This is a genomic window from Gordonia sp. SGD-V-85 (assembly GCF_001456905.1).
GTDB classification, from domain to species: Bacteria; Actinomycetota; Actinomycetes; order Mycobacteriales; family Mycobacteriaceae; genus Gordonia; species Gordonia hongkongensis.
This window is the reverse complement of sequence record NZ_LNQO01000003.1, coordinates 1-57,671: the sequence shown is the minus strand read 5'-3', so window position 1 is coordinate 57,671 and position 57,671 is coordinate 1. Positions and strand designations below refer to the sequence as shown.

Here is a 57,671-nt window from a genome sequence, read left to right as displayed (position 1 = left end):
GGACGTCCTCCCCGAGTCGGGTCACCGATCTCGTGCTGAACCGCTCGCCGTCGTCGAGGGTGGTCACGCCCGGGATCTCGACCGAACTGCGACCGGCACCCAGCACCAGCGGGGCGACGTAGGCGTGCACCTCGTCGACGAGGCCCGCCGCGAAGAACGCCCCCAGGATGTGTGGCCCGCCTTCGACCAGCACCCACAGCGCGTCGGGCAGCGCGGCGAGGACGTCGGCGGGGTCGTGGGACTCGACGCGGAACAGCGGTCCGCCGGCCGGATCCCGGAGCCGGGCGTCGGCCGGGAGGTCGCGGTGGCCGAGGACCACGCGCGCGGGCTGGTGCGGGTGGAGTGCGCCGTCGGCGGTGCGCGCGGTGAGAGTGGGGTTGTCGGCCAGCGCGGTGCCGGTGCCGATCACGATGGCGTCGATCCGGGCGCGCTGTGTGTGCGCGTGGTCGCGGGCCTGCGGGCCGGTGATCCACTGGCTGGTGCCGTCGGGCGCTGCGATCCGGCCGTCAATGCCAGACGCGATCTTCGCGGTGACGTGCGGACGACCGAGACGCTGACGGGTCAGCCATGGCCGTAGCGGCCCGTCCTCGACGGCGCCGGCGGATACTCCCCCGGTCACCCGGACCCCCGCAGCTCGCAGCGTCTCGGCACCACCGGCGGCGAGCGGGTTCGGGTCACTCACCGCGAACTGGACTTCGGCGATCCCGGCCTCGATGAGTGCCTGCGCGCACGGGCCGGTGCGGCCGGTGTGGTTGCACGGTTCGAGGGTGACGATCGCGGTGCCGCCTCGCGCGGCCTCGCCCGCGGCTCGGAGCGCCATGACCTCGGCGTGCGGCCCGCCGGGGGGTTGGGTCGCGCCGATGCCGGCGACGGTGCCGTCGGCGGCGAGGATGACCGCGCCGACGGGCGGGTTCGGTGAGCTGATCCCCATCGCCTCCCGGGACGCGCTGATGGCGCGTTCCATGGCGGCGGCGATGTCCATCGGGTCAGGCCTGGGTCTGTGCCCGTGCGGCGGCGGCCGACTCGCGGAGTGCGGCGACGGCCTGTCCGGGATCGTCCGCGCCGTAGACGGCCGAACCGGCGACGAAGCAGTCGATGCCGGCCTCGGCGGCCTCCTCGATCGTGTCGGCGTTGATGCCGCCGTCGATCTCGACGAGGAGCCGCAGGTCTTCGGCGTCGATGAACTTCCGGATGGCGCGGGCCTTGTCGAGGACCTCGGGGATGAACTTCTGACCGCCGAACCCCGGTTCGACGCTCATGATCAGCAAGGTGTCGAAGTCGCGCAGGATCTCCAGGTACGGCTCGAGCGCCGTACCTGGTTTGATCGACAGCCCGGCCTTGGCCCCGGCGGCGCGGATGTCGCGGGCGACGCCGATCGGGTTCTCGGTGGCCTCGGCATGGAAGGTGACGTTGTGTGCTCCGGCCTCGGCGTACGGCGGCGCCCACCGCTCCGGGTTCTCGATCATCAGATGGCAGTCGAGCGGGATGTCGGTCGCCTTCAACAGGCTCTCGACGATCGGCAGCCCCAGGGTCAGGTTCGGGACGAAGTGCGCGTCCATCACGTCGACGTGCAACCAGTCGGCGCGAGTCTCCCCCGGCTGCGCCACCGCAGCGGCCTCGGCTGCGAGATTCGCGAAGTCCGCGGACAGGATGGACGGGGCGATCATGGGCGCGGTACCGGCGGTGCACATGGTCGACAAGTGTAGGGCGCGGGTTCCACTACGGACGAAAGCGTGCCGGCGTCTCAGACGCCGCTCGCCGGCCAGCCGGGGGACGGGGGCAATACCGGCCACGGCTCGGGTCCTGTCTCGACCCCGACTCTCGGAAGCTCGGGGTTCGGGGGTAATGCGTTGCACGCGACGATATCGGCGCGGTTCTCTGAACCGACCCCCAAGCGGTCAAAGTATGACACTTTCCAGCTGCCGAACATTGTGGTGGATGGTGTGACCTGAGCGCCGTGCTGATCTACGGGTGGCATCTGCCGTCCAGAGCGCACAAAATCGATCGTGATCGGGAATGACCAACGTTTTCCGATGTTGCGCCACTCAACGCCAGCATCCGATCGTTGTTCGATCGACAGTAGCTCGCTACGGCATATCGTCAACCGAGTTCGGTTAGCTGTGTCCTCGCGCCTAAGGGGAGATAGAAAGAGCGTATTGACTACTCTACTTGTCTGACTGTTGCTCGCCACCAGACGAATTCGCTCATCGGTGTCTGGTGGCGATGCCGCCGCAAAACCGGGATATCCCCATTCCATCGACTGCCCTTCAAAGGCGAGTTCGAATGACTCGGTGTACGCGCGAACAAATGTCCCGTCGGCACTGGCGAGGTTCAGCACATTCGTCGGAATCCAGCGGAACGACATATCCAAGTCAGGCGGTAGACCTTTTCCATGGCGGGCCGACGAACTGCTCGTTGGTTGCTCGGAAGGCGACGGTGTCACACCACAACCAGCAACAAGCAGTGCCGCAACAAGCATCGCCGCGACGGTGACAGCCGGGAGCCACTCCGGCGATCGTCCGACGCCGCCTCTAACGCTTGTAAGCATCTTCCAAGTTTTCGTTGTGGCGATCAGCGAAAAGACTGATGTCGACTTTCATCTTTTGTTGGATGAACGAAGCAGCTTCGCTCTCGTCAGTGACGTTCGCCATCACACCGGTGCGCTTCATCTCGGCGAAATCAGCGTCTTTGTTCCCCATGAACAGATCCCGAAAGCCAGGGTCATCGGCGAGTTCCGGGTGGGTCTCGAAGTATCCCGTGAGGATCTGCACGTACTTCGCGTTGGGATTGATCCCGTCGTCGAACATGTCGTTGCGTAGCTGCTGGATCTCTGGGTCGGCCTTGATCGTGTCCGGATCGGTCGGTAACCCGGACAGATCCAGCTTCACCTGTGGCGCCGCGGTGTCGATGAGCACTTTGACAGCTGGATCTAGACCCGGGACGGCCGTGAGAAGCGACTTCGCGCTGTCGAACATGGCGCCGGCGACCGCCGCGTCGTGGGCGGCCAGGTGCCTGCCGTCGATTTTTGTTTCCTCGATGTGCGCGTCCAATCCGCCGATCATTGCTCCTTCGAGGCGTCCGGTGACTTCACCGAGCCCGTAGTCGTGCGGGTTCTTTCCGAACTCCTGTTGCATCACATCGACCTGCAAGGCGGTCAAGGAGTTGACGATTCTCCCAGCGGCGGCATCCGAATTCAGTACTTCGAAGGTCGACTTCAAGTCGCTTTCGTCAATTTTCGATACACCGTGCGTATGAAACAGCTCTGGATCTGCGCCTGCCAGGACAGCAGTATGTGAGCCGATCGCCGAGGCCAGCGAGCGAGTGAGCTCAGGGTTGAGTTCACCCAAGGCCATCTTCCGATCTCCGATGTCGATCAGCGCATCTTTGTTGTCGCCGAAGTACTGCGCGAGCGCCGTCGAGATGTTGCCGGCTCGTTCGCTTTCGAGCACTGCCTCCGGGGAGCTGCCTTCAGGGGCGTAGGCAGCACCCGGCATCCAGTCGAACAGCTTGTTGATCCCGTCAGCATGCTTACCCGCGCCGTCTGTCCAGTCGAAGGTCAGGAGGTGTTTGAGCGCATCCGTGTCCTTGAATGATCGGTCGTTGCCGTCGAGGTCGAACGTCTTCGGCATCGAGTTGTCAGACGGATTGCCGGTTGCCGACATTACCGCGTCGTGGACAGCGATATGGTCCGACCCTGCAACTCCGAGCATTCGGTTCAACAGGGATTCCACGGACGAGTCGGCTATGGTGCCGTCCTGCTTCGAGACGAGACGCTCATTCTCGTCGCCCGCCGCGATTTCACTGGCGCGCGCGATGAGCGCCCTGTCGACGTCACTCCCGAGCTGAACAGATTGCGACCCGTACGAGGCGAGACCAGGGTCCTCTGAGCGGTGTTCCAGGACATCCATGAGGTCGTTGAAGTCGTCAACAGAATCGAGCCGTGTGACATCGATCATCCGGCTACCGTCTACGCCAGACGGATCGTTGGAGATGCTGGCCTTCGATGCTGCCGGACCACTCAGAAGGTCCCGTATCGGCGCCGGGAGTTGGTTCAATCCTCCTGCCACGAGTGGCGTATTTGTCCCCAAGACCTCGGCGATCGAATTCGAATCGGTCTGTCTGGTCCGCAGGTTCGGGTTCCCCAACAGATAGACGCCGTCGCCGAGACCTCGTTTCAGGTTCTCTCGCTCTGCGCCGATGTATCTGTCGCCGAACGACTTCAGGGCATCAAGAGATAGCGGCTGCCCTTCGGGTCCACCACCCCAACTCGGTGTGTAGATCGCTTTCAGGTAATCGAACTGCTCCTTCGAAATCTCCGCGAAGTCCCCGCGGGCCAACGCGGCCCGCTGTTCCGCGGTCAGGCTGGTCGCACGGAAGAACCGATCTTTCTGCTCCTTCGTGGCACTACCACTCATGATGGCCTGGACATCGATGCTCGCCTGGCCGGGCGAGTAGCTCGACGCGAGTGGCGCATTACCTTCGGCATCGCCAAAGGCTGCCGCGAGAACTCTCGCCCCGTTGCGATCGTCCTCGCCCATCTGATCGGCCAGGGATTGCAACAAGAGGGTCGCCGTCTTCGCCTCCTCCGCTCGGGCGGCCTGAGCGTCGAGAATCGAGCGCTCGGTCGCACTTCCCGCCTCCACGCCCTTGAGCTCGGCCGCATAGTCTCGGGTGTCTCGTACCGTCCAGTCGTCGGCAACGCTGAACTCGTCCCGTTCCAGCCCGAGCGCTCGAACCAGTGCGGTAGTGCGATTCGGACTGATCTCAGACGACGTATCCCGGAGCAAAGTGGCGGCGCGGGTGATGTCGGCCCCGAGTTTGTTGATCTCGGTTCGATCGGAGTCGGTGCGCGCCTCACAACCCCGCTGGGAGTCCCCCACCCACCCTTTGGAGTCGCCCGCTTTCATCGGCGCTTCGGCCATCCTCTGGGTGAGATCGCTCAGGTCATCCACGGCCGCGTCGAGCGCAGTCGCGGCCGCATCCAGAGACATCAGGTCCCAGCCGTTGACGACGGAGCGCGATGGTCGCGACATCAGAACTCGCTGATGGCACGGAAGCCGCTGGCCAGGGACTCCTCGGTATCAGCAATGTCACCGGCGGCCTGGTAGCAGGTCTGCGACACCTGGTCCATTCTCGCCGCCGCGCGGCCCAGCAGTGAGCGGACGGTGTCGTCTTTGCCGGCGCACGCCGCGCCGATCGCCGACGCCGGCATCGCCCCCGACGCATCGTCGAAGGCGGACTTTCCGGTCCACAGAGCTCGTGTCTCCGATGAGCATCGAGCGAGCGCATCGCCCACGCCGGTGATGACACCCAGCTCCTCGACACCGAACCGCTCAGCCATACAAACCCCCGAGTTTGCACCGACAACGACGTGGCGGACCGCCACGACGAACAACCTAGTACAGCATCACCGGACTATGCGTTCGCCATCCACAATCACGACGCTGCGAGTATCTGGATCAGGCTGGTTTCGACGCCGCTGCGTGCGGGCGGTTGATGCCCGATCGCGGGCGGAGCGACACTGCGGTGTCGTCGCGCGGTCGCGGTGATCACGTCGCGGCTGAGTCGGCCAGACCCAGAAGGGGCCGTTCGGGCAGGACGAGGTTCACCACGACCGGCGTCGGCTGGGAAGGATCTCCACCTGGCTGGAGCATCAGCGCGTTGTCTGGACCGAGCGCACGGCCCGTCCAGGACAAACCCGAAGTCGAGCGATCGCAGCGACGAGTGATTGACGTGACCGGCCACGTGATCGGCGAAGAATCACTGCTTGCCGGCAGATCTCAGTTGTTGGGCGGAGGTAGTTCGAGTGCCCGCGAGTGGCGCATCCGCCACGTCAGGAACGCCATACCGAGCCTCGCTCGGCCGACTCCGTCGAGGGGGTCGAAACCCAGTGCATCCGTAAGGATTTCGACCCGGGACTGCATTGTCGAATGATGAATGTCGAGGAGTCTCGCCGACTGTCGCACACTGGAAGAATCGAGCAGTGCCCCCACGGTGGGGCGGACCCACTTGAGATCCCGAATGGAATCGAGCGCGTCCACGTCGGGATTTGTTGCCGCGGAGGGGGAATCGGCAAGCAGATGAACCAGCCCACCGTATCGTTCCGCATCCACGGCTCGGTGGGGACTCTCGCAGAGTTGGAGGGCGATGAGTGCGGTTCTGAACGAGTCCGCCAGTCGGTCGATGTGGGCGGTGACACCCAGCCCGCACGGCGTCATGGGGGCATCCGCACACGTCGCATCCTCCGGCGCGATCAGCGCATGAATTGTCCCGATCGCGGTTGCCATCACGTCTTGAGGCCAGGACGGGTGCGTAGTCCACTCGGCGAACAGAGTGCTGGCAACGGCCCGATAGCGCACATCCGGAGTGAGACCCAGACGGCACGCGGCTTCGCGACGATCGTCGATCGGCGTCTCGCGATCGAACAGCACCGCGATATCACGACGAGTACGCTCCGGTGCGGCACCGGCCAGTCGAACGCCGACCGCGAGACCGAGCCGCTCCAGAATGATTGCATCGGTGGGCAATTCGGGACCGTGACGTTCCAGCCACACTTCGCCACCGTCCACCTGTAGTCCACGACGCATCGGCGGGAGACCTCCGCCGAGGGGTTCTCCAAGCACTGACACTCGATAGGACGAAGAACCATGCGAGCAGCCCGCCGGGCACCCTGCCAGGGCTGCGGCGGTGGCGAGCAGACCCTGGATGTTGACGTTGCCGACGACCAGTTCGTCGAAGCAAGCTATCACCCTCAGACCCACACTCGCGTTCGGATCCAGTGCAGCGATGCGACCGAGGAGTTCCTGCACGTCGCCTCCCTGGAGAATGGTGGATCATGTGATCGGATCAACACTACGCCGCTACGCCTGTGCCGCACCGGCACACCGGCACACCGGCACACCGGAGGTCGGATGGATCGGGGGCACGGGCGGCGTCGCAGGCAGATCGGCCGTCAGATCCGCCTCGCCTTCCCTAGCTCTGCAGGGAGGCGTACACGGCGGTCTCGAAGTCGAGGTATCCGCCAACCGACCCGGCGTCGGCGAACGGCAGGATCTGAGTCGCCCAGTAGCCTCCGATCTTGTTCTGCCGGTCGATCCAGTAGTAGAGGTTCGCCAGGCCCGCCCACGCGAGGGAACCAGCAGGACGTCCGGTGGGAGCATCGTGTTCATTGATCATGAAGGTCAGCGCCCACGACTTCGGCATTCCGGGAAAGAACTCGGCGTCGTTGCTCAGACTCGGGATGACGCCGGGCAGTCGCGTGATCTTCATCGATCCCGGCAGATGGTTTCGCGCTGCGAGATCGACGGTCGCCGGGCTCAATATCGGCTCGCCGGAATCAGCGCGGCCGTCGGCAAGCCACATCCGGATGAATTTCAGGTAGTCGCCGACTGTGGAATAGAGGCCGTGACCGCCCATGTGCACTTCGGGCTCGTCGGGCAGAGTGAAGTCGTGGTCAGGCGCCAGGGACCCGTCGGCGGCTCGGTGATGGATGGTGGCAGTGCGTTCGCGCATGGAGTCGGTTCTGGTGAAAGCAGTATCACTCATCCCCAGCGGCGCGAGAATCCGCTCGGTGATCACTTCTCCGAGCCGTTTGCCGGCGATTCGTTCCACCACCAGCCCCGCCCAGTCGATGTTGGTGCCGTACTCCCACGCGGTACCCGGATCGAAGAGCAGAGGCGTCTGGAGCGATGCCATCGTGGACGTGACAATGCTCGGCTGGCCGTGCTCGGCGGCGAGTCGCGCATACACCTCGTCGAAGAAGTCATACGCGAACCCAGCAGTGTGGGTGAGCAGATGGCGAGTCGTGATCTCCGATCGGGGCGCACGCAGGCGAGGCTGACCTCGATCGTCGAACCCCTCGATGACAGCCACGTCACCAAGCCGCGGCTCGTACTCGCGGGCCGGGGCATCGAGATCGAGGTCTCCGCTCTCCACCAGCTGGAGAACGGCGGTACCTGCGATCGCCTTCGTAGTGGAGAAGATGGCGAAGACCGTGTCGTCGGTCATCGGGTCCGGTTCGTCCAGCGCGCGGACACCGGAGTGGCCCAGGTAGACGGTCTCCTTGTCGGTGGTCACTCCGGCCACGACACCAGGAACTCCCTGTTCGCCGGCCGATGCCACTCGGACCACCGCATCGGCAAATTCGGCAACTCTGTCGGAATCGACTGTGCGAGTACTCATTTCGAACCTCTCGTTGTGTTGACGCGGGCGTGTGGAACCACCGCCGGTCCATCTGGTGTCGGGCGGAAGAGTGTCGGTTGCGTGAGCGCCGCTCTCAGTCGGCAAGCATCCGCTGCATCCACAGCAGTCTTGTGTGCAGCATGGCCTTGGCCAACGCGGTGTGCGGCGCAAAAATGTCGCAGGCATGGAATGCTCCGGGCCACACATGCAGCTCGGCGTTACCGCCGGCGGCCCAGATCGTCGAGGCGTAGGCGATGACCTCGTCCCGGAAGATCTCACAGTCACCGACGTCGAGAAACGCCGGCGGCAGACCCGACAGGTCGGTCTCGCGAGCCGGGACCGCGTAGCGGTGGGCGTCTTCTGTCCGGTAGGTGGCACCCAGATAGGCCCGCCAACCGGTCTCGTTGGACACCCGGTCCCAGACTCCGACGCCGTCGAATTGCGTTGTCGACGGTGCGATACCCCGATCGTCGAGCATCGGATAGGACAACATCTGGCCGCGGAGGGGTGGCGTCGAACACCGGTCGCGCGCGGCAAGTGCCAGCCCCGCGGCAAGACCGCCACCGGAACTCGCACCGGCGACGACAATTCGTGTGGGATCGATTCCCAGTACGCCGGCCTGCGACACCATCCACTCGAGGGCGGCGTACATGTCCTCGCGCGCGTACGGATCCGTGTATTCCGGTGCCAGCCGGTACTCGGGACTCACCAACACCGCTCCGAGATGTTCGACCCAGTCGAGATTCGCGTCGAGCGCATTGAAACGGTCACCGAACATCAGGCCGCCGGAGTGCGCGTAGAGCACTGCCGGCCGGCGGCCGGCCGCCGTGGGCGAACGAAACACGGACACCACGATGGCGTCGCCCCGGTACCCTGCCACCTCGTACTCGAGGTGGTCAACCGCGCGACCGGCGAGCGTCTCAGCCACCGGTCGGGATGCATACGAACGACGCATGAAACCGATCAGGTCGGGTGTCACGGTGGGCGGAAACATCCCACCGACAACAGCCAGGCCGGCGCGAAGCTCCGGATCGAAAGCAGGTCGAGCCTGCGCCCTGGGCTGTGTCATAGAGCACAGTTTATGGAACCTGTGGGAGCTGCGGAACCGCCGGATGTGCCCTGTTCGGCTGTCGTCGACCGCCATATGGCGGCCGTCCGGAAACCTGGCCGTGAGCCGGCACGCAACCGCCGGCCACTAGTCCCGCGTCAACGCCGCCAGGAACATGGCGTCGGTGCCGTGGACATGCGGCCAGAGTTGAACGTGGGGTCCGTCGCCCAACAGGTCCGGGCCGAGCTTGCCCACCGTCACCAACGGGCGGGCGTCGAGTTGGCGCACACCGTCCGTCGACGCCAGGACGTCGGCCACCACCGCCGTCGTCTCGGCCGGGTGCGGCGAACATGTCGAATAGACCACGATGCCACCGGGTTTCACGAGACGCAGCGCTTCGGCGAGGAGCTCCTTCTGCAGGACGACGAGTTCGTCGACGTCGGCATTGGTCCGGCGCCAGCGGGATTCGGGTCGTCGGCGAAGCGAGCCCAGGCCCGAGCACGGGGCGTCGAGCAGGATGCGGTCGTAACCGGCGTCGAGCCCACTGGACCGGGCGTCGGCGACATGGATGGTGACCGGGAGGTCGGAGACGACCTTGCGGATCAGGCCGGCGCGATGCTCGGACACCTCGACCGCATCGAGTCGGGCACCGTCGATCTCGGCGAGCGAACCGATCAATGCGGCCTTCCCGCCGGGGCCGGCGCACATGTCGAGCCACCGCCCAGCGTCGTCGGCGACCTCGGCCACGGTCACCGCACGGGCGATCAGTTGACTGCCCTCGTCCTGGACACCCGCGTACCCCTCACGGATCGCGGCGACGTCGCCGGGATCGCCGCCCGGGAGGTACACGCAGTACGGGGAGTAGTCGCCGACCTCCCCCTCACTGGTGAGGGCGAGTTCCTCGGCGGTCATGAACCCCGGACGAGCGACGAGGTGGACCGGCGGTCGCTCGTCGTCGGCGGCGAGTGCCGCCTGCAGCTGTCCCGCCGAACCACCGAGAGCGTCGCGGAACACCTCCGCGATCCAGCGCGGATGTGCGTACTGGAAGGCGAGATAGCCGACGAGATCGTCCGCGGGCGACGGTGCGAGCTCGTCCACCCACATGTCCTCGTCCTTCTGGGAGACCTTGCGCAGCACCGCGTTCACGAAACCGGAAGGCCCCATCCCGTTTTCGGCGCGCACCAGGTCAACCGACGTGGAGACCGCCGCATGTGCGCCGACCCTCGTCCGCAACAGCTGATAGGTGCCGAGTCGCAGGACGTCGAGCACCGTGCCGTCGATGTCGGCGACCGGCCGTTTCGCGGCGGAGGAGATCACCGCGTCGAGTAGACCCTGGGCCCGCGCGGCCCCGTAGGCCAGTTCGGTGGCGAACGCAGCGTCTCGTCCCTCGATCTGTCTGTCGCGCAGCATCTTCGGCAGGACGAGGTTGGCATACGCGTCGCGTTCGCGCACCGCGCGGAGGGTGTCGCGGGCGGCCACGCGCGCGGGATCGAGGTCCTTCTGCCGGAACTTGCCGCTCATCCCAGGACCGTCCCGTCAGTCAAGCGCGCGCCACGAGCCCAGTCGGCGGCGGGCATCGGCTTCTTCCCCGGCGGCTGTACGGTGCCGAGTCTCACCGGCTGCGAACCGGTTCCGACGAACACCGCCTTCTTCGTGACGGCGAGTGCACCGGGCGCCAGGGCGCCGTCCCGCACCGCGTCGGGCAGACCGGGATCCTCGGCCGACGCGACCGACACCGGCCCGACCTTGATCCGTGCGTCGTCGAGGCTCGTCCACGGTCCGGGTGCGGGCGTGTAGGCGCGAACCAGGCGATCGATGATGTGTGCCGGCAGTTCCCAGCGGATCCGCGCGTCCTCGACCTCGACCTTGGGCGCGTGGCTCACCCCCGTGGTGGGCTGCGGTTCGGGGGCGAGTTCACCGGCCTCGAGGCCGTCGAGCGTGGACAGCAACAGTCCCGACCCGGCATCGGCAAGACGCCCGAGCAGATCACCGCTGGTATCGGTGGGTCGGATGGTCTCGGTCAGCACCCCGAAGACCGGACCGGTGTCGAGACCCTTCTCGAGCCGGAACGTGCTGGCCCCGGTCACCTCGTCGCCGGCGGCGATCGCGGCCTGGACCGGAGCGGCACCGCGCCAGGCGGGCAGCACCGAGAAGTGCAGATTGATCCAACCGTGGCGCGGCAGGTCCAGCAGTCCGGGCGGTACGAGCCCGCCGTAGGCCACGACGGCACCGCAGTCGGGAGCCCAGCGCCGGAGCACGTCGTCGACCTCCGGCTCCGACAACCGGCGCGGGGTGATCACCTCGAGCGCATGCTCGTCGGCGAGCTGCCCGACCGGTGACCGCATCACCTTGCGGCCGCGGCCTGACACGGCGTCGGGCCGGGTGATGACCCCGACCACCTCATGCGAGGGCGAGTCGATGAGGGCCTGCAACGACGGCACGGCGACCTCGGGGGTACCGGCGAAAACGATGCGCATTCATCCGATCGTAGGCGGGTCGATCTGCACCCGGATCGGCCCGGTCTGTCGATGTGTGTTGCGGCGCACCTGTCCCGCGACGAGCGCCTCGGCGAGGAGCCGTCCGTGCTTGCGCGGCAACCGCACCAGGATGCGATCCATCTCGTCGTCCGCGGCGGCCTCCCACTCGGCACTGCCGGCCGGCGGGCGGACGCCGGGCGGCAACGGCACCGGGCCGAGAACATCGGCGTCGGAGGGTAACTCGAGGTGCTCGACGAAGTCGGTGATCACCCCGGTCGGCCCGTCGACCGACGCCATCGTCACCGCCGGGGGGAATCCGAGTTCCACGCGTTCCTGCAACTGGATCGACGCGAAACCCACCGGGTCCCAACGGATCAGGGCCTGCACGGGTGCGAGCGCCGAGTCGGCGACGATGACCACTCGCCCACCGTCACCGTGCGGGGTCACCATCGCGGCGAGCGCCATCCACCGCCGGACCGCATGCTCCTCGGCACGCAGGTCGGCCCGGTCGAGCTGGGCCCAGGTGTCGACGACGATCGCGGCGCCGTACCCGCCCGGGGCCACCGGCTCCGCGCCAGGCGTCGCGACGACGAGCCGTGCGCCGGGTTCGATCTCGTCGAGGATCGTGTTGCCGCCGCTGGTCAGCACCGGCACGCCGGCGAAAGCACGCCCCAGCTCCTCGGCGGTCCGGCGCGCACCGGTCACCGTCGCGCGCACCGAGGTGTTGCCGCACTCCGGGCAACGGAAGGACCGTTCGGGCCGTCCGCACCATCGGCAGCTCAACCGTTGGTCGGCATCGAGCTGCAGCGGTCCGTGACAGGCCCGGCACCGCGCGTGTTCGCGGCAGCGGGTGCATGCGAGCGACGGCACGTAACCCCGGCGCGGGACGCTGAAGATCACCGGACGATCGGCGGCGAACGCCGACCGCGCAGCGTCGAACGCGACTTCGGGGATGCGTGCCGACCGGGCCATGGGGTCGCGGGCGACCTGCCGGTCGTCGTCGGAGATGGCCTGGACACGGGGGCTGCGGGTGCGGACCGTCGTGCGGTCGGCGACGAGGTCGTGGGCCCAGCCCGAGACCACCAGCGCCTGCGCCTCGGCGGTCCGGGCGAACCCGCCGAGCAGCAGGCCGCACCGCTCGTGGTGCGACCGCAGCACCGCCACCTCGCGGGGATGCGGGTAGGGCGCCCGCGGGTCGGCCATGCTGTCGTCGCCGTCATCCCACACGACGACCAGGCCCAGGTCCTTGACCGGCGCGAACACCGCGCTTCGGGTACCGATCACCAGCTGCGCGGCACCGCGGCGCACGGCCAGCCAACGACGGTAGCGCGCGGTGGGTCCGAGTCCGGCGGACAGCGCGACCCCACGGTCGCCGATCAATGGCTCACACTCGGCCCACACCCGATCGAGATCCCGCTGATCGGGCACGACGAGGATGCACCCGCGTCCCACTGCGAGTGTCGCCGCCGCGAGTTCGGCGAGACGGCGCGGCCAGTCCTCCCCCGGTAGGGCCTGCCAGACGGCCCGCGGATGGCCGTCGGCCAGGTTCTCCACGTAGGAGTCGGCCAGGGCATACCGATGCCAGTCGGCGAGTTCGGGTGATGCGACGACAGCAACCGGGTCGGGCGTCGTCTCCTTCTCGGTGCGCGCATGCCGCGGCGGTATCGCCAGACGCACGACGTCGCCCATGGTCCCCGCATACCGATCGGCCACGGCGCGACACAGCGTCGCCAGTTGCGGGGTCAGCACCGGTTCCGCGGACACGACACGGTCGAGCCACCCCAGCTTGCCGGGGTGATCGCTCTTCTCGATGCGGTCGAGAAGGTAACCGTCGACGAGCCGGCCGGAGAATCGCACGCGGACGCGCACGCCGGGCTGCGCGGCCTCGTCCTGGTCGGCGTCGATCAGGTAGTCGAACGGCCGGTCGAGATGCGCGAGTCCCAGAACAGGCAGAACACGGGCCACCGGCAGCTCAGCGGCCGGGACCCGTGCTCCTTTGGGTGTCAGTGAGAGTACTTCCGCAGAGGGTCTACAGACCCGCGGCGGCCCGCAGCTTCTCCGCGCGGTCGGTCCGCTCCCACGGCAGGTCGACGTCGGTGCGGCCGAAGTGGCCGTAGGCGGCGGTCGGCGCGTAGATCGGGCGCAACAGGTCCAGGTCGCGGATGATCGCGAGCGGACGCAGGTCGAAGTTCTCCTTGATGACGCGCTCGATGACGGCCGGATCGACCTTCTCGGTGCCGAAGGTCTCGACGAACAACCCGACCGGTGCGGCCTTGCCGATGGCATAGGCGACCTGGACCTCGATGCGGTTGGCGAGCCCCGCCGCCACGGCGTTCTTGGCGACCCAGCGCATCGCGTAGGCGGCGCTGCGGTCGACCTTCGACGGATCCTTGCCGGAGAACGCGCCACCACCGTGGCGGGCCATGCCGCCGTAGGTGTCGACGATGATCTTGCGACCGGTCAGCCCGGCGTCACCCATCGGACCGCCGAGGACGAACTTGCCGGTCGGGTTGACCAGGAGGCGGTAGTCGGTGGTGTCGAGGGTCGGCAGGTCGATCTCGGCGAGTACCGCGTCGACGACCTGCTTCTTGATGTCCGGGGTGAGGAGGTTGTCGAGGTCGATGTCGGCCGCGTGCTGCGTCGACAGGACCACGGTGTCCAGACGAACCGGCGTGTCACCGTCGTATTCGATGGTGACCTGCGTCTTGCCGTCCGGGCGCAGGTACGGCAGCGTGCCGTTCTTGCGCACCTCGGTGAGGCGGCGCGACAGGCGGTGGGCCAGCGCGATCGGTACCGGCATGAGCTCGGGGGTCTCGTTGGTGGCGTAGCCGAACATGAGGCCCTGGTCGCCGGCGCCCTGGCTGTCGATCTCGTCCTCCGAGATGCCGCTGCGGCTCTCGTGCGAGTTGAAGACGCCGCCGGCGATGTCCGGGGACTGCGCACCGATGGCGACGTTCACGCCGCACGACGCGCCGTCGAATCCCTTCGTCGAGGAGTCGTAGCCGATCTCGAGGACCTTGTCGCGCACGATCTTGGGGATGTCGGCGTAGGCGGTGGTGGTGACCTCGCCGGCGACGTGCACCTGCCCGGTGGTCACGAGGGTCTCGACCGCGACACGCGCCTTCGGATCGTCGGTGAGGATGGCGTCGAGAATCGAGTCGCTGATCGCGTCACAGATCTTGTCGGGGTGTCCCTCGGTGACGGATTCGCTCGTGAACAGGCGTGACGAGGTGGTCATCAGATCCTCTCGAGATCTACGCGCGTCGGTGGTCGACGCGCCGCTGGCAGTGTCGGCCAGGTCCGACTGGCCGGGTGAATACATCCAACCTAATCGGTCGGTCGAGCTCCTCGACCATCAGGCACCAGTTGGCGCACTTCGTCAAGTATCCGGCTCGACATGAGTGTTTTCGACCCGAAGGGCAATGCAGTCTCGTCGCCGGTGGCGGCGAGCAACCAACCGGTGTTGTCCTCGGTCCCGAAGGCCTTGCCGTCGCCGACGGCGTTGACGACGAGCAGGTCACAGCCCTTGCGAGCGAGTTTTGCGCGACCGTGGTCGAGGACTCCGCCCGTCTCGTCGCCGGTCTCGGCGGCGAAGCCGACGATCACCGTCTCGCGGGGGATCCGGCCCTCGTCGCGGGCGGTGACCAGCCCGCGCAGGATGTCGGGGTTGGTGGTGAGTTCGATGGGCGTCGGGCCCGTGTCGCCCTTCTTGATCTTGGCGTCGGCGACGGCGATCGGGCGGAAGTCCGCGACCGCGGCGGCCATGATGACGACGTCGGCGTCGGCCGCGCGCTTGGTCATCTCGTCGGCGAGTTGTTCGGCGGTCGAGATCCGCACGATCGACACACCGGCCGGGTCACCCGGGTCGGCGGTGGACCCGGCGACGACGGTGACGCTCGCACCGCGTTGCGCAGCGGCGCGGGCAAGGGCGAAGCCCTGCTTGCCGGAGCTGTGATTGCCGAGGTAGCGGACCGGGTCGAGTGGTTCTCGGGTGCCGCCGGCACTGATGAGCACCCGGACCCCGGCGAGGTCGTATGGGAGTGCATCGGACCGGGCGAGGAGCAGTTCACCGATCAGTGCGATCTCCTGCGGGTCCGGGAGGCGGCCGCGGCCGGAGTCGGTACCCGTCAGGCGCCCCGACGCCGGGGTCATCACGACCGAGCCGTGGGACCGGAGCGTCGCCACATTGGCCTGCGTGGCGGGGTGCTCCCACATCTCGGTGTGCATGGCCGGGACGAACAGCACCGGACAGCGGACGGTCAGCAGCGACGCGGTCAGCAGATCGTCGGCGCGTCCCTGGGCGGCGCGGGCCATGAGGTCGGCGGTGGCCGGGGCGATGACGACCAGGTCGGCACCCTGCCCGAGGCGGACGTGGGCGACCTCGTCGACGTCGTCGAACACGGTCGTGGAAACGGGATTACCGCTCAGCGCCTCGAAGGTCGCCTTGCCGACGAACTCGAGTGCTGCCGGCGTCGGCACGACACGGACGTCATTGCCGGCCTCGGTGAAGTGCCGGATCACCGAACAGACCTTGTAGGCCGCGATCCCGCCGCCGACGCCGATCAGTACGCGACGCCGGGTTCCGGTCGCTGTCGTCATCAGGGGGCCGGGACTATTCGCCCTCGGTGTGCTCGAGCAGGTCGGAGTGGATCTCGCGCATGGCGATCGAGAGCGGCTTCTCCTGGAGGCCGGGCTCGACCAGCGGGCCGACGTATTCGAGGATGCCGTCGCCGAGCTGGTTGTAGTAGTCGTTGATCTGGCGTGCACGCTTGGCCGCGTAGATCACGAGCGCGTACTTCGACGACGCGCGATCGAGCAGGTCGTCGATCGGCGGATTCGTGATGCCCAACGGCGTGTCGTAGGCCGGTGCGTCGGCGATCTCGGTGATGTCGAAATTGGTCGGGGTGCTCACACGAACTCCTGCGTCGAGGTCTGGGTGTCGGAAAGGGCCGGTCAGGTCGCGGATGCGGCCGGCTGTTCAGGTCCGACCAGCAAGGATACCAACTGATCGGCTGCTCGGTCGACTTCGCTGTTCACGATGACGTGGTCGAACTCGTCCTGAGCGGCCATCTCGGTGCGTGCGGTGGCCAGTCGGCGCTCGATGGCCTCGGGCGTCTCGGTGGCCCGGCCGGTCAGTCGGGACACGAGTTCGTCCCAGCTCGGCGGTGCGAGGAACACGGTGACCGCCTCGGGGAGTCGGGCGACGACATTGCGTGCGCCGACCAGGTCGACCTCGACCAGAACCGGCTTGCCGGCCTCCAGTGCGGCCAGGACCGGGGCGATCGGGGTCCCCGAACGCTGCAGGCCGCCGTGGATCTCGGCCCACTCCAGGAGCTCGTCGGCGGCGATCATCTCGTCGAAGTCGGCGGCGGAGACGAAGTGGTAGTCGCGGCCGTCGACCTCGCCGGGCCGCGGATCGCGGGTCGTCGCCGACACGCTGAAGTAGACATCGGGCATCGCGGCGCAGACCTTGGCGACCACGGTGGACTTGCCGACGGCCGAGGGGCCGACCAAAACGATCAGTCGACCCCTCGTGCGTCCGGTTCCCTCGCGGTCCGGGCGGTTGTTCACCGTCCGGACCACGGGTTCGTCCCGCTGCCGTATTCGGTTCGCTTGCTCACGCTCAGGAGCTGAACTTCTCGAGCAGAGCCTTGCGCTGACGGTCGCCGAGACCGCGCAGGCGGCGGGTCGGGGCGATCTCGAGCTCGGTCATGATCTCCTGCGCCTTGACCTTGCCGACCTTGGGCAGGGCCTCGAGCAGGGCCGAGACCTTCATCTTGCCCAGGATCTCGTCGTTCTCGGCATCCTTGAGCACCTGCTGGAGATCGGTGCCACCGCGCTTGAGGCGCTCCTTGAGCTCCGCGCGGACACGACGAGCGGCAGCTGCCTTCTCCAACGCAGCGGCGCGCTGCTCATCGGTCAACTGGGGAAGGGCCACGGGGTTCCTCCGTCTTTCGTTCTCGAGTGGGACTGCATCGTTCGCCCAGAAGGCGTCCGAGGCGCTGTTGCCGTGCGACCGCGGCTGGATCGCCATCGCCGGCCTGTCAGCCGGGTGCGCACCCGGCCGACGCCATCAAATGTTGGCGGCGAATGCGACCGTACCGACGTGAGCAGGCATTTGCGAGTGCGACCCCCCGTTTTCGCGGTCTTTTCTCATGTTGTAGGGCTCTCGGTGCGTTCACACGGGCACAGCGCCGATTCACTGTTCGCGCCATCGCCCTGACTACGTGTTTTGCATCATCACCGCAGGTCAGCGCGGCATCGCGCAGCCAGCGATTCGCTAGCAACGCGAAAGACCCGCGTCCGGACCCCGGACGCGCTGATACGCGTGTGACACGAGTGGTGTGACCTGAATTTCTGCGATTGAGGTGGGGGGTCGCGCGTGTCGCGCCGTCCGGGGGGCCGGCGAACGTGCGGGTGACGGGCAGGCCCGCCACCGGTGTCTCAGCCCAGCGCGGCCTCGACTTCGTCGCGAGTCCTGACGAACGCGTCGCGCAACAAGGCCGCATCCGGACCTGCACGGAGCACGCCGCGGGAACTGGCGGGCAGCACCCAGGCCGGATCGGCGCCGTCGAACACCACGGGCAGATCGGCGGCCGTGGCACCCTGGGCGCCCAGCCCGGGCGCCAGGATCGGGCCGCGTAGATCAGCGAGATCCAGGCCGTGCTCGCGGGTGGCTCCGACGACCAGACCGACCGTCGCGGTGCCGTCGGTGTTCTCGGCCGCGGCGGCATCGACGATCGATTGCGCGACGGTCTGCTCCCCCGCTCGCGCCCGCTGGATGTCGCCGCCCTCGGGGTTGGACGTCCGCGCCAACACGAACACTCCGCGGGAGCCCTCGCGAGCGAGGTCGAGCGCGGGGCGGAGGGACTCGTAGCCGAGGTACGGCGACGCGGTCACCGAGTCGGCGCACAGCGGCGACGACTCCGACAGCCACGCCTGCGCGTAGGCCGCCATCGTCGAACCGATGTCGCCGCGTTTGGCGTCGGCGATCACCAGCGCACCCGCATCCCGGCATCCCGCGATGACCCGCTCGAGCACCGCGAAACCGGCCGCGCCGAACGGCTCGAAGAACGCGACCTGAGGTTTGATCACCGCGGCCACCGGCCCGAGCGAATCGACGCAGATGTCGGCGAAGCGGGACAGGCCGTCGACGGTGACCGGCAGCCCCCACTCCTCGAGCAGCGCCCCGTGTGGATCGATCCCCGCACACAGACGCCCGCGCTCGGCGACCACACGTGCGTAGCGGTCTCCGAACCCGGACGCGTCGATCACGACCGGCCGGCCAGGTCGGCGTGCCGATTCTGCAGTGACCGCACCCCGATGTCTCCGGTCATCGCGGCCTCGATGCCCTGCACGGCAGCGGACGCCCCCTGCACGGTGGTGATACACGGGATGTTGACCGACACCGCCGCGCTGCGGATCTCGTAGCCGTCGACGCGCGGACCGGAGTTGCCGTACGGGGTGTTGATGACCATCGTCACCTCGCCGCCCCGGATGATGTCGACGATGGTCCGCTGGCCCTCGGCGGCCTCGAAGTGCTTGCGCACCGTCTCACACTTGATCCCGTTGCGCCGCAACACGTCCGCGGTGCCCTCGGTGGCCAGGATCTCGAAACCGAGGTCGGCGAGGTGCTTGACCGGGAAGATCAGCGCCCGCTTGTCCTTGTTGGCCACCGACACGAAGATCTTGCCGCTGGTGGGCAGAGACCCGTAGGCGGCGGTCTGCGACTTGGCGAAGGCGCGCCCAAAGTCGGCGTCGATGCCCATGACCTCACCGGTCGACTTCATCTCGGGGCTGAGCAGGTTGTCGACGCCGCTTCCGTCGTGTCGCCGGAACCGGTTGAACGGCAGGACCGCTTCTTTCACCGAGATGGGTGCGGTGGCCGGGGCCTCGCCCCCGTCGCCGGTGGCCGGCAGGATGCCCTGCTCGCGCAGGTCGGCGATCGACGCGCCGAGCATGACCCGGGCACATGCCTTGGCCAGCGGCACCGCGGTCGCCTTGGAGACGAACGGAACCGTCCGGCTCGCACGCGGATTCGCCTCGAGCACGTAGAGGATGTCGTCCTTCAGCGCGTACTGGACGTTGAGCAGTCCCTTCACGCCGATGCCCTTGGCCAGCGCCTCGGTCGAGGAACGCACCATCTCCAGGTCGGCGCGCCCGAGGGTCACCGGCGGCAGCGCACAGGCGGAGTCACCGGAGTGGATACCGGCCTCCTCGATGTGCTCCATCACGCCGCCGATGTAGACCTCGTCACCGTCGCACAGGGCGTCGACGTCGATCTCCACCGCATCCTCGAGGAACCGGTCGACCAGCACCGGGTGATCCGGGGTCAGCTCGGTCGCCCGAGAGATGTAGTCCTCCAAGGACTTCTCGTCATAGACGATCTCCATGCCGCGGCCACCGAGGACATACGACGGCCGGACGAGCACCGGATACCCGATCCGGGCGGCCGTGTCGCGCGCCTCGGCGAAGCTCGTCGCGGTGCCGAACGCCGGTGCCGGTAGCCCGGCAGCGGTGAGGACCTTGCCGAACTCACCGCGGTCCTCGGCCAGGTCGATGGCGGCCGGACTGGTGCCGACGATCGGTACGCCGGCCTCCTCGAGCCGATGCGCCAGTCCGAGCGGGGTCTGTCCGCCGAGCTGCACGATGACTCCGGCGACCGTCCCCGACTGCGACTCGGCGTGGTACACCTCGAGCACGTCTTCGAAGGTCAGCGGCTCGAAGTACAGGCGATCGGCGGTGTCGTAGTCCGTCGACACGGTCTCCGGGTTGCAGTTGACCATCACGGTCTCGTACCCGGCCTCCGACAGCGTGAGCGCGGCGTGCACGCACGAGTAGTCGAACTCGATGCCCTGTCCGATGCGGTTGGGGCCCGACCCCAGGATCAGGACCTTCTCCTGATCGGTCTGCGGTGCGATCTCGCTGGTCGCCGCCGGATCGAGCTCGTAGCTGGAGTAGTGGTACGGCGTCTTCGCCTCGAACTCGGCCGCGCAGGTGTCCACGGTCTTGTAGACCGGACGCACGCCCAGCTCGATCCGATGCGCGCGCACGGCCGCCTCGTCGGCGAAATCCGTACGCAGCGCGGCGATCTGACGGTCCGAGAAGCCGGTCGACTTGGCCTCGCGGAGCAAAGCCTCGTCGAGGGTGTCGGCATCGCGCAGCTCTGCTCCCAGAGCGGCGATGCCCCCGATCTCGGCGAGGAACCACGGGTCGATCGCGGTGGCCTCGTAGAGGTCCTCGATCGTCGCGCCCGCGTCGAAGGCCAGCATCAGCTTGTACAGCCGACCGTCCTTCGGGGTCTTGATGTCCTCCAGCAGCGCGGGCAGGTCGACCGTGGCCGGGTCCGGGCGGTTCGGCTCGGCCCAGAATCCACCGGCCTTCGTCTCGAGCGAGCGCATGACCTTGCCGAGCGCCTCGGCGAAGCTGCGGCCGAGGCTCATCGCCTCACCCACCGACTTCATGGTGGTGGTGAGCGTGTCGTCCGCGCCCGGGAACTTCTCGAACGCGAACCGCGGAGCCTTCACCACCACGTAGTCGAGCGTCGGCTCGAAGCAGGCCGGGGTCTCCTTGGTGATGTCGTTGACGATCTCGTCGAGGCTGTAGCCGATGGCCAGCTTGGCGGCGATCTTCGCGATCGGGAAGCCGGTGGCCTTCGACGCCAGTGCCGACGACCGCGACACGCGCGGGTTCATCTCGATGACGACGAGCCGGCCGTCGCGCGGGTCCTGCGCGAACTGGATGTTGCAACCGCCTGTGTCGACGCCGACCTCGCGGAGGATGTCGATGGAGAGGTCACGCATGATCTGGTATTCGCGGTCGGTCAGCGTCATCGCCGGGGCGACCGTCACCGAGTCGCCGGTGTGTACGCCGACCGGGTCGAGATTCTCGATCGAGCAGACGACCACGACGTTGTCGCGGTTGTCGCGCATGAGCTCGAGTTCGTATTCCTTCCACCCGAGGATCGACTCCTCGATGAGGACGTTGGCCGTCGGCGACGCGGCCAGACCGCCACCGGCGATGCGGTCGAGGTCCGCGTCGTCGTAGGCCATGCCGGAACCGAGGCCGCCCATGGTGAACGAGGGTCGGACGACCACCGGGAAGCCGAGTTCGGCGACGGTGTCGCGCACCTCGTCCATGGTGTGGCAGACCCGCGACCGGGCGCTCTCACCGCCGACCTTCTCCACGATGTCCTTGAACATCTGGCGGTCCTCGCCCCGCTGGATCGCGTCGAAGTCGGCACCGATCAGTTCGATGTCGTACTTCTCCAGCGAACCCCGATCATGCAGTGCGACAGCGGTGTTCAGCGCGGTCTGCCCGCCGAGGGTGGCCAGCACCGCGTCGATGGGATGTCCGGCGTCGCGTTCGGCCTCGATGACCTTCTCCACGTACTCGGCCGTGATCGGCTCGATGTAGGTCGCGTCGGCGAATTCCGGGTCGGTCATGATCGTCGCCGGGTTGGAGTTCACCAGGGACACGCGCAGGCCTTCGGCCTTGAGCACACGGCACGCCTGGGTCCCGGAGTAGTCGAACTCGCAGGCCTGACCGATGACGATCGGCCCGGACCCGATGACCAGGACGTGGTTGATGTCTTCGCGGCGCGGCATCAGGCACTCGCTCCTTGGTTCTTGGTCTTGCGGGACTCACGGTCGCCCTCGAGCAGGGTGACGAACTTGTCGAACAGATACGCGGCATCGTGGGGGCCGGCGGCCGCCTCGGGGTGGTACTGCACCGAGTAGGCGCGACCGGAGAGCAGCTCGACGCCCTCCACGGTGCCGTCGTTGGCGCAGACATGGCTGACCCGGGCGCGGCCGAAGTCGGAGTCGAACTCCTCGCCCGCCTCGCCTTCGAGCGCGAAGCCGTGGTTCTGCGAGGTGATCGAGACCTTGCCGGTGGCGTGGTCGACGACCGGGATGTTGATGCCCCGGTGGCCGAACTTCATCTTGTAGGTCGACCGGCCGAGCGCGCGGCCCAGGATCTGATTGCCGAAGCAGATGCCGAACAGCGGGATGTCCTGGCCGAGCACCCCGCGGGTGAGCTCGACGATGTCGTCGGCCGTGGCCGGGTCGCCGGGACCGTTCGAGAGGAACACCCCGTCAGGCTTGAGGTCGGCGATGGCGTCGAGCGCGACGGTCGCGGGCAGCACGTGGGTGCGGACGCCGCGTTCCGCGAACATCCGCGGCGTGTTGGTCTTGATCCCCAGGTCGATGGCGGCCACCGTGAACCGGTGCTGGTCGAGGGGTTCGACCACGTAACCGCTGTCGGTGGTGACCTCGTCGGCCAGCCGGGCGCCCTTCATGTCCGGCTGGTTGCGCACGCGGGCGACGAGTTCGTCGGTGTCGGCGAGCGCCGGGCCGGAGAAGATCCCGGCCTTCATCGACCCGTGGTCGCGGAGGATGCGCACCACGGTGCGGGTGTCGATACCGCCGATCCCGACGATGCCCTGACGGTCCAGCTCCTCTGCGAGGGAGGTCGTCGCGCGCCAGTTGGAGACGCGTCGGGTGGGGTTGCGAACCGCATACCCTGCGACCCAGATCTTGCCCGAGTCACCGTCGACGCCGGTGCTCCCGGCGCTGCCCGTACTCTCGCCGTCCTCGGTGTTCCAGCCGGTGTTGCCGATCTGCGGCGCCGTGGCGACCACGATCTGCCGGTGGTAGCTCGGATCGGTCAGGGTTTCCTGATAGCCGGTCATCGCGGTGCAGAACACCGCCTCGCCAAGGGTCTCGCCGACTGCGCCGAAGCTCCGGCCGGTGAACACCTGGCCGTTCTCCAGCACCAAGACCGCTGTGTTCATTCCTGTGCCCCTTGTCCCTGTGGCCCGTGTCCACTGTCATGCGTCCCGGCGAAGGCGCTCACCCAGCCGGGGTAGATCGTTTTGTCGTCGGCGCGCACCCCGGAGTCGATCTCGGTGCCGCTGGGCAGGACCCAGCGGATGGCGAGAACGCCGTCGGCGGTCATCACCTTGCCCGCGATGCCGCGTTCGGTCCGGACCGCGGTGATCGATTCCCGGGGAATCCAGAGGTCACTGGCTCCCTGACGCGCGATGAGGATGCCCGTCTCGAATTCGGTCAGCACCGAGGACGCCCGGTCGCCGATGTCACCGACGGTCACCCGGTTCTGCCAGCTCGGCGCGATGGTGCTGCCGAGGTAGAGGCCGGTATCTGGACCTCTGAGTACCGCGCCCGGCTCGGTGGGGATCGTCGGAAGGGTGCCGATCACGTCTGCCTGCGCCGCGGTCTTCTTCCGATTCCCGGTCGCCAGCAGGTAGAACACCGACGCCACCCCGAGGGCGAGCAGTGCGACCACGCCGATGAACCAGGCGTTGAAGACGATTTTGCCGTATCCCAGCAGCGACGCGATCACCGAGGCGACCACCAGCACCGCGAGGATCGCCGGTACCAGTCCACGCCTGGGTCTCGCGGTCATGGGGTCACCTGCCCGTCGTGGGCCGTCACCACGCCGCGCAGCACCGTCGCGGTGACGGTGGCGGGCATGGTCATCGACTCGAACGGGGTGTTGGCCGACAGGCTCGCCAGCTCGGGACCGTGCACCACCCAGGACGTGTCCGGGTCGACGACGGCCAGGTTCGCCGGCTCGCCGACCTCGATCGGACGGCCCTGATCGGTGAGTTCGACAATCTGCGCGGGCCGCTCGCTCATCACACGCGCGACGCCGCGCCAGTCGAGCAGGCCGGGCTTGACGAGGGTCTCGACGATGATCGGCAGTGCGGTCTGCAGGCCGAGCATGCCGGGCTTGGCCTGGGCGAACTCGCAGCACTTCTCCTGCGCGGCGTGCGGGGCGTGGTCGGTGGCCACACAGTCGACGATCCCCTCGGCCAGCGCCTGTCGCAACGCGTCTTTGTCGCGGACCTCGCGCAGCGGCGGATTCACCTTGTTGACCGGGTCGTACGTCTCCAGCCGCGAGTCGTCGAGCAGCAGGTGATGCGGGGTCACCTCGGCGGTGATCGCGATCCCCTGGTCCTTGGCCCAGCGCAGTAGTTCGACGGTGCCCTCGGTCGAGGCGTGACAGATGTGGATGCGTGCACCCGCGTCGCGCGCGAGCAGGGCGTCGCGGATGACGATCGACTCCTCGGCCGCACGCGGCCAGCCCGCCAGCCCGAGGCGCGAGGCCGTGGGCCCCTCGTTGGCGACGGCACCGACGGTCAGCCGCGGCTCCTCGGCGTGCTGGGCGATGAGGACGCCGAGCCCGGTCGCGTACTCGAGCGCGCGGCGCATCAGGAGCGGATCGTCGACGCACTTCCCGTCGTCGCTGAACATCCGCACGCCGGCGGCACCGGCGGCCATCATGCCCATCTCGGCGAGCTGCTTGCCGGCCAGACCCACGGTCACGGCGCCGACCGGGTACACGTCGACGAGTCCGACCTCGCGCCCGGACCGCCACACGTTGTCGGTGACGGTCGAGTTGTCGGCCACCGGGCTGGTGTTGGCCATCGCGAAGACCGCGGTGTAACCGCCGAGCGCGGCGGCTGCCGAACCCGACCGGATGGTCTCGGTGTCCTCGCGGCCCGGCTCCCGCAGGTGGGTGTGGAGGTCGACGAAGCCGGGCAGAAGCACGCCACCTTTGCCGTCGAGGACGTCGGTGTCCTCGGGTGCGGTGACCTGGTGTCCGATCTCGCTGATGATGCCGTCGACTACGAGGACGTCGATCGGGTCACCCTCGCCGTATGGACGAACGGCGCGGAGAAGAACGGATCCGGTGCGGGCGGTCACTTCACATCTCCTGACACGATGTCGTGGGCGGTCACAGGTGCGCTCCCGCGGAATCGGAGCCGACGAGCAGCCGGAACAGGACCGCCATCCGCACGTGCACGCCGTTGCGGACCTGTTCGAGAACGGTCGCCTTCGGCGAATCGGCCACCGAGTAGCCGATCTCCATGCCGCGCAACATCGGTCCGGGATGCAGGACCACGGCATCGTCGGCCAGCAACGCCATCCGACGATCGTTGAGCCCGAAGCGGACCGAGTACTCGCGGGCACTCGGGAAGAACCCGCCGTTCATGCGTTCGGCCTGGACGCGGAGCATCATGACGGCGTCGACGGCCGGCAGCTCGGCGTCCAGACTTCCCGAGACGCTCACCGGCCACTGGTCCACCCCGACAGGCAGCAGCGTCGGGGGCGCCACCAGGACGACCTCGGCGCCGAGCGTCGAGAGCAGGTGGGCGTTCGACCGCGCGACGCGGGAGTGGATGATGTCGCCGACGATCGCGATCCGCCTGCCCTCGAGCGAACCGAGCCGCTGTCGCAGGGTCAGCGCGTCGAGGAGCGCCTGCGTGGGATGCTCGTGCGTTCCGTCGCCGGCGTTGATCACCGCGGGACCGTCACCGTCGGGCGTGGTCGTCCAGTCGGCGATCTGGGCCGGCGCGCCCGACGCCGGATGCCGGACGATCAGCGCGTCGGCGCCCGCCGCGTGCAGGGTCTTGGCCGTGTCGCGCAATGACTCCCCTTTGCCCGCAGAGGAACTCGAAGCACTGACGTTGATGACGTCGGCACTCATCCACTTGCCCGCGACTTCGAAGGAGACCCGGGTGCGGGTGGAGTTCTCGTAGAACACGGTCATCACCGTCCGACCGCGCAGCGTCGGCAGTTTGCGCACCTCACGCCCGGTCAGGGCCTGCTCGAAACGCTCGGCGTCGTCGAGGAGGGCGGTGGCATCGTCACGGCTGAGGTCTTGCGTCGACAACAGATGCCGCATCATGAATCACTCTCCGCGGCAACCGAACTCGACGCCGAGGCGAGGACGACCTCGTCGATGCCGTCGTGTTCGACGAGATGGACCGAGACCTGTTCGTCGCGGGCCGTCGGGATGTTCTTGCCGACATAGTCTGCGCGCAACGGGAGTTCGCGATGGCCACGGTCGACGAGGACCGCGAGTTGCACGGCCGCAGGACGACCGAGATCGCGCAGTGCATCGAGCGCGGCACGGACCGTCCGTCCGGAGTAGAGGACATCGTCGACGAGGATCACGATGGCGCTGTCGACGCCACCGGCCGGCACCATCGTCCGCTCGAGCGGGCGGTGTGGCTTGCCGCGTAGATCATCGCGGTAGAGCGTGATGTCGAGATATCCCACCGGCACGTCGACGCCCGCGAACTCGCTGATCTTGGCACCCAGCCGGGTGGCGAGAGATGTTCCGCGAGTGGGGATTCCGATGAGGACGACGCGAGGTGCGTCGGGCGAGTCCAGAGCAGTCTTCTCGATGACCTGGTGTGCGACACGGGCAATCGTGCGCGACACGTCAGCGGCATCGAGCAGCACCCTGGGAGCGGGGCTGGCCAAAGCCGACCTCCTTCTCCGCCTCGCAGGACGGATCGTTAAAGGATGTCTGTCTCGCGACACTCTACACCGGGCGGCGACGCCGACGAATTCCCGCGACGTACGCCACACCCGGTGCGGATCAGTTGGGCTCCGGCCGTCCGGGTGCGGCCCCACCGGGTTCGGCGGAAGCGGCTGCGCGGACCTGCGGCGCGAGCTCGGCGATCTTGGCCAGCACGCCGTTCACGAAGGCCGGCGAGTCGTCGGTCGAAAGTTCTTTGGCGAGTTCGACCGCCTCGTCGACGACGACGATCGTGTCGACGTCGAGAGAGTTGAACAGCTCCCACGTCGCCAGTCGCATGATGGCGCGATCGACGGCCGGGAGACGTTCGAGGGTCCAGTCGCGCAGATACGACGAGATGACCGCGTCGACCTGACCCTGGTCCTCGGCGAGTCCCTGGATCACGGTCGCGGTGTAGTCGTGGATCGAGCCGACGCTCTCGTCCGAGCGGACGTATTCACGACGTTCGGCGACGAGCTGCGCGGGACTGACCTTCTTGGCCTCGGCCTCGAAGAGCAGGTCCACCGCGCGCCGCCGCGCCTTGTGTCGGGTTCCGGGTTGTTTCACAGGTCAGGAGTTGACGCGGCCGAGATAGCTGCCGTCGCGCGAATCGACCTTGAGCTTGTCACCGGTGTTGATGAACAGCGGAACCTGGATCTCGGCGCCGGTCTCGAGCGTGGCGGGCTTGGTGCCGCCGGTAGAACGGTCGCCCTGGAGTCCGGGATCGGTCTGGGCGACGATCAGCTCCACCGTGACCGGCAGTTCGACGAACAACGGGTTGCCCTCGTTCAGCGAGACCTGCACGGTCATGTTCTCCAGCAGGAAACGGGCGCCGTCGCCGACGGTGGCCGGCGGCAGGGAGAACTGCTCGTAATCCTGCGCGTCCATGAACACGTAGTCGGTGCCGTCGTTGTAGAGGAAGGTCATGTCGCGACGGTCGACGGTCGCGGTCTCGACCTTGACGCCCGCGTTGAAGGTCTTGTCGACAGTCTTGCCGCTCAGCACGTTCTTGATCTTGGTGCGCACGAACGCGGGGCCCTTGCCCGGCTTGACGTGCTGGAACTCCATGATCTGCCAGAGCTGGTCGTCCATGCGCAGCACGAGGCCGTTCTTGAAGTCGGCGGTGGATGCCATGTGGTTTTCGTTCCCTTGCAGTCAGATGACGGTGAATGTCTTGTCGGTGGCGGTCAGCAGGTCGGGGTCGCCGTCGGTGACCACCAATGTGTCCTCGATCCGGACCCCACCCCATCCGGGTAGGTAGACACCGGGCTCCACGGTGACCGCAGCACCGCATGGCAGTGTACCCGCCGCGAGTTTGCCGATTCCCGGCGCTTCGTGGATCTCCAGTCCCACTCCGTGACCGAGACCATGCACGTAGTTCTCGCCGTGGCCGGCGTCGGCGATCACGTCGCGGGCCGCGGCGTCGACCGCCCGCAGGTCGGCGCCGGGCGTGAGGGCCCGGCAGCCGGCGGCCTGTGCGGTGGCGACGAGTTCGTAGAGGTCCCGCTGCCACGACGCCGCGCGCCTCAGGACGAAGGTCCTGGTCATGTCGGAGTGATACCCGCCGACCACCGAGCCGAAGTCGATCTTGACCAGATCGCCGTCCGCCAGAGCCGTGTGGGTGGGCCGGTGATGCGGGATCGCCGAGTGCGCGCCGGCGGCCACGATCGTCTCGAACGCGATCCCGTCGGCCCCGAGGCGATACATCTCCCACTCGAGCGCCCGCGCGACCTGTCGCTCGGTCGTCCCGGCCCGCAGGACGCCGTCGGCGATGATCTGCGCCAGGGCCGCATCCCCGATCGCGCACGCCGCCCGGAGCAGCTCGACCTCCCCCGGTTCCTTGACCGCGCGCAGGTTCTGCACGACACCGGTCGTGCTGACGAGTTCGATCCCGGAGTCCCCGACAGCCGCGGACAGCGCTCGGTGCCCGGCCACGGTCTCGGTGTCGGCCTCGAAGCCGACGCGACCCGCCCCGGCGGCCCGGGCGTGGTCGACGAGGGCGCGCGCCGCCGAGCGTTCGATGATCGGCTCGACGTCGGGCACCTGTTCGGCGACCTGGGTGAGATACCGGCCGTCGGTGGCGATCCGATCACCGGCCGGATCGTCGACGTCGATCAGCACGGCGGCGTTGGAGCCGGTGAACCCGGTCAGGTAGCGGACGTTGACGAGGTCGGAGACGACGAGGAACGAGACCGGGTCGTCCGCGGTACGCAGCTCGGCACGCAACCGGGCGCGGCGGCCTGCGGTGTCATGGTTGATCGGCACCCCCGCCACGCTACGGCGGGGTCTCGAACGGCGCGAACCCGACCACTTCGACCAGGTGTGTCCGCGGTCACCAGACCCGTGAGTAAGATGACGCGCATGTCTTCGTGGTTGGTGCGCGGTCTGACGATGACCGCAGTTCACGTCCTCGCCCGCGTCTTGCTGGGATTCGCCGTGGTGCAGGCGCCGCTGAACTCGACGATCTGGCGCACCATCGCGATCGCGGTCGTCGTGCTCATCGCCCTGGTGTGGGGTGGTTACGACGGCATCCGCGACGCCCGCGCCAACCCGGATCCCGATGACTACGAGGATCTGACCGTGCGCTGGCTGCAGGCCGGTGTCCTCGCCGGCGTTCTCGCCGGGTTGATCTCCTGGATCCTCGGCACGGTCGTCCTGGCCGGCATCGGGCAGGCCAGCCTGTTCATCGAGCTCATCGCCGGGGCGTCGTTCACCGCACTGCTCGTCTTCGTCCCGGCCTTCGTCGGCGCGGCGATCGGCCGGTTCCTCGTCCGGCGCGACCAGAACAAGGGCGCAGCCGACGACGACTGGTCGGTGCACGAAAATCGTCACGCCGACACAGATGCCCCGACTCGGGAGATCCGCTGACGTTGTCTTGACCGGCCCTCTACCCGCAAATCCACCGCTTTTCCACAAACCCACCACGCTCGGACGGGCTGGGTTTGCGGAAAAGGGGTGGGTTTGTGCAGCGTTGGACTAGAGCAGCACCGACGTACTCTTCTCCGCTGAGCCACCGGCCACTGCCGAGTAGGCAGCGGCGATCAATCCGGGGTCGGGCCCCTCGAGCCGGCCCGGCTTGGCGAGTCCGTCGAGCACGACGAAACGCAGTACGCCGGAACGGTTCTTCTTGTCCCCCGCCATCCCCTGCAGGAGATCGGCGAACGCATCCGGGTCATAGGTCGTCGGCAACCCCACAAGATCAAGGATCGCCTTGTGCCGGTCCGCCGTGGCGTCGTCGAGGCGGCCCGCCAGGCGCGAGAGTTCGGCAGCGAACACCAGGCCCACCGACACCGCCGCGCCGTGACGCCAGCGGTAACGCTCGCGGCGCTCGATCGCGTGGCCGAGAGTGTGGCCGTAGTTGAGGATCTCGCGCAGCGACGACTCCTTGAGGTCGGCCGACACCACGTCGGCCTTGACCTGCACCGAGCGCCGGATGAGATCGGGCAGTACCGGCGACGTCGGGTCGAGTGCGGCTTCGGGGTCGGCCTCGATGATGTCGAGGATCGTCGGATCGGCGATGAACCCGGTCTTGATGACCTCGGCGAGTCCGGCGACGATCTCGTTGCGCGGGACGGTCTCGAGCGTGCCGGTGTCGATCAGGACGGCGTCGGGTTCGTGGAACGAGCCGACGAGGTTCTTGCCCGCCTCGGTGTTGATGCCGGTCTTGCCGCCCACAGCGGCGTCGACCATCGCCAGCAGGGTCGTCGGGATGTGGATGACCCCGATGCCGCGCATCCAGGTCGCCGCGACGAACCCGGCGAGGTCGGTGGCGGCTCCCCCGCCGAGGCTGATGACCTTGTCGTTGCGTTTGAGGCCGATCCGGCCGAACACCTCCCAGCAGAACGACGCGACCGAGAGGTCCTTGCCGGCCTCGGCGTCGGGGATCTCGACGCGATGGGCGTCGAACCCCTTGTCCGCCAGATACTCTCGGATCTGTTCGGCGGTCTTGGCCAGCGGCGGCTGATACAGGATCGCGATGCGGTCGGCGCCCTGCGCGGCCGCGGCCACCTCACCGAGGAGTCCCCGGCCGATGGTCACGTCGTACGGTGCGCCGGCGTTGACCCGAATGGCGATGGGTTCGTTCGCTGCCTGTTCGTTCACGGTGATACTCGGCTTCCTCACATCAGTTCACGGGCGAGTTGGACGACCACGGCGTCGGCCACCGCGTCGGGGTCGGGGTCGGCGTCGACGTCGAAGGTGCAGACCGCCTCGTAGACGGGTGTCCGCTCGGCGAGCAGTTCGGCGTACCGAGCGGCGGGGTCGGCTGTCGCCAAGAGAGGACGATCGGTACCCGACACGCGCTCGTACCCGCGCTCGGCCGACACCCGCAGGTACACGACGCGCTGGTCGGCCAGCGCCTCGCGGATCCCGGCGGTCGTCACCGCGCCGCCGCCGAGCGACACCACCCCGCCGTGGTTGTCCAGGACGTCGGTGACGACGTTCGCCTCGATCGTCCGGAATCCCTCGAGACCGTCGGACTCGAAGATCTCCGGGATGCTGCGGCCGGTGCGCCGGACGAGTTCGATGTCGGTGTCGATGAAGTCGACGCCGAGCCGATCGGCGAGCATGCGACCGACGGTGGACTTCCCGGCTCCCATGAAACCGATCAGTACGGCCGCCGGGCGGCGACCGGTCGTCGGACGCGTCGGGGTCGGGGGCGCCGGGGGCTGGGTCATGCCCGGGGCGGACGTGCGTCGACGGCAGCCCGGTAGGCGGCGAGGTTCGCGCCGGTCTCGGTCACCGAGTCGCCGCCGAACTTCTCGAGAGCGGCCTGGGCCACGACGAGCGCGACCATCGCCTCGGCGACGACGCCCGCCGCGGGCACGGCACAGACGTCGGAACGCTGATGGATGGCGCTGGCCGTCTCCCCGGTCGACATGTCGATCGTGGACAACGCACGCGGCACCGTCGAGATCGGCTTCATCGCGATGCGCACGCGCAGGTCCTCGCCGTTGGTCATGCCGCCCTCGAATCCGCCCGCGCGGTTGGTCGATCGCAGGACACCGTCGGTACCGGGCACCATCTCGTCGTGGGCCTCACTGCCACGCCGGCGGGCGGTGGTGAAGCCGTCGCCGACCTCCACACCCTTGATCGCCTGGATGCCCATCAGCGCGGCCGCCAGCTTGGCGTCCAGCCGGGTGTCGCCGCTGACGTGCGAGCCGAGGCCGACTGGCACCCCCGTGGCGACGATCTCGACCACGCCGCCGAGGGTGTCGCCGTCCTTCTTCGCCGCCTCGATCTCGGCGATCATGGACTTCTCGGCCTCGGCGTCGAACGCCCGGACCGGACTCGCGTCGATGGCCTCGAGGTCGGCGATGCGCGGCGGCGGACCGACGTAGGGATCGCTCGCGCCGATGGAGATGACATGGGAGATGACGTCGACGCCCAGTACCTGGCGGAGGAAGTTGCGGGCAACCGTGCCCGCGGCGACACGCGCGGCGGTCTCCCGGGCGCTCGCGCGCTCCAGCACCGGACGGGCGTCGTCGAAGCCGTACTTGAGCATGCCGGAGTAGTCCGCGTGCCCGGGGCGGGGACGCGTCAGCGGTGCGTTGCGGGCGCTTCCCTCGAGTTCGGCCGCGTCCACCGGGTCGGCGGCCATCACCGTCTCCCACTTGGGCCACTCGGTGTTGCCGATCTCGATCGCGACCGGGCCGCCCATGGTCTGGCCGTGGCGAACCCCGCCGAGCACGGTGACCTGGTCGGCCTCGAACTTCATCCGCGCACCCCGGCCGTAGCCGAGCCGGCGGCGTGCCAGTTGCCCGGCGATGTCGGACGAGGTGACCTCGACACCGGCCACCATGCCCTCGACGATGGCGACCAGGGCGGGACCGTGGGATTCTCCGGCAGTTATCCAGCGCAACACAGTGATCGATTGTTCCATGCTGCCGAGCCCGGTCCGACGGCGGCGCCGCCGAACCACGCGTAGCACGCGTCACAACAGACCGGCGACCACGATGGTGGCGGCGACGAGCGCGGGTCCGTGCGGATGCGACCCGCGGCCGGCGGGGGCGCGGCGACCCACGCGATCGCCGACCACCGTGCCCACCGCGATGACCGAGGCGAGCGCCACCACGAGCAGGGCGGCGTCCCACCGTACGGTGAGCGCACCGCACGCGATGGCGAGCTTGACGTCCCCACCGCCGCACCATCGCATCCCGAAGGCGAGCGCGTACGGGGCCGCGGCGACCAGCGCGGCCACCGCCGCGCCGGGGTGGACTGCGCACGCGCCCACCGCACCGCAGATACCGGGCCAGACGAGCACGTTCGGGATCCGGCGGGTGTCGGCGTCGGTCACCGCGATGACCGACAGCCAGATCAGGATCACGCACTCGGCCATCGGTCGAGCATGTCGGGGTGATCGACCGGCACCGCTCGCCCGTCCACAACCGGCACGTCCTGTGGACGGAGTCGGAGCTCCCCCGGAATCAGTGGGCGGTGAGTGCCGCGACCATCACGTCGCGGGGTGCGGGCAGCCCGGTGAACTGCTCGACCTGTCGGAATGCCTGGTTGACGAGCATGACCAGACCGCCGACCACGGTTCCACCGGCCGCGTCGACCGCGGACGCGAGCGGAGTCGGCCAGGGGTCGTAGATCACGTCCACGACCTTGCGTGCCCGCGCCACGGCGGGCGTCAGGACCGCGGCCGCGTCGGCCGGCACCGTCGACACGACGACCGCGGACTCGCGACACCTTCGGGCCAGCGCCTCGGCGGGTTCGAAGGGCACGACGTCTCCGTTCATCCCCAACCGCTCACACAGTTCGAGGACGGGCGCGGCCCGGCCGGCGTCGCGGGCGACCACCGTGACGTCGGTGATGCCCGTCTCGGCGAGCGCCATGATGGTCGGAAGTGCCGTGCCACCCGCTCCGACGACCACGGCGACCGGCGAGGTCCCGGCGGCGAGGTCCGCGTCGACCGCGAGGTCGGTGAGCGCTCCCGACACGCCGTCGATGTCGGTGCAGTCCGCGCGCCAACCGGTCGCCACGCGCACCAGGGTGTTCGCCGACCCGACCAGTTCGGCGCGTTCGGTGCGTTCGGTGGCGAACTCGAGGGCAGCGCGTTTGTTGGGCATGGTGACCGAGAACCCGATGAAGTCGGCGTCGGCTCCCGAGACGATCTCGGGCAGACGGTCGGCGGTGCACTCGATCCGGTCGTACCGCCAGTCGACCAGCCCGAGTGCCCGGTAGGCGGCCAGATGGACACGCGGCGAGCGCGAGTGCGTGATCGGCGACCCCAGAACCGCGGCCCGACGGTGGTCACCGTGCGGTGAGCGGACGTCGGCGGGCACGGTGTTCATGGCGGGTCCGCTGCTCACTGGCTGCAGCCGGTGGCCACCAGCTTGTTGCGGCAGGCGACCTGGCGGTTGCGGATGTGATCTTCGAAGGTGTTTGCGAACAACGTGGTCCCGGCGGTGTCGACGGTGACGAAGTACAGCCATCCGCCGGGCGCCGGGTCGAGCATCGCCTCCAGGGCGGGCACGCCGACCGCCGCGATGGGCGTGCGCGGCAACCCCTTGTACCGGTAGGTGTTCCACTCGTTGTCGTTCTTGTACGCCTCGCCGTGGACATCGATGTTCGTGATGTCGGCCGTGTAGTTCTGCGTCGAATCCATCTGCAGCAGCTGGTCGCGGTCGAGGCGGTTACGGATGACCCGCGCCACCTTCGGCGCATCCTCGACATGCCGGACCTCGCGCTCGACGATCGACGCCGCGATCAGGGTGTCGTACGGCTCGAGTCCGGAGTTGTTGCGGTCGAGCAGTCCCCATTGTTCGAACATCGTCGCGCTGCTGGAGATCATCTCCCGCAGGATCTGCGTGGCGGTGTGATCGGGTTCGATGCGCTCCCAGGTGGTCGGCGCGATGAGCCCCTCGATCCGGCGGTGATCGCCCGTCATCTCGGCGACGTTCTGTTCGGCCCACGCGGGCACACCGAGCTCGGCCGGGGTGGTTTCGGCGGCGGCCTTCTCGAGGTCGGCAACCGTCACCCCCTCCTGCTGCCCGTTGAACGAGAACGACGTGGCGTTCTCGATGAGCTGAAAGATGCCCGGGGTGACCTTGCCGTCGATACCGGTCTTCGAATCGAGCTGCAGCCCTGGCGGGATCACCACCCGCCCGACGCGGTGCACGGCGCCGTCGGCGGTCAGCATCTCCACGGCCGTGGTGGCCGGGATCTGGGTGCGCATCTTGTAGAGGCCGCCGGACATCGGCTGTCCACCGGCGGCGTCGACGAACGCCCGCACGCTGCCCACCACGTCGGCGTCGACGAGGATGCGGCCGAAGTCGGCGAGCGTGGAGTTGTCCGGGATGTCGACGACGACATCGCCGGAACCGGCGGCGTTGGTGTAGTCCTTGCGCGACTCGAGCAGGCCGGTGGCGCGCACACCGTAGTAGCCGACCCCGGTGATCAGCGCGAGCATGAAGACGATCGCGACGGCGAGGACCGCACGACGCTTGCCCCGGCTGCGCTTGCGGCGCGGCGTACGGCGCTGTTGCTGGTCGGGTTCGGTGTCGTCGGCGCCGGGCCACCAGTCGTCGTGCTCGTCGTGCTCGTCGAAGCGCCGGTCTCGTCGGGCGACGCGATCGTCGTCGCGGATCGGGCGTGCGGTGCCCGGCGTCTCGAAACGCCCGGTCTCGAAACGCCCGGCGTCGTGGCCACCGGTGTCGTAGCGCCCGGTGTCGTACAGCTCGGCGTCATGGCGTTCTGCCCCGTGACCCGCCGGCTCGTAGTCGGCAGCGGTGAACTCCTCCGCGGCGTAATCGTCCGGGAAAGAACGAGATTCGTCGGGGCGAGGACCCCGGGCCGGAGGCGCCGGAGCGGCCGGACGGGCCATGGTGAAGTCGGTGTCGACGTCGTCTTCGACCGGACCCCCGGCAGCCGTTGATGGACCGGGCTGCGGCGGACCGGGCTGCGGCGGGCCGGGCCGCGGTGGTGCCACCGGCGGCGGGGTGGGCGGCTGCCCCGGCGGGATGCGAACCGGCGTCGCGCGGGGGCCGGGCGTGCCGGATACCGGCCGCGCCTGTTCGGCGGGCGGGACATTCGGCGGGGCCGGGCGCCGGGGAGCCGGTTCGGCATTCTCGCCACCGGCGCGCCGGCGGCGGTGCCGCGTGTGGGGCGACCCGTCGGCCGACTGCGTGAAGTACCGCAGACGCTCGGGATCCATGCCCTCGGCACGGCGTCCCTGGCCGTCTCGGTGCCGGGTGCGACGCCGATCATCGGTCACCGGAGGCTCCCCTGACTCACCGTCGCGCATCCAACCACCCCTGCAGAATAGCGACCGCCGCGGCCTGGTCGATCACCGCGCGCGAGGACTTCACCGTCCGGCCGCTGGCGTGCAGTGCCTGCTGTGCGGTCACCGTCGTGAAACGTTCGTCGTGCCAATGCACGGCCACCGGGTCGATCCGGGTCGCGAGACGGTCCCCGAATTCCTGTGCGGTCTCGGCCGCCGCCCCCGCGGTGTTCTTGAGCGTCTTCGGTAGCCCCACGACCACGCCGACGGCCTCGTACTCCGTGACCAGCGCCGCGATGCGGTCGATATCGTCTGTGCGCGAAGGGGTTCGACGCACCGTTTCGACCGGTGTGGCGAGGATGCCGTCGGGATCGCACACGGCGACGCCGATCCGGACGCTTCCGACGTCAATCCCGAGGAGTCGCCCGCGGGTCCGCTGGTGACCATCGGCCCGGGTGTGCGGATCCGGCATCAGGCGACGAACTCGCGGATTCGCGTCAGTGCCGCGTCGATCCCCGCGGGATCGGTGCCCGCGCCCTGGGCCAGATCCGGCTTGCCACCGCCACGACCGCCCACCAACGGCGCGACCTCCTTGACGAGGTCACCGGCCTTGATCCCGGCGTCGCGGGCGGCCGCCGTGGTGGCGATCACGAACGGCACCTTGGCATCCGGTCCGTCACCGCTCGGCGAGAACAGCGCGATCACCGCCTGGCGGTCGGCGACTCGGCCGCGGAGGTCGGTCACCACCGAGCGCAACCCGTTGGCGTCGAGGCCCGGCACCCGTCCCTCGACGACGAGGGTGGCACCGACGGTCGTCGCCGTGTCGAGGAGACCGGACACCGCGGCCCGGGCCGCCTCGGCACGTACCCGCTCGAGTTCCTTCTCCGCGTCACGCAGCTTGGTGACGAGCTGCTCGACCCGGCCGGGCACCTCTTCCGACGGGACCTTGAGCGACGACGCCAGGCCGGCCAGCAACGCACGCTCCTTCGACAGGAACCGGAACGAGTCCATGCCGACGTAGGCCTCGACGCGCCGGACACCCGACCCGACCGAGGACTCCCCGATCAGCGTGATGGGTCCGATCTGCGATGACGACGCCACGTGCGTGCCGCCGCACAGCTCCATGGAGAACGGCCCGCCGATCTCCACCACGCGGACGACGTCACCGTAGTTCTCGCCGAAGAGCGCCATCGCGCCCATCGCCTTGGCCTCGGACAGACCCGTCTCGAACGTGTTGACCTGATAGTTCGCCTCGACCGCGGCGTTGCTGATCTCCTCGATCTCGCGTCGCTGGGCCTCGGTCACCGGGCCGCTGGCGTTGAAGTCGAAGCGCAGGTAACCGGGCCGGTTCAGCGAACCGGCCTGCGTCGCGCCGGGGCCGAGGACCTCGCGCAGCGCGGCGTGGACCATGTGGGTGCCGGAATGGCCCTGCGTGGCGCCGTGACGCCACGCGGTGTCGACCGCTGCGAGGACCTCGTCGCCCTCCTCGATCTCCCCCTCGTCGATGCGGACCTTGTGCAGCCACACCGACTTGCCGACCTTCTGCACGTCGGTCACCGACATGCGCACTCCCGACCCGGTCGTGATGGTGCCGACGTCGGCCATCTGGCCACCGGATTCGGCGTAGAGCGGGGTGCGGTCGAGGACGACCGTCAGTTCCTGGCCGGCCGACGCCGCCGGCAGCCGTGCGCCGTCGGCGACGAGGCCGAGCACCCGCGCCTCCGACACCAGCTCGTCGAAGCCGGTGAACTCGGTCGGCCCGCGATCGAGGAAGTCCCGGTAGACGCTCAGGTCGGCGTGCCCGGTCTTGCGGGCGGTCGCGTCGGCCTTGGCGCGTTGCTTCTGCTCGGCCATCAGGGCGGTGAAGCCCTCCTGATCCACCGAGAGACCGGCCTCGGCGGCCATCTCCAGGGTGAGGTCGATCGGGAAGCCGTAGGTGTCGTGCAGCGTGAAGGCGTCGGAACCGGTGATGGTCGTACGCGACGCACTCTTGGTGGCGCTCGCCGCGTCGGCGAACAGCTTCGACCCCGCGGCCAGGGTCTTGGAGAAGGAGGTCTCCTCGCCCACGGCCACGTCGACGATGTGCCGGCGCTGCGTCTCCAGCTCGGGGTATGACGGTGACATCAGGTCGATGACCTTGCCGATGATTGTGCCCATGGTCGGCTGATTGTCACCGGCGCCGAGCAACCGCATCGACCGGACGACCCGACGCAGCAGGCGGCGCAGGACGTACCCGCGGCCGTCATTGCCGGGCAGCACGCCGTCGCCGATCAGCATCGCCGAGGTCCGCGCGTGGTCGGCGACGACGCGGAACCGGACGTCGTCGGCATGCGAACCGGCGGCGTATGCACGTCCGGACAGTTCCGCGGCGAGGTCGATGATCGGCTTGCACAGGTCGGTCTCGTACACGTTGTCGACGCCCTGCAGGATGCAGGCCACGCGCTCGACGCCCATACCGGTGTCGATGTTCTGTTTGGGCAGCGGTCCCAGGATCTCGTAGTTGTCCTTGCCGCCCCCGGGACCGCGGACGTTCTGCATGAAGACGAGATTCCAGATCTCGATGTAGCGGTCCTCGTCGGCCTCCGGCCCGCCCTCGACGCCGTACTCGGGTCCGCGGTCGTAGAAGATCTCCGAGCACGGCCCGCAGGGACCCGGGACGCCCATCGACCAGTAGTTGTCCTTCATGCCCCGTCGCTGGATGCGCTCGGCCGGCACGCCGATCTCGTCGCGCCAGATGGCCTCGGCCTCGTCGTCGTCGAGATAGACCGTCGGCCACAGCTTCTGCGGGTCGATACCGAAACCGCCGTCGTCGACGCTGTTGGTCAGCAGCGTCCAGGCGAAGCTGATGGCCTCGCGCTTGAAGTAGTCGCCGAAGGAGAAATTGCCCGCCATCTGGAAGAAAGTGTTGTGGCGGGTGGTGATGCCGACCTCGTCGATGTCGAGGGTGCGGACGCACTTCTGCACGCTGGTCGCCCGCGAGTACGGCGGCGTCTGCTCACCCAGGAAGAACGGCTTGAACGGGACCATGCCGGCATTGACGAACAACAGATTGGGGTCGTCGAGGAGCAGCGAAGCGCTCGGCACCTCGGTGTGCCCGGCTTTGATGAAGTGGTCCAGAAAGCGCTTCCGGATGTCATGCGTCTGCACTGTGGGTTTCGTCCTAGCCGTTGGTGGTCCCAGCCGTTCGGTGGTAGCGGCCGTTGTTTGTCGCGACATCCCAGCCTACCGTCGGCGAGTCGCCGGGGGCGCAGGGACTCTGCACTGGGCAAACGCCGGCACGAAGGGTCAGCGCGACCGGCGCCGCGACACCGCGCCACGCACGATCGATCGCAACTTCGCGACCCGCGGCCCGATTTCGCGCTCCAGGCCGTGATCGGTCGGCTCATAGTAGTCGCGGCCGACCAGGTCGTCGGGCGGATACTGTTGTGGCACAACCCCGTCGGGATCATCGTGCGGATAGCGGTATGCGACACCGCTACCGAGCTTCTTGGCCCCCGGATAGTGACTGTCACGCAGATGGGCCGGGACCGCGCCGGCCTTGCCCGACCCGACATCGGCGAGGGCCGCGCCGATCGCCGACACCACGCCCGCCGACTTCGGTGCCGTCGCGAGGTGGATGGTGGCCTGTGTGAGCGCGAGTTTGGCCTCCGGCATCCCGACGAGGTTCACGACCTGAGCGGCCGCGACCGCGGTCTGCAGGGCCGTCGGGTCGGCCATGCCGATGTCCTCGCTGGCGTGGATCATGAGGCGCCGCGCGATGAACCGCGGGTCCTCCCCCGCCGCGATCATGCGGGCGAGATAGTGCACGGCGGCGTCGACGTCGGAACCCCGGATGGATTTGATGAACGCACTCGTCACGTCGTAGTGCTGGTCGCCGTCCCGGTCGTAGCGGACGGCGGCGCGGTCGATCGCGGTCTCCACATCGGCGAGGTCGATCCGGTCGGTGGCGTCGGCGCTGGCCTCCAGCGCGGTCAGCGCCCGGCGCGCGTCCCCGCCGGACACCGCGACGAGGTGGTCGTAGGCGGCGTCGGTCACCTCGACCTTGCCGTCGAGCCCACGCGGGTCGGCGACCGCCCGGGTCAGCACCTCTCGGATGTCGGCATCGGTCAGGGACCGCAGCTGCAGGACCAGCGACCGCGACAACAGCGGCGCGACCACCGAGAACGACGGGTTCTCGGTCGTGGCCGCGACGAGCAGCACGATCCGGTTCTCCACGGCGTCGAGCAACGCGTCCTGCTGCGTCTTCGAGAACCGATGGACCTCGTCGATGAACAGGACCGTCTGCTGACCGCCGTTCTTGCCGTCACCGATGAGCCGGCGCCGGGCCACGTCGATGACTGCGCGCACCTCCTTGACCCCCGCCGACAGCGCGGACAGGGCCTCGAAGCGGCCGCCGGTGGCGCGCGCGATGAGCGAGGCCATGGTGGTCTTGCCGGTTCCAGGCGGCCCGTAGAGCAGCACCGACGCCGCGCCCGAGCCGCTGATCAGTCTGCGCAGCGGCGAACCGGTGCCGAGTAGGTGCTGCTGTCCGACGATCTCGTCGAGGGTCTGCGGCCGCATCCGGACCGCCAGGGGCGCGGTCGGGGCCGGCGGTGCGGTGAGACCACCGGCGTTGCCATGCCCGTCGGAGCCGGCCCGAGGATCGTCGGGTGGGTCGAACAGTCCGTCCACGGGCGTGTCAGGCCAGCCAGATGCGCTGCAGCGCGACGCCCATCGCGGTCGCGAACACCGCGATCTCCTCGTCGCCCGCGCGTCCCGCGGCGGCGGCGAGGTCGGTCCAGCGGCTGACGATCACACGGGGGTCGTTCGTGTGCAACGCCCAGTCATGCGTGAAGCCGGCGGCAGTGACGTCGGCCGGCTCGAAGTCGGGCGCCTCGACATCCGCGTCCGGGCCGGTGGAGGCCAGCGGGTCGCTCGGCAGCATCCACACCGTCGACAGCCACACCCACAACTGACGGGCGAGCAGCACCTTGCGCTGCATCTCCCGCTCATGGGCGAGCGCCGGCCAGATCGAGTGCACCTCCGAGCGCCAGGCGTCGACCATCGAAACCTCGAGGTCGGTGGCCCGAGCAGTGGTCCGGGGCGGAAGCTGCGCGGTGATGGTCACGAGCGCGTAGGCGATGTCGAGGGTGGCGTCGCGGAAGCCGCCCCACTCGTAGTCCATGAACTGCACGCCGTCGTCGTTGAGCAGGATGTTCTCGGGCCCGACATCCGACGGACTGAATGCGCGGTGATCGCCCTCGTCGAACAGCGTCGCCGCGGTACGCAACGACTCCACCACCTGCTCGGGGACCTCGACGTCGAGCGCGGCCGCGTGCCCCACCACCGAGTCGATCGACCGTAACGCCTCGTCGCGCAGGATGTCGCGTCCCTGCATACCCGATGGTCCGCGCCGCAGCAGCGCGAGGAAGTCACCCTCGCCGCCGACCGTCGCCGCGTGCATCCGGCCGAGTGCCTGGCCCCAGGCACTGACAGCACGTGAGGTCTCGACCGGGTCGACGCCGGCCAGGTACTCGAGCATCGTCCGGCCGTGGCCGAGGTCGGAGAGCACCATGATGCGGAGATCGGTGTCGGAGGCGATCAGTTGCGGCCCCGGGCGCGATTCGTTCGGGAGTGCGGTCGCGTACTTGTACGACGCGATCTCCCGGTGGAAGGCCTGTGGGTCCTCGTGTTCGGGAAGGGCCTTGATCACCAGCGAGCGGTCCAGGCTGAGGGGGTTCTGGGCGACGCGGACCCGCACGACCGTGGTGCGTCCGCTGCCGCCGAGGTCCTCGGGATCGTCGAGAACCACTGCTGATCCGGCGCGGTGTGACAGCAGCGCCTCTGCCGCCCGCACCACGCTGGTGATGCGGCTTTCCGTAATGACCGTCATGTCGCCAACCAACCTACCCGTTGCAACGTTGTCGCAACAGCGCGTTCGTCCATCTGTACCACGTCGTTACCGGTATAGCCCGAAAACGTGCGCCGAAAACACTGTGGCACAGCGACTTACCGAGCAAGCGAGTCCGATGTGCCCGGTTCAGTCCGCGGTGAGGTCATCTGTCGGCCGGACGTCGACCGACACGTCGATCCGGCTCTTCGTGGAATCGGTGTAGATGACCCCTCGGAGAGGCGGGACGTCGTCGTAATCCCGCCCCCACGCCAGTGTGACGTGGCGTTCGTCGACCAGCTTGTCGTTGGTCGGATCGAACGACAGCCAGCGACCGTCGGGCATCCAGACGGCCGCCCAGGCGTGACTGGCGTCGGCACCGAAGACCTTTTCCTTGCCGGGCGGCGGCTCGGTCGCGAGATACCCCGACTCGTACCGCGCGGCGAGACCCTGTGACCGCAGACAGGCGATCGCGATCCGGGCGAAGTCCTGGCAGACGCCCTCGCGACGCTGCAGGACGGTGTCGACCCGGGTGGTGATGGCCGTCGACCCGGACCGGTAGGTGAAGTCGGTGAAGATCCGCGACGTCAGATCGATGACCGCCTCCGCCAGCGGCCGACCGGGGGTGAAGATGCCGGCGGCGTAGTCGCGCACCGCGGGGGTGATCTCGGGCGGGTCGAGATCGAGGACGAACTCGGCGGCCAGGGCGCTGGCCCGCCCGTCGACCACGCACGGTCGCGCCTGTTCCCAGGGACCCCGGGCCGCCGGACTCAGGAGGACGCCCGGGTCCACGGGATCCACCTCCACGACCGACCGCGCGGTCACGGTCAGCTCGCGGTGCGCGGTCCGGACATGGAAATAGCTGTCGTGGTTGCCGTAGACGTCGAGCCCCGTCGACCGGTCGTCGGGTTCGGGTTCGATCTCGACCGATGTCGAGTGCACGCGCTGGCCGGGCAGGTCGCGCGGGGTCAGATGGCAGCGCCCGTACGAGGACGACACGTCGTCGTCGTAGGTGTAGCTGGTCCGGTGCAGCACACGGTAGACGCGCGTGCTCACGATTCCCCACCGGCCCAGATCGGTCGCGCCTGGCGCGGGGTGGCGAAGCGGGTCCGGGTCAGCAGATCGGAGAGTTCGCGCGCCCCGGTGCGCAGGGTCGTCATCAGTTCGACGAGTTCCGGGCGCCTCCGGTCGGCGTCGACCCGCACGAGGTCGGCGGGGTCGCCGCGGCGCAACTCGGCGATCATGTCCTGCACGGCCCGTTCGGCGCCCGCCGACCGCAGGGTCTCCGGGACGGACGACAGGTCGGCGCTCATCTTGTCGAGGCAGAAGATCATCGATCGGGGATTGGTCGGGTCGAACAGCAGCAGCTCGGCGACACTGGCCGCCTGATACAGCCCGCGGTTGCGGCGCCGATAGATGACCGACGATTCATTGGCCACCAGGTAGGACTCCAGCAGCGCCTGCTCGACGTCGGTGTCCTGCGCGTCGGCGAACATCGCGAGCGTGAGGTCGGCGAGGGTGACGGCCCGTTCGATGCGTCGCCCGACGTCCATGAACATCCAGGCCGGGTCGTGCACCATCGACTCGGCCTGCAGCCCGGTCAGCGCGAGGACGCCGTGCAGGATCTCGTCGTGCGCGCGGGCCAGATCGGGTCCGAGGTCCAGCGCTGCGTCGCCCGCCCCGGCGTCCGCGCGCGACCGGAGGACCAGCCGGGTCGTGCTCGCCATGATCCGTTCGACCGGCGCGAGCACCATCCAGGTGCTCGTGGACATCTGGTCCCGGACCGCCCGGACCGTGCTGATCAGCCGGTCGACCGAGTAGGCGATGGTCCCGGGCACCGATCGCGACACGGTCAGGTCGGCGATCTTCTCGATCGCCTCGTTGACCTGATCGGGTGACGGCGGCCGGTCCGAACCCGGCAACAGCAGGCCGGCGGTGTCCAGGTAGCGCGCGGTGCCCGTCACCGTGGCGACCGCGTGCAACAGCAGCGGCACCGCCGGCGTGCCCGACATCCACGGCCGGTACTGGAAGTCCTGATAGCGCTCGCGGGACACCTTGGCGAGGCGGGTCACGAGCTCGGTCCGCTCCCCGTAGCGGCCCAGCCAGAACAGGTCCGCCAGGACGCGCGGACTGGCCGCGGCCGCGACGTCGGAGTACTCCCGGGTCACCGGGCGACCCGCCGACGTACCCGCGACCTCCCCGGTCGGCTCACCGCGGGTCTCCGACCGCCGCGACACGTGCCCGCCCACCTCGGTGCTGGTGACCCACACGTCCTTGGCGGCCACGACGTGGTGGGCGGCGCCGGCGACCCCGTCGGCGAGAACGGCCCCGAGGCCGCCCGGCATGACCGCGTACCCGGGACCCTGCGCCACGCTGAACGCGCGCACCGACACAGGCGCCGCCCGCAGCGTCGCGATCGGTCCACCGGAACCGCTGCCGGGGGTGATCGTCGGGGCCACCGAGAACGCCTCGAGCTCGCGGGCCACCCACTGCCAGGTCTGGGCCTCGATCCGGGCGGCGAGGTCGGCGCGATCGGTCGCGGCGAGCAACGGGCCGATGAACTCCTCCCCCGTACTCGTGTTCGTCAGGACCAGGGCGGCCAGTCGATCACGGATCAGGCTGCGCTGCAGCGGATCTCCGGCCCAGTACGTGGTGACTGAACCCAGCCGCAGGTCCTCGTCGAGCAGGACGGGCGCGAGACGTTCCAGCACGGTGTGCAGCGCCGGGTTCTCCAGCACCCCCGAGCCGAGGGTGTTGAGGACCGTCACCGTGCCGCGCGAGATCGCCTCGACCAGCCCGGCGACGCCGAGCTGGGAGTCCGTCCGCAGGTCCAGCGGGTCGGAGTAGGCGGCGTCGACCCGTCGCAGCAGCACGTCCACCCGCTTGTAGCGACCTAGCGAGCGCATGTAGACCGCGCCGTCGCGAACGGTGAGGTCGGCGCCTTCGACGAGGGGGAAGCCGAGCACCGACGCGAGATAGGCCTGGTCGAAGGCGGTCTCGGACATGCTGCCGGGGCTGAGGACCGCCACCGTCGGGTCGTCGACCCCGGGCGGCGCGTACTCGGTGAGCGCCAGCCGCATCGTGCCGGCGAAAGTGGTCATCGGCCGCGGTGCGCAGGCCTGGAACAGCTGCGGGAAGGTCTTCGACATCAGCCGCCGCCCGACGATCGAGTAACCGATCCCCGACGGCGCCTGGGTGCGGTCCCGGTAGGCGACGAACCGGCCGTCGGCGGTGCGCGAGATGTCGACCGCGTGCAGGAACAGCGCGTGCGGCCCGGCGACCTCGAGTCGGGCGGCCTTGCGGATGTAACCGGGATGGCCGAAGACCATCTCGGGCGCCACGAGACCGGCGGCGATCGTCTTCTGATCGCGGTAGAGGTCACGCAGGAGCAGGTCGAGCAGCATCGACCGCTGCGTGATGGCCTTTTCGAGTTCGGCCCATTCGACGCCGTCGATCACCAGCGGCACCGCGTCGACATCCCAGTCGCGGGTCACGGTGTGCTGACCGTCGAACTCGTTGTAGACCACGCCGTCGTCGCTGACGGCTGCGGCCAGCCGGGCCGCGGACTCGCGGAGGCGGTCCGGACCGCGCAGCTGGTAGATGCGGGCCAGGTCGGCCCACGCCGGACGGATCGCGCCGTCGGCTTCCAGGAGCTCGTCGTAGGAGTCGGCCGGCCGGTCCGCGGATGCGGCGAGACGGGTCAGACGGTCGGGATCGAAGAGAGTGTGGCCCTCGGCGCGGTAGCGGTCGAACACCGCGGAAGCGTTGCCCGGCGAAGAGGTCACCGAAGAACTGTACGTGCCCGCCGGAGGTCGAGGATCCCGGGCACCCCGAAGTCGGTGGCCTGCCGGGACTGTCGTTCCCGCAGCAGCCCGACGTCGACGGTGCCGGTCGTGTGACCGGCCGCCTCGAACCGCCCGTTGCGCCGGGACTCGGCCTCGACCGCGTTGACCGGCGGCCGATCGTAGGCACGTCCTCCGGGATGCACGACGTGGTACGTGGCACCGCCCACCGACCGGCCGTTGACCGTGTCGATCAGGTCGAAGGTGAGCGGGGTGTCGATGGTGATCGTCGGGTGCAGCGAGCTCGGCGGCTGCCAGGCCCGAAACCGGATACCGGCGACGCGTTCACCGGTGCGACCGGTGGCGCGCAGTGGAATCGGGAAACCGTTGCAGGTCAACAGGTAACGATCGTCCTCACCACCCAGGACGCGCACCTGCACGCGCTCGACAGAGGAGTCCACGTACCGGGCCGTGCCCGTTCCGGTTGCCTCCTCCCCCAACGTGTTCCACGGCTCGATGGCACCGCGCAGCTCGATCTCCTGGTCCCGGATCTGCACGGTCCCCAGACGCGGGAAGCGGAATTCGGTGAACGGGTCCAGCCAGGCGGTCTCGAACGGATAGCCGGCCTCGCGGAGTTCCTCGGCGACCAGCGCGATGTCGGCGATGACGTAGTGCGGCAACAGGTGTTTGCCGTGTAGGTCGCCGCCGTGGCGGATCAACCGGGCCCGGTAGGGCTTCTCCCAGAACCACGACACCAGGCTCCGCACCAGCAGCGACTGCACCATAGCCATCCGGTGGTGGGGCGGCATCTCGAAAGCCCGCAGCTCCAGCAGGCCCAGCCGGCCGCGCACCGAGTCGGGACTGTAGAGCTTGTCGATGCAGAACTCGGCCCGGTGCGTGTTGCCGGTGATGTCGGTGAGCAGATGCCGCAGCGCCCGGTCGGTGACCCAGGGGTTCGGGGGCGCGCCGTCGAAGCGTCCGCCGGCCCGGGCACCGTCGCCAGAATTCTTGACCGCGAGCCGGTCGATCTCGGCGAAGGCGATCTCCAGCTCGTAGAGCGAGGACTCCCGACCCTCGTCGACACGCGGCGCCTGCGAGGTGGTGCCGATGAACCGGCCGGAGAACAGGTACGACAGCGCGGTATGCCGTTGCCAGTAGGTCAGCATCGACACCAGCAGGTCGGGGCGGCGCAGCATCGGCGAGTCGGCGGGCGTGACGCCGCCGAGGGTGATGTGATTGCCGCCGCCCGTGCCACCGTGGCTCCCGTCGAGGTCGAAGCTCTCGGTGCCCAGCCGCACCTGTCGGGCATGGTCGTAGAGCGATTCGAGCAGCTCGGACTGCTCGGCGAAACTCCCGGTCGGCTGGATGTTGACCTCGACAACCCCCGGGTCCGGGGTCACCGACAACGAGACGAGTCGCGGATCGGCGGGCGGTCCGTACCCCTCGACGACGACCGGCGTCGACACAGTGGCGGCGGCGTCCTCGACGAGTTCGACGATCGCGAGATACTCCTCCAGGGTCGAGGTCGGCGGCATGAACACGTGGAGCACGCCGCCGCGGACCTCGGCGACGAGGGCGGTCCGGGGCAGGAACTGCGCGGGGTCCACCTCGCGGACGGTGTGCCCCAGCGCCGCCGACGGGTCGGTCGGCAGGTCGTCGTGGTGTGCGGACGGATCGGCTTCGAACAGCGTCGGGGCCGGACCCCACGACAGCGAGTTGAGCGGCAGCCGCAAGCCGGCCGGCGAGGTGCCGGGGGTCAGCACGATCCGTCCCCGCCGGGTCGTCCACACCGCGCTCTGCCACGCGGTCCGGTCCTCCGAGCGGCTCAGCGGCAACACGTGCGCACTCGGCTGGGTGACGGCGGCGTCGAGCCGCTCGATCAGGGCTCGTCTGCGTCGGACGGAATCCGTTGTCGGAGCAAGGCTCTCGTCGTCGTCGCCGTCCGCCGAATCGGCGTCGACGGCGATCTCGGCCTGCGCGAACGACCGTGCGGCGGGCAGGGTGGGGTCGGTTCCGGGGTCACCGGGCGGCATCGCGGCGAGTTCCCGCATCCGGACCAGCGGGTCCTCGTAGGCCGGCACGACCTGGGCGATCGGAAGTCCCAGTCGCGTCGCGAAGGCGGTGAGCAGTTCCCGGGCCGGGCCGGGGTCGCCGAGGTCGTCGGGGTTCGGGCCGTGGGTCTCGCGGTCGATCGCCGCGGCACAGTCGTCCGGCGTCGCCCACGGGTCGGCGAGCAACTCCGGATTCCGCCAGATCGGCAGACCGTCGGCGCGCCACATCAGTTCGAGCTGCCACCGCGGCAGCGGTTCACCGGGATACCACTTGCCCTGGCTGCGCCGCATCAGGCCGCCCGGCGCGTACGCCGTCATGAGGCGGTCGGCCAGCCGCCCGGCCAGCAACCGTTTGTGCGGACCGTCCGCGGCGGTGCGCCACTCCGGGTCCGTCTGGTTGTCGATGGACACGAACGTCGGCTCGCCGCCCATCGTCAGGCGTACGTCGTTGCGTTCCATCCGTTCGTCGACCAGCGCGCCGAGATCGGTGACCCGGCCCCACTGCTCCGCGGTGTAGGGCAGCGTGACGCGTGGGTCCTCGTGGAACCGCGTGACCGTGTTGGTGAAATCCAGAGTGGCGTGGCACGGGCCGGTCGAACCGGTGATCGGTGCGGCGCCGACCGGATGCGGGGTGGCCGCCAAGGGGATGTGCCCCTCGCCGGCGAACAGACCCGACGTCGGATCCAGTCCAACCCAACCGGCCCCGGGGAGGTACACCTCGGTCCACGCGTGCAGGTCGGTGAAATCGGCGTCGGGACCCGACGGACCGTCGAGCGACTTCACGTCCGAGGTCAGCTGGACGAGGTATCCGGACACGAAGCGTGCCGCGAACCCGAGTTCGCGGAGGAGGGCGACCAGCAACCAGGCCGAGTCCCGGCAGGAACCGATGGCACTGGAGAGCGTGTACTCCGGCGACTGCACGCCGGCCTCGAGGCGGACGGTGTAGCCGACGGCGTCGCGCACCGCGGCGTTGAGGCGCACCAGGAAGTCGATGACCCGCGTGCGGCCGGCCGGCCGGTGCTTCGCCGCGAACCTCGCGATCTCCGGATGCACCGGCGCACCGGCGAATTCACCGTCGGTGACCCCGGCCGGCCGGAGGAAGATCTCGAGGTCGCGCCGCAGCTCGGCCGGATAGTCGAACCCGTAGAACTCGGCCCACTCCTCGATGAAGAAGTCGAACGGATTGATCGCGGTGAGGTCCGCGACCAGACTGACGGTGATCCCGAGGGTGGTCGAGGGTTCCGGGAACACCAGGCGCGCCAGATAGTTGCTGAACGCGTCCTGCTGCCAGTTCAGGAAGTGCTCACCGGGGTCGACGGTGAGCGAGTACGCCTCGATCGGTGTGCGCGAGTGCGGCGCCGGACGCAGGCGGACGACGTGGGGGTAGATCTTGGTCGGCCGGTCGAACGAGTACACCGTCCGATGCTCGAGGGCAACCTTGATCGTCACCGGCGGAACTCCCCGCCCGGGCCCGTCACCACTATTCCGGCAGCCGACTCGATCCCACCGCTGTGCGCCATGGTGGAGATCTCATCACAGATGACCTCCAGGCGCCGGGTGACGAGCACCGCGCCGGGAACACGGTGGCCGAACTCACTTCGGTCCACCGCTTTTCGGCTCAGGCAGTGCTCCCGGCGTCCTTCTGGTCGGCGCCCTTCTGCTCGGCGTCCTTCTGGTCGGCGCCGCCCCGCGGTGCGGGCTTGGCGTCGATCCCCGATTCCTTGCGCTGCTGCGGGGTGATCGCCGCGGGGGCGTCGGTCAGCGGGTCGACGCCGCCACCCGACTTGGGGAACGCGATCACCTCGCGGATGGACGACTCGCCGGCGAGCAGTGCGGTGATGCGGTCCCATCCGAAGGCGATGCCGCCGTGCGGCGGAGCGCCGTAGGCGAAGGCGTCGAGCAGGAAGCCGAACTTCTCCTGCGCCTCGTCGTGGCCGATGCCCATGATCTCGAAGACGCGCTCCTGCACGTCCCGCCGATGGATACGGATCGATCCGCCGCCGATCTCGTTGCCGTTGCACACGATGTCGTAGGCGTAGGCCAGGGCCGAACCCGGATCGGACTCCAAGGCGTCGATCGACTCCGGCTTGGGCGAGGTGAACGCATGGTGCACCGCGGTCCAGGCCGAATGTCCCAGTGCGACATCGCCGGACGCCGTCGCGTCGGCAACCGGCTCGAACATCGGCGCGTCCACCACCCAGGTGAACGCCCAGTCCCCGTCCTTGATGAGCCCGAGCTTCGAGGCGATCTCACCGCGCGCGGCACCGAGCAGGGCGCGGGTCGACTTCACCTCTCCCGCACCGAAGAACACGCAGTCACCCGGCTCCGCACCGACATGGGCGGCCAGACCGGAGCGCTCCTCCTCGGAGAGGTTCTTGGCGACCGGCCCGCTGAGGGTCCCGTCTTCGGCGATGAGGACGTACGCAAGACCGCGTGCCCCGCGCTGCTTCGCCCATTCCTGCCATGCGTCGAGCTGGCGGCGCGGCTGCGACGCACCGCCGGGCATGACGACCGCTCCGACGTACGGTGCCTGGAACACGCGGAACGGGGTGTCCTTGAAGTAGTCGGCACACTCGACGAGTTCGATACCGAAGCGCAGATCCGGCTTGTCCGAACCGAATCGGCGCATCGCATCGGCGTAGGTCATCCGCGGGATCGGGGTGGTGATGTCGACGCCGATGAGCTTCCACAGCGCGACGAGGATCTCCTCGGCGACGGCGATGACGTCGTCCTGGTCGACGAAGCTCATCTCGATGTCGAGCTGGGTGAACTCCGGCTGCCGGTCGGCGCGGAAGTCCTCGTCGCGGTAGCAGCGCGCGATCTGGTAGTACCGCTCCATGCCCGCGACCATCAGCAGCTGCTTGAACAGCTGCGGGCTCTGCGGCAAGGCGTAGAAGGTGCCGGGCTGCAGGCGCGCCGGAACCAGGAAGTCACGTGCCCCTTCCGGCGTCGACCGGGTCAGCGTGGGCGTCTCGATCTCGGTGAAGTCGTGGGCGGCGAGCACGCCGCGCGCCGCCGCGTTCGCCTTGGACCGCAGGCGGAGCGCCGCGCTGGGCCCCGCACGCCGCAGGTCGAGGTAGCGGTGACGCAGGCGCGCCTCCTCGCCCGGCGACTCGTCGAGCTGGAACGGCAGCGGCGCGGACTCGTTGAGGACCTCGAGCTCGACGGCGTTGATCTCGATCTCGCCGGAGCTCAGGTTGGGGTTCTCGCTGCCCTCGGGACGCACCTCGACGACGCCGGTCACGGTGACGCAGTACTCGGCGCGCAGACGGTGGGCGGCCGGCGCGACCGACTCGTCGCGGAAGACCACCTGGACCAATCCGGTGGCGTCGCGCAGGTCGATGAAGACCACGCCACCGTGGTCGCGTCGGCGTGCGACCCACCCGGCGACGGTGACGGTCTGCGACGCGTCGGCGCGGCGCAGCGAACCTGCGGAATGCGTGCGGAGCACTGAGAATCCTTCCAGGAGTCGAAATCGGTCGGCGGAAACGCAGACCAGGTGTCCATGGTGCCGTATCCGCGCCCCCGGCCGTCAATCGCATACCTTCGCCGAGGCAGCGAGGGGCGGGTGCCGATCGTGCCAGAATGGCCGCGTGACCTTCCAAGGCAGCGGATCGATCGACACCGGCAGCGTCTCCGGCGGCGGTGGAGGCGGTGGGGGCCGGATCGCGCTGGGCGGCGGCGCGGGACTCCTCATCACGATCGTCGCGCTGTTCTTCGGGGTGAACCCCGGCGATCTGCTCGGCGCCGGCGGCCCCGCTCCCGGCACCTCGTCGGACGCCGCGCAGATCCAGCAGCAACTGGACGAGTGCACCTATGAGATGGCCAACGAGAACACGATCTGCCGGATCAAGGCGACCACCGTCAGCGTCGACACGGTGTGGTCGGATCTGTGGCCCGAGTACGAGCCACCGCAGACGGTCATCTTCTCCGACGCGGTGAACACCGGGTGCGGCGCGGCGAGTTCGGCGACCGGCCCGTTCTACTGTCCCGCCGATTCGACGGCGTACTTCGATCCGACGTTCTTCGCCCAGCTGCGTCGCATGGGCGGCAGCGACGGGCCCCTCGCGCAGGAGTACGTCGTGGCCCACGAGTACGGACACCACGTGCAGAACCTCACCGGCGCCCTCGCCAAGGGTCAGCGGATGGGTTCGCAGGGACCGCGATCGGGTTCGGTGCGGGTCGAATTGCAGGCCGACTGCCTCGCCGGGGTGTGGGCCCATCACGCCGACGACGGCCCAGACGCCCTCCTAGCGCCCATCACCGAGGAGCAGATAGCGACGGTCATCCAGACCGCGAAGGCCATCGGCGACGACACCATCCAGGGCGCGGGCTCCAATCCCGAGGGCTGGACTCATGGTTCGGCCGCCCAACGCACGCGGTGGTTCACCGTCGGCTACCAGTCGGGCGATCCGGATCGCTGCGACACCTTCGCCACCGACGACCTGTGAACGCCACCGACCCCGGCGGGACCGCCCCTCGCAGGCCCACCGCCGTCGATGCGATCGCCGAGGCGCATCTGGACCGGTTGTGCGCGCTCGATCCGCTGTTCGCCACCGAGATCGGGCGCGGTGGGCACGACGACCGGCTGACCGACTTCTCCGCGCAGGGGTGCGCCGAACGCGCCGAGGTCGCCGCCGGCACCCTCTCCGCACTGGGCGGCGCCGACGTCGTCGATGCCATCGACCGCGTCACCGTCGCGACCATGAGCGCCTCGCTGCGTCGCGAGCTCGCACTCGCCGACGCGGGCGAGCACATCGGCGACTGCAATGTCATCGCGTCACCGTTGCAGGCGCTGCGCGACGTCTTCGACCTCATGCCCACCGACACCCGCGAGCAGCGGGAGACCTTCTTGTCCCGCCTCACCGCGATCCCGGCGTCGCTCACCGACGTCGTCGACGGCCTCGCCCACCGGCTTCGTCACGGTCCGCCGCCGGCCCGTCGACAGGTGGCGGCGGTCGCCCGGCAGGCCGACACCGCGGCCGATGCCATCGCCGGCAACACCGCACCGATCGCGGCCGACCCGGCGCTCGCCGGCACCCTCGCCACCGCGCTCGACGCGGCGCGGACCTCGTTCGGGACCTTCGCCCACTACCTGCGCACCGGCGTTCTCGCTCAGGCCGTCGACGACGACGCGGTCGGCCGCGACCGCTACCTGCTGCACCTGCCGGCCTACCTGGGCGCCGACGCCGACCCCGACGACGCCTATGCCTGGGCGATGACCCGGTTGCAGCAGATCGTCGCCGAGCAGCAGGAGATCGCGGAGGGTCTGCTCCCCGGACAGGGGGTCGCGGCGACGCTCGCCTGGCTGGATCGTCAGCCGCAGTACCAGATCCACGATCGCGCGGAATTCGTCGACTGGATGCAGGCGACGTCCGACGCGGCGGTCGCCGGTCTGGCGGGCACGCACTTCGACCTCCCGGCCCGGCTGTCCCGGCTGGAGTGCCGGCTCGCCCCGTCGTCGACCGGCATCATCTACTACACCCAGCCCAGCGAGGATCTGTCCCGCCCGGGCCGGATGTGGTGGGCGGTGCCCGACGACCAGACCGTCTTCCACACCTGGCAGGAGAAGACGACGGTCTACCACGAGGGCGTGCCCGGGCATCATCTCCAGCTCGGATCGGCGATCGTCGACCCCGACCTCAACGCCTGGCGCAAGCTCGCGTCGTTCACCTCCGGACACGGCGAGGGCTGGGCGCTCTACGCCGAACGCCTGATGGACGAGCTCGGCTGGCTCGAGGACCCGGGCGACCGCATGGGGATGCTCGACTCGCAGCGGCTGCGGGCCGCGCGGGTCGTGGTCGACATCGGCGTCCACTGCCGCCTGCCCGCGCCGGAGTCCCTCGGCGGCGGGATCTGGGACGCCGACAAGGCCTGGACGTTCCTGACCTCGTCGGTCGCGATGGACCACGCCGTGTTGCGTTTCGAACTCGACCGCTATCTGGGCTGGCCCGGCCAGGCGCCCTCGTATGCGCTCGGCCAGCGCGTGTGGGAGCAGACGCGCACCGCCGCCCTCCGCCGGCACCCGGACTGGACGCTCAAGGACTTCCATTCGCGCGCACTGGCTCTCGGCGGTGTCTCGCTGGACGTCCTCGTGGCCGAGGTCGCCGGCCCGCCCTCCGGGTGAGATCTCCCCGAGGGCGGGCGCCGAAAACCGCCCATCACAGGTCCGCCGGCCGCACATCGTCGTCGGTCGAGCTGTGCGGGGCGGTTCTCAGCGGCGGAATGTGCGGCGGGCTCAGCCCAGGAGGCGACGGACCTCGGCGACCACGTCGTCCAGGGCGACCCGGTGCTGTTCGCCGTTGCTCAGGTCCTTGATCTCCAGCCGGCGCTCGGCGAGTTCGTTCTCCCCGAGCACCAGCGCCAGCCGCGCCCCCGAACGGTCGGCTGCCTTCATCGCACCCTTGAGGCCACGATCGCCGTAGGCCAGGTCGACATTGATCCCGGCGGCGCGCAGAGCGCCTGCGACACCGACGAGCTCGGCTTTGGCCGCCGAGCCCAGCGGCACTCCGAAGACCTGGCAGCGGGCCGCCTCGGTGCCCGCGACGCCCTCGGCCTCCAGCGCCAGCATCGTCCGGTCGACGCCGATCCCGAACCCGATGCCCGACAGATCCTGCTTGGCGCCCAGCTGCCGCATCAGACCGTCGTAGCGCCCGCCGCCGCCGATGCCCGACTGCGCACCGAGACCGTCGTGGACGAATTCGAACGTGGTCTTCGTGTAGTAGTCCAGGCCGCGCACCAGACGCGGGTTGATCTCGTAGACGACACCCAGCCGGTCCAGGTGCGCCAGGACGAGGTCGAAGTGCGCCTTCGCGTCGTCGGACAGATAGTCGATGAGCAGCGGTGCGCCTGCGGTCGCCGCCTTGATCTCCGGCCGCTTGTCGTCGAGGACACGCAGCGGGTTGATCTCGGCGCGCATCCGGGTGGCCTCGTCGAGGTCGAGCCCGAACAGGAACTCCTGCAAGGCCTCTCGATAGCGCGGCCGGCTCTCGTCGTCACCCAGCGAGGTGATCTCCAGCCGGAACCCAGTCAGCCCGAGTCGGCGATAGCCCTCGTCGGCGATCGCGATGACCTCGGCGTCGAGCGCCGGGTCGTCGACACCGATCGCCTCGACGCCGACCTGCTGCAGCTGGCGGTACCGGCCGGTCTGCGGCTTCTCGTAGCGGAAGAACGGCCCGGCGTAGCAGACCTTCACCGGCAGCTGGCCGCGGTCGAGACCGTGCTGGATCACCGCGCGCACCACGCCCGCGGTGCCCTCGGGACGCAGCGTCACCGAGCGGTCGCCGCGGTCGGCGAAGGTGTACATCTCCTTGCTCACGACATCGGTCGACTCCCCGACCCCGCGTGCGAACAGCGCGGTGTCCTCGAACACCGGCAGTTCGATGTGGCCGTAGCCGGCACGACGCGCTGCGTCGGTGAGCGTGTCCCGGACCCTCCGGAAGTCCGCCGAGTTCGGCGGGAAGTAGTCCGGGATGCCCCGGGGGGCCTGAAATGCTCCGCTCACAGTCCGTGTCGTCCCTTCGGTCGCGTGCTCTGGTGCTCGAGGCCGGCCAGGAAGGGATTGCTCGCACTCTCCTGGCCGATGGTGGTCTGGGGTCCGTGGCCGGGCAGGACCAGCGTCTCCGCGGGCAGCGGCAGGAGTTTCGCCGCTATCGAGTCGAGCAACTGCTGATGGTTGCCCCCGGGGAGATCCGTCCGGCCGATCGAACCGGCAAACAATACGTCACCGGAGAAGCAGACCCCGACCACCGACGGCGTGTCGGGCCCGGCCTGATCCCGGGTCTCGTCCGGCACGTCGACGTCGACCCCGAGCAGCACGGAGCCCTGTGTGTGTCCGGGCGCGAGATCGACCGAGAAGGAGACCCCGGCGAGTTCCACCGACTCGCCGTCGGCGAACTCGACCACCTTCTCCGGCTCGGTGAACTCCTGGTCGCCGATCATCGCGCCCAACGCCCGTCCGATGCCGAGACCGGGATCGGCGAGCATCGGACGATCCGCGGGATGGATGTAGGCCGGGATCGAGTACTCGTCGCAGAGTTCCGTCGCGTTCCAGGTGTGGTCGAGATGACCGTGCGTGAGCAGCACCGCCACCGGGGTGAGGTCGTGTTCGGCGAGCAGTTCCCGGACCCGCGGCGCCGCATCCTGGCCCGGATCGATGATCACCGCCTCCGATCCCGCCTCGGCGGCGACGATGTAGCAGTTCGTCTGGAACATCCCGGCGGGGAATCCGGTGATGAGCATGCTGCTCCTCGGGTCGGCGCGGACAGGACGACGCACACACGTCGGTGTCCATTGTTGCGTAGGCGGCATGGCTCGCGACCCGCCGCACCCCGTTCTCAGGTACAACTGGCACACTTGCCCCCGAGTAAGTGACATCCACGACGATGTCGGCACAGCCATGCCGAGGTTTCAGGAGGATCCACCCGCGTGTCCACCAATGAGGAGCGCCGCGAGGCGGCGAAGCGGAAGCTCGAAGAACGCCTCGAGACCGAGCGCCTCGCCCGGCGCAAGCGGAAGATCGTCATCGCCTCCGTCTCGACCGCCGTCGTGGTCGCCGTGGTCGCGGGCGTGACCGCCGTCGTGGTGAAGAAGATCATGGACGACCGCGAGGCCGCACGCTGGACGACCTGCGCCTACGAGGACTCCCCGAGCCGCTTCGACCAGCTGCCCGATCAGGTGCCCGACAACGTCCCGGCCGATCAGCGAGCGCAGTACCAAGCCGAACTCGACGAGCTGAAGGCGGCCGCGGAGAACGAGCGCACCTCGCCCAAGCCCGACGAGCGCGTCCTCAAGTCGGGCACCGAGAAGGCCACGTTCGTCACCTCCCAGGGCACCCTGCCGATCACGCTCGAACGCGATGGCGCGCCGTGCAACACGGCTGCGGTGACCTCGTTGATCGAGAACAAGTTCTACGACGACTCCACCTGCCACCGCATGACCACCAGCGAGACGCTGAAGATCCTGCAGTGCGGCGACCCCACCGGCACCGGCATGAGCGGGCCCGGTTGGACCAGCCCCGACGAGCCGCCGACCGACCTGCAGACGGTCGGGCAGCCGGATCCGACGACCGGTTCGCAGCCCGTCATCTACCCGCGCGGCACCATCGCGATCGCCAACAGCAGCCAGGGCGGACAGAACCCGAACACCGGGTCCAGCCAGCTCTTCATCGTGATCAACGACAGCCAGTTGGGCCCGGACTACTCGATCGTCGGCAAGGTCGACGAACCCGGACTCGCGGTGCTCGACAAGGTCTACGCCGGCGGCATCAACCCCGGCCCGATCGGCAGCCAGCCCGGGGACGGTGAGCCGAAGCTCCCGGTGACCATCGAGACGGCCACGATCAACTAGGAGCCTGCTGAATTAGGGTCCAGCCTGGGTTGAGGTTCCTGCTGCGGGGATGTGTCGGTTCCGGGGTGTGGTCGTGGTGATCGATCTAGGTGGGGCGGCGGTGCCGCGGTTCAGGCGGTGGCCAGTGTCCAGGTGCCGTTGGTGATAGTCAGTCCGAGGGTGATCAGGCGGCGTAGGTTGATCGCGGCGGCGCGGTGGTGCAGCCAGTTGTTGTTGCGTTCGATTCCACGGTAGGGCACCCGCCGGTTACCGCGGGTGAGCCAGGCAATCGTCCGTTCGACCATGGGTCGATGCTGGCGGTAGGTGTCGGCAATAGTCTTGTCAGAGAAGTGTTGTCGGTGTTCGCGCTGGAGTTGGTG

Annotated in this window: 48 protein-coding genes (1 of these 48 running past the window's edge); 4 read left to right on the top strand and 44 right to left on the bottom strand. The window is 68.8% G+C overall.

Annotation, left to right across the window (positions count from 1 at the left end):
- The 26 genes from ribD to AS181_RS04055 all read right to left on the bottom strand — a co-directional run.
- On the bottom strand, positions 1–982 hold the 5' portion of the coding sequence (ribD, locus tag AS181_RS04175) for a bifunctional diaminohydroxyphosphoribosylaminopyrimidine deaminase/5-amino-6-(5-phosphoribosylamino)uracil reductase RibD (RefSeq protein WP_058250360.1). It extends 44 nt beyond the left edge of the window; only the first 982 of its 1,026 coding nucleotides appear in the window; its start codon is at positions 980–982; its stop codon lies beyond the left edge, outside the window.
- A gap of 4 nt (positions 983–986) precedes the next feature.
- Positions 987–1,691 (bottom strand): ribulose-phosphate 3-epimerase, encoded by a 705-nt coding sequence (rpe, locus tag AS181_RS04170; protein WP_058250359.1) that lies wholly within the window; start codon positions 1,689–1,691, stop codon positions 987–989.
- 53 nt (positions 1,692–1,744) lie between these two features.
- The gene (locus AS181_RS24470; RefSeq protein WP_231742259.1) at positions 1,745–2,479 is read right to left on the bottom strand and encodes a hypothetical protein; all 735 of its coding nucleotides are present in this window, start codon (positions 2,477–2,479) and stop codon (positions 1,745–1,747) included.
- A 52-nt stretch (positions 2,480–2,531) separates the two neighbouring features.
- The gene (locus tag AS181_RS04165; RefSeq protein WP_058250358.1) at positions 2,532–5,033 is read right to left on the bottom strand and encodes a TPR repeat region-containing protein; all 2,502 of its coding nucleotides are present in this window, start codon (positions 5,031–5,033) and stop codon (positions 2,532–2,534) included.
- Positions 5,033–5,341 carry a hypothetical protein gene (locus AS181_RS04160; RefSeq protein ID WP_058250357.1) on the bottom strand — a complete coding sequence of 103 codons (309 nt, stop codon included), beginning with the start codon at positions 5,339–5,341 and terminating at the stop codon, positions 5,033–5,035. The genes AS181_RS04165 and AS181_RS04160 overlap by 1 nt, the downstream gene beginning before the upstream one ends.
- Before the next feature lie 439 nt (positions 5,342–5,780).
- Positions 5,781–6,809 (bottom strand): helix-turn-helix domain-containing protein, encoded by a 1,029-nt coding sequence (locus AS181_RS04155; protein WP_058250356.1) that lies wholly within the window; start codon positions 6,807–6,809, stop codon positions 5,781–5,783.
- 163 nt (positions 6,810–6,972) lie between these two features.
- Positions 6,973–8,181 carry a serine hydrolase domain-containing protein gene (locus AS181_RS04150; RefSeq protein ID WP_058250355.1) on the bottom strand — a complete coding sequence of 403 codons (1,209 nt, stop codon included), beginning with the start codon at positions 8,179–8,181 and terminating at the stop codon, positions 6,973–6,975.
- A 94-nt stretch (positions 8,182–8,275) separates the two neighbouring features.
- Entirely contained in the window at positions 8,276–9,250 is a 975-nt protein-coding gene (locus tag AS181_RS04145; RefSeq protein WP_231742256.1) for an alpha/beta hydrolase fold domain-containing protein, read from the bottom strand.
- 126 nt (positions 9,251–9,376) lie between these two features.
- On the bottom strand, positions 9,377–10,750 hold the full coding sequence (locus tag AS181_RS04140; RefSeq protein ID WP_058250353.1) for an RsmB/NOP family class I SAM-dependent RNA methyltransferase: 1,374 nt from the start codon (positions 10,748–10,750) through the stop codon (positions 9,377–9,379).
- Complete coding sequence (fmt, locus tag AS181_RS04135) at positions 10,747–11,706, bottom strand: methionyl-tRNA formyltransferase (protein WP_058250352.1); 960 nt, start codon at positions 11,704–11,706, stop codon at positions 10,747–10,749. Before fmt ends, AS181_RS04140 begins: the two co-directional genes overlap by 4 nt.
- Positions 11,707–13,671, bottom strand: a complete 1,965-nt coding sequence (locus tag AS181_RS04130; RefSeq protein ID WP_058250351.1) for a primosomal protein N' — start codon at positions 13,669–13,671, stop codon at positions 11,707–11,709.
- A gap of 64 nt (positions 13,672–13,735) precedes the next feature.
- The gene (gene metK, locus AS181_RS04125; protein WP_004021985.1) at positions 13,736–14,944 is read right to left on the bottom strand and encodes a methionine adenosyltransferase; all 1,209 of its coding nucleotides are present in this window, start codon (positions 14,942–14,944) and stop codon (positions 13,736–13,738) included.
- 89 nt (positions 14,945–15,033) lie between these two features.
- Positions 15,034–16,305, bottom strand: a complete 1,272-nt coding sequence (gene coaBC / locus AS181_RS04120; protein WP_058250350.1) for a bifunctional phosphopantothenoylcysteine decarboxylase/phosphopantothenate--cysteine ligase CoaBC — start codon at positions 16,303–16,305, stop codon at positions 15,034–15,036.
- 13 nt (positions 16,306–16,318) lie between these two features.
- Positions 16,319–16,618, bottom strand: a complete 300-nt coding sequence (gene rpoZ / locus AS181_RS04115) for a DNA-directed RNA polymerase subunit omega (protein ID WP_004021987.1) — start codon at positions 16,616–16,618, stop codon at positions 16,319–16,321.
- Between the two features lie 41 nt (positions 16,619–16,659).
- Positions 16,660–17,289: a guanylate kinase gene (gene gmk, locus AS181_RS04110; RefSeq protein ID WP_197414673.1), complete on the bottom strand. Its 630-nt coding sequence runs from the start codon at positions 17,287–17,289 to the stop codon at positions 16,660–16,662.
- A gap of 40 nt (positions 17,290–17,329) precedes the next feature.
- Complete coding sequence (gene mihF, locus AS181_RS04105) at positions 17,330–17,644, bottom strand: integration host factor, actinobacterial type (protein ID WP_004021989.1); 315 nt, start codon at positions 17,642–17,644, stop codon at positions 17,330–17,332.
- Positions 17,645–18,150: 506 nt separating this feature from the next.
- The gene (pyrF, locus tag AS181_RS04100) at positions 18,151–18,981 is read right to left on the bottom strand and encodes an orotidine-5'-phosphate decarboxylase (RefSeq protein WP_058250349.1); all 831 of its coding nucleotides are present in this window, start codon (positions 18,979–18,981) and stop codon (positions 18,151–18,153) included.
- Positions 18,978–22,313, bottom strand: a complete 3,336-nt coding sequence (gene carB, locus AS181_RS04095; RefSeq protein WP_058250348.1) for a carbamoyl-phosphate synthase large subunit — start codon at positions 22,311–22,313, stop codon at positions 18,978–18,980. The genes pyrF and carB overlap by 4 nt, the downstream gene beginning before the upstream one ends.
- Positions 22,313–23,500, bottom strand: coding sequence for a glutamine-hydrolyzing carbamoyl-phosphate synthase small subunit (gene carA / locus AS181_RS04090; protein ID WP_058250347.1), 1,188 nt, complete (start codon positions 23,498–23,500; stop codon positions 22,313–22,315). Before carA ends, carB begins: the two co-directional genes overlap by 1 nt.
- Complete coding sequence (locus AS181_RS04085) at positions 23,497–24,132, bottom strand: PH-like domain-containing protein (RefSeq protein ID WP_058250346.1); 636 nt, start codon at positions 24,130–24,132, stop codon at positions 23,497–23,499. Before AS181_RS04085 ends, carA begins: the two co-directional genes overlap by 4 nt.
- Positions 24,129–25,436: a dihydroorotase gene (locus AS181_RS04080; protein WP_058250345.1), complete on the bottom strand. Its 1,308-nt coding sequence runs from the start codon at positions 25,434–25,436 to the stop codon at positions 24,129–24,131. The genes AS181_RS04085 and AS181_RS04080 overlap by 4 nt, the downstream gene beginning before the upstream one ends.
- A gap of 31 nt (positions 25,437–25,467) precedes the next feature.
- Positions 25,468–26,418 (bottom strand): aspartate carbamoyltransferase catalytic subunit, encoded by a 951-nt coding sequence (locus AS181_RS04075; protein ID WP_058250562.1) that lies wholly within the window; start codon positions 26,416–26,418, stop codon positions 25,468–25,470.
- Positions 26,418–27,002, bottom strand: a complete 585-nt coding sequence (gene pyrR / locus AS181_RS04070; protein WP_058250344.1) for a bifunctional pyr operon transcriptional regulator/uracil phosphoribosyltransferase PyrR — start codon at positions 27,000–27,002, stop codon at positions 26,418–26,420. Before pyrR ends, AS181_RS04075 begins: the two co-directional genes overlap by 1 nt.
- A gap of 118 nt (positions 27,003–27,120) precedes the next feature.
- Positions 27,121–27,606 (bottom strand): transcription antitermination factor NusB, encoded by a 486-nt coding sequence (gene nusB, locus AS181_RS04065; protein ID WP_058250343.1) that lies wholly within the window; start codon positions 27,604–27,606, stop codon positions 27,121–27,123.
- Positions 27,607–27,609: 3 nt separating this feature from the next.
- Complete coding sequence (gene efp, locus AS181_RS04060; protein ID WP_058250342.1) at positions 27,610–28,173, bottom strand: elongation factor P; 564 nt, start codon at positions 28,171–28,173, stop codon at positions 27,610–27,612.
- A 21-nt stretch (positions 28,174–28,194) separates the two neighbouring features.
- A complete protein-coding gene (locus AS181_RS04055) occupies positions 28,195–29,304 on the bottom strand; it encodes an aminopeptidase P family protein (RefSeq protein WP_058250341.1) in 1,110 nt (369 codons plus the stop codon).
- Positions 29,305–29,400: 96 nt separating this feature from the next.
- On the opposite strand from AS181_RS04055, the gene AS181_RS04050 reads away from it, so the two are divergent.
- Entirely contained in the window at positions 29,401–29,907 is a 507-nt protein-coding gene (locus AS181_RS04050) for a B-4DMT family transporter (protein ID WP_058250561.1), read from the top strand.
- A 108-nt stretch (positions 29,908–30,015) separates the two neighbouring features.
- Here AS181_RS04050 and aroB read toward each other — a convergent pair whose 3' ends face one another.
- The 15 genes from aroB to aspS form a co-directional block, all read right to left on the bottom strand.
- The gene (gene aroB, locus AS181_RS04045) at positions 30,016–31,140 is read right to left on the bottom strand and encodes a 3-dehydroquinate synthase (protein ID WP_058250560.1); all 1,125 of its coding nucleotides are present in this window, start codon (positions 31,138–31,140) and stop codon (positions 30,016–30,018) included.
- A gap of 17 nt (positions 31,141–31,157) precedes the next feature.
- A complete protein-coding gene (locus tag AS181_RS04040; protein ID WP_058250340.1) occupies positions 31,158–31,715 on the bottom strand; it encodes a shikimate kinase in 558 nt (185 codons plus the stop codon).
- On the bottom strand, positions 31,712–32,920 hold the full coding sequence (aroC, locus tag AS181_RS04035) for a chorismate synthase (RefSeq protein ID WP_058250339.1): 1,209 nt from the start codon (positions 32,918–32,920) through the stop codon (positions 31,712–31,714). Before aroC ends, AS181_RS04040 begins: the two co-directional genes overlap by 4 nt.
- Positions 32,921–32,971: 51 nt before the next feature.
- A complete protein-coding gene (locus AS181_RS04030) occupies positions 32,972–33,376 on the bottom strand; it encodes a prepilin peptidase (RefSeq protein WP_058250338.1) in 405 nt (134 codons plus the stop codon).
- 88 nt (positions 33,377–33,464) lie between these two features.
- Positions 33,465–34,334, bottom strand: a complete 870-nt coding sequence (locus tag AS181_RS04025; RefSeq protein ID WP_058250337.1) for a shikimate dehydrogenase — start codon at positions 34,332–34,334, stop codon at positions 33,465–33,467.
- A gap of 14 nt (positions 34,335–34,348) precedes the next feature.
- Positions 34,349–36,286 (bottom strand): endolytic transglycosylase MltG, encoded by a 1,938-nt coding sequence (locus AS181_RS04020; protein ID WP_058250336.1) that lies wholly within the window; start codon positions 36,284–36,286, stop codon positions 34,349–34,351.
- Entirely contained in the window at positions 36,273–36,734 is a 462-nt protein-coding gene (gene ruvX / locus AS181_RS04015) for a Holliday junction resolvase RuvX (protein WP_058250335.1), read from the bottom strand. The genes AS181_RS04020 and ruvX overlap by 14 nt, the downstream gene beginning before the upstream one ends.
- A complete protein-coding gene (gene alaS, locus AS181_RS04010; protein ID WP_058250334.1) occupies positions 36,734–39,409 on the bottom strand; it encodes an alanine--tRNA ligase in 2,676 nt (891 codons plus the stop codon). Before alaS ends, ruvX begins: the two co-directional genes overlap by 1 nt.
- A gap of 138 nt (positions 39,410–39,547) precedes the next feature.
- Positions 39,548–40,933, bottom strand: coding sequence for a replication-associated recombination protein A (locus AS181_RS04005; RefSeq protein WP_058250333.1), 1,386 nt, complete (start codon positions 40,931–40,933; stop codon positions 39,548–39,550).
- Between the two features lie 7 nt (positions 40,934–40,940).
- Entirely contained in the window at positions 40,941–42,134 is a 1,194-nt protein-coding gene (locus tag AS181_RS04000; protein ID WP_058250332.1) for a hypothetical protein, read from the bottom strand.
- Between the two features lie 147 nt (positions 42,135–42,281).
- Positions 42,282–43,187: a transglutaminase family protein gene (locus tag AS181_RS03995; RefSeq protein ID WP_058250331.1), complete on the bottom strand. Its 906-nt coding sequence runs from the start codon at positions 43,185–43,187 to the stop codon at positions 42,282–42,284.
- Positions 43,184–45,916 (bottom strand): circularly permuted type 2 ATP-grasp protein, encoded by a 2,733-nt coding sequence (locus AS181_RS03990; protein ID WP_058250330.1) that lies wholly within the window; start codon positions 45,914–45,916, stop codon positions 43,184–43,186. The genes AS181_RS03995 and AS181_RS03990 overlap by 4 nt, the downstream gene beginning before the upstream one ends.
- Positions 45,913–49,413 carry a transglutaminase family protein gene (locus AS181_RS03985; RefSeq protein ID WP_058250329.1) on the bottom strand — a complete coding sequence of 1,167 codons (3,501 nt, stop codon included), beginning with the start codon at positions 49,411–49,413 and terminating at the stop codon, positions 45,913–45,915. The genes AS181_RS03990 and AS181_RS03985 overlap by 4 nt, the downstream gene beginning before the upstream one ends.
- Positions 49,410–49,571, bottom strand: coding sequence for a hypothetical protein (locus AS181_RS24880; RefSeq protein WP_156422430.1), 162 nt, complete (start codon positions 49,569–49,571; stop codon positions 49,410–49,412). The genes AS181_RS03985 and AS181_RS24880 overlap by 4 nt, the downstream gene beginning before the upstream one ends.
- 11 nt (positions 49,572–49,582) lie before the next feature.
- On the bottom strand, positions 49,583–51,415 hold the full coding sequence (aspS, locus tag AS181_RS03980; protein ID WP_058250328.1) for an aspartate--tRNA ligase: 1,833 nt from the start codon (positions 51,413–51,415) through the stop codon (positions 49,583–49,585).
- Between the two features lie 142 nt (positions 51,416–51,557).
- On the opposite strand from aspS, the gene ypfJ reads away from it, so the two are divergent.
- Both ypfJ and AS181_RS03970 read left to right on the top strand, forming a co-directional pair.
- Positions 51,558–52,415, top strand: a complete 858-nt coding sequence (ypfJ, locus tag AS181_RS03975; protein ID WP_058250327.1) for a KPN_02809 family neutral zinc metallopeptidase — start codon at positions 51,558–51,560, stop codon at positions 52,413–52,415.
- Positions 52,412–54,091 (top strand): DUF885 domain-containing protein, encoded by a 1,680-nt coding sequence (locus AS181_RS03970; RefSeq protein ID WP_058250326.1) that lies wholly within the window; start codon positions 52,412–52,414, stop codon positions 54,089–54,091. Before ypfJ ends, AS181_RS03970 begins: the two co-directional genes overlap by 4 nt.
- Before the next feature lie 111 nt (positions 54,092–54,202).
- Here AS181_RS03970 and hisS read toward each other — a convergent pair whose 3' ends face one another.
- Together hisS and AS181_RS03960 are read right to left on the bottom strand one after the other, a co-directional pair.
- The gene (hisS, locus tag AS181_RS03965) at positions 54,203–55,468 is read right to left on the bottom strand and encodes a histidine--tRNA ligase (RefSeq protein ID WP_058250325.1); all 1,266 of its coding nucleotides are present in this window, start codon (positions 55,466–55,468) and stop codon (positions 54,203–54,205) included.
- Positions 55,465–56,205, bottom strand: coding sequence for an MBL fold metallo-hydrolase (locus AS181_RS03960; RefSeq protein WP_058250324.1), 741 nt, complete (start codon positions 56,203–56,205; stop codon positions 55,465–55,467). The genes hisS and AS181_RS03960 overlap by 4 nt, the downstream gene beginning before the upstream one ends.
- Positions 56,206–56,391: 186 nt before the next feature.
- On the opposite strand from AS181_RS03960, the gene AS181_RS03955 reads away from it, so the two are divergent.
- Entirely contained in the window at positions 56,392–57,312 is a 921-nt protein-coding gene (locus AS181_RS03955; protein ID WP_058250323.1) for a peptidylprolyl isomerase, read from the top strand.
- Positions 57,313–57,422: 110 nt separating this feature from the next.
- Here AS181_RS03955 and AS181_RS03950 read toward each other — a convergent pair.
- A partial coding sequence (locus AS181_RS03950) for a transposase (RefSeq protein WP_175404270.1) occupies positions 57,423–57,671 on the bottom strand: 249 nt, incomplete at its 5' end.

Excerpts from the sequence above, each read along its gene's own strand:
- rpe (WP_058250359.1), bottom strand. The coding sequence starts at position 1,691 with ATGTGCACCGCCGGTACCGCGCCCATGATCGCCCCGTCCATCCTGTCC.
- AS181_RS24470 (WP_231742259.1), bottom strand. The coding sequence starts at position 2,479 with ATGCTTGTTGCGGCACTGCTTGTTGCTGGTTGTGGTGTGACACCGTCG.
- AS181_RS04165 (WP_058250358.1), bottom strand. The coding sequence starts at position 5,033 with ATGTCGCGACCATCGCGCTCCGTCGTCAACGGCTGGGACCTGATGTCT.
- AS181_RS04160 (WP_058250357.1), bottom strand. The coding sequence starts at position 5,341 with ATGGCTGAGCGGTTCGGTGTCGAGGAGCTGGGTGTCATCACCGGCGTG.
- AS181_RS04150 (WP_058250355.1), bottom strand. The coding sequence starts at position 8,181 with ATGAGTACTCGCACAGTCGATTCCGACAGAGTTGCCGAATTTGCCGAT.
- AS181_RS04145 (WP_231742256.1), bottom strand. The coding sequence starts at position 9,250 with ATGACACAGCCCAGGGCGCAGGCTCGACCTGCTTTCGATCCGGAGCTT.
- AS181_RS04140 (WP_058250353.1), bottom strand. The coding sequence starts at position 10,750 with ATGAGCGGCAAGTTCCGGCAGAAGGACCTCGATCCCGCGCGCGTGGCC.
- fmt (WP_058250352.1), bottom strand. The coding sequence starts at position 11,706 with ATGCGCATCGTTTTCGCCGGTACCCCCGAGGTCGCCGTGCCGTCGTTG.
- metK (WP_004021985.1), bottom strand. The coding sequence starts at position 14,944 with ATGACCACCTCGTCACGCCTGTTCACGAGCGAATCCGTCACCGAGGGA.
- coaBC (WP_058250350.1), bottom strand. The coding sequence starts at position 16,305 with ATGACGACAGCGACCGGAACCCGGCGTCGCGTACTGATCGGCGTCGGC.
- carB (WP_058250348.1), bottom strand. The coding sequence starts at position 22,313 with ATGCCGCGCCGCGAAGACATCAACCACGTCCTGGTCATCGGGTCCGGG.
- carA (WP_058250347.1), bottom strand. The coding sequence starts at position 23,500 with ATGAACACAGCGGTCTTGGTGCTGGAGAACGGCCAGGTGTTCACCGGC.
- AS181_RS04085 (WP_058250346.1), bottom strand. The coding sequence starts at position 24,132 with ATGACCGCGAGACCCAGGCGTGGACTGGTACCGGCGATCCTCGCGGTG.
- AS181_RS04075 (WP_058250562.1), bottom strand. The coding sequence starts at position 26,418 with ATGCGGCATCTGTTGTCGACGCAAGACCTCAGCCGTGACGATGCCACC.
- efp (WP_058250342.1), bottom strand. The coding sequence starts at position 28,173 with ATGGCATCCACCGCCGACTTCAAGAACGGCCTCGTGCTGCGCATGGAC.
- AS181_RS04050 (WP_058250561.1), top strand. The coding sequence starts at position 29,401 with ATGTCTTCGTGGTTGGTGCGCGGTCTGACGATGACCGCAGTTCACGTC.
- AS181_RS04040 (WP_058250340.1), bottom strand. The coding sequence starts at position 31,715 with ATGACCCAGCCCCCGGCGCCCCCGACCCCGACGCGTCCGACGACCGGT.
- aroC (WP_058250339.1), bottom strand. The coding sequence starts at position 32,920 with ATGGAACAATCGATCACTGTGTTGCGCTGGATAACTGCCGGAGAATCC.
- AS181_RS04030 (WP_058250338.1), bottom strand. The coding sequence starts at position 33,376 with ATGGCCGAGTGCGTGATCCTGATCTGGCTGTCGGTCATCGCGGTGACC.
- AS181_RS04025 (WP_058250337.1), bottom strand. The coding sequence starts at position 34,334 with ATGAACACCGTGCCCGCCGACGTCCGCTCACCGCACGGTGACCACCGT.
- AS181_RS04020 (WP_058250336.1), bottom strand. The coding sequence starts at position 36,286 with ATGCGCGACGGTGAGTCAGGGGAGCCTCCGGTGACCGATGATCGGCGT.
- ruvX (WP_058250335.1), bottom strand. The coding sequence starts at position 36,734 with ATGCCGGATCCGCACACCCGGGCCGATGGTCACCAGCGGACCCGCGGG.
- AS181_RS04000 (WP_058250332.1), bottom strand. The coding sequence starts at position 42,134 with ATGACGGTCATTACGGAAAGCCGCATCACCAGCGTGGTGCGGGCGGCA.
- AS181_RS03960 (WP_058250324.1), bottom strand. The coding sequence starts at position 56,205 with ATGCTCATCACCGGATTCCCCGCCGGGATGTTCCAGACGAACTGCTAC.